Below are 54,281 nucleotides of genomic sequence, written 5' to 3'. Positions count from 1 at the left end.
ACCCACCAAAAGCAATGTCGCCCGCCAGGGCGACGAGCCGAACACCCTCACAACCACCCCCTCTCCTCAGCCACCCGAACCGCCCCCATCCGATTCCGGGCCCCAGTCTTCGCAATAGCCCCAGACAAATAATTCCGCACAGTCCCCACCGACAAATACAAACTCCCGGCAATCTCCGCCACCGACCCGCCACCCCGCGCCGCGATCAACACATCCCTCTCCCGAGCAGTCAACGGCGATTCCCCCGCAGCCAAAGTCGCCACCGCCAGCGCCGGATCCACCACCCGCTCCCCCGCCATCACCCGCCGGATAGCGTCCCCCAACGCCTCCGCGGGCGCGTCCTTGACCACAAACCCCAGCGCCCCAGCCTCCATCGCCCGCCGCAAATACCCGGCCCGCCCGAACGTCGTCAAAACCACCACCCGGCACCCCGGCACCTGCTCCGCCAAAACCGCGGCCGCGGCCAACCCGTCCAACCCGGGCATCTCGATATCCAGCAACGCCACATCCGGCCGATGCTCAAGCGCGGCCCCCACCACCTCATCCCCGCGCCCCACCTGCGCGACCACCACGAAATCGTCCTCAAGATCAAGCAGGGTCCCCAACGCCTGCCGCACCAAAACCTGATCATCCGCGAGCAGCAACCGAATAGTCACGCCACAGTCACCCGCAACCGCCACCCCCGAGGCCGAACCGGCCCCGCCTCCATCCGCCCGCCGGCGGCCGCCACCCGATCCCGCAACCCGGACAACCCATTTCCCGGACCCGCGGCGGAACCAATCCCATCGTCCCGAATCTCCACCGAAGCCCCGGAAACAATCACCGAACAAGCAGTAGCCCGAGAATGCCGCACCACGTTAGTCAGCCCCTCCCGAACCACCCAGCCGAACAACTCCTGATGCGGGCCATCCGCCGCGGTAGGCAAATCCGCACTGATCCCGGCCGCCCGCAACAATTCCCGCCCCCTCGCCAGCTCCCCGGCCAGCGTCACTTCCCGATACCCGGAAACCGCCGCCCGCACGTCCGCCAATGCCTGCCGCGACAACTGCTCAACCTGCCCGATCTCCTCGACCACTCGCTCATCCCCCTTGGCCGCGAGCCGCCGGGCGAGATTGCTCTTCACCGTGATCGCGGTGAGCGAATGGCCTAAAAGATCGTGCAAATCCCGCGAAATCCGCGAACGTTCCGCATCGGCGGCCAACCGCTGCACCTCCGCCCGCGCCTGCACCAGCGCCCGGTTCGCCCGCAACGCCTCCGCGAACGCGACGACCACCAGCACGGTGAACACCAGCGCCGCGGCCTGCGCCCACCCCGGGTCCGCCCGCCAGACCGCCCACGGCACCACCACAGTCGCCGCCGCGGCGACCGGCACGATTGCCACCCCCCACCGTGGCAACCGCGGCACCGCGAGCGAAACCACCACCGCGAGCAGGTAAAACGCGTTCGCCTGGGCGATCGGCAGGACGACGGCGAACAGCACCGTCAACGCGCCGGTCAGGATCCAGAAAACACGGCTCCGGTACTCGTAAGCGGCGACGGCCGCCCCGATGTAGCACGCGCAGAACCCCAGCAACGCCACCACCGCCGCCGGCCGGTCCGCTACCTGGACGAGGACGATCAGCGGATACACCAGGAGGCCGGCGTCCAGCACGAGCCTGCGCCAGCCCAGCACCCAGCGCTGCGCGTCGGAATCGGGGCCGCGGTCCACGTCCGGCACGCTACTCGGAGTACAGCGAACGCACGTGCCGTCCGTTGACCAGGACGACCACCGCCAGCAGCAGCGCCCCGCAGACGCCCTGCTCAAGCCGGACCCACAGCGGCAGGAACCCCGGAATCGACACGATGACGATGATGGCGACCGTCATCACCGCCGAGACGATCCGGAGCCGCAGCAGCCCCCGTTTCGAGCCGCGGGCCGCGCTTCTCGCGAACAGGAACGTCAGGAGCGCGCTGGCCGCCACGATCGTGGCCCGGACCCAGACGACGTCGGTGACCATCGACGGGTCGTCGCGGAAGAGGAAAATCGCGCCGAGGGTGAGCACGCTCAGCGCCAGATAAGCCCCGGTGAGAACGCGGACCGCCCGGACGCGGGGAGATGCGGAAACCGTTGCGGTGCGGGAGTTCATGACTGTCCTTTCCGGACCGGTGGATCGGCCCGGAGGATCCGGCGCCGCTTGCCCGTCCATGGTGGTCGGGACGGGCAAGCGAGCCGTAGTGTCACCGCGCATCGGTGCGCGATGACATTTGTCAGAACCCGGTCATCCGCGCCGTCAGCGGGCAGCGGTGAGCTTCGGCCCGATCGCCGCGCCGACGACCACGAGCACGCCGCCGAGGAGGAGCAAATACGCGCCGAGACCGATCTTCGACAGATCCTCGGAGAACATCGCGACGATGCCCGCGATGTGGAAGATCAGCATGAGGGTGGCCCGGCCCGCGAAGACGGTGCGGTACCACCAGAAGTTCGGCGGCGTCAGTTCGCGGCTGCGGATCCCGCTCAGCCAGTAGGCGGACTTCTTGCCGCGCAGCGCGCCGAGCGTCCACGGGAGAGTGGATCCCAGCGTCGCGGCGATCAGGATGAACGCGAGGAACCGCACGTACATCGCGGCGAAGCTGTCCATGCCGGACGTCATCTTGCCGAAGGCGTCGATGAAGGTGACCGAGGCCGTTTGCGAGCCCAAGGTGAACGTGACCCAGGGGATGAAGAGGGCGACGACCTCGAGGATGGCGCCGAGAACCACCGGGATGGCGCCGAGCCCCGGAGTGGTGAGCGGCTGGTTCTGGGGCAGGAAACCAGGGCCGGACTGGGGTGCGGCGTACCCGGCTCCGGGCGGCTGGGCAGGGTAGCCCGGCTGCGGCGCGGGATAGCCCGGCGGTTGTGCGGGATAACCCTGCTGGCCCGGGTAGGCCGCTTGGCCCGGGTACTGGCCCGGCTGGCCCGGCTGCCCCGCGTACTGCCCAGGCTGCCCCGGGTACTGCCCCGGTTGCCCGGCCTGGCCCGGGTACGCGCCCGGCGCGGGCTGGCCCGGATACTGCTGCTGCCCGTACTGCGGAGCCTGCCCGGGCTGTTGCGGATAGCCCGGCTGGTGCCCGGCGCCCGGCGGAGGCGCCTGCCATCCCGGCGGGACCGCGCCCGGTTCCTGCGGCGTGCCCGGCTGCTCCTGTGGACCCCCTGAGGTACTCATGGCCGCCGATGGTAACTGCCGTACCGACGGTGTGAACGGCGAAAGACCGCCTCGGGCATGACGAGTCCGCACAACGGGACCGGCAGGCTCCCCAGACGCCGCACAATCAACCCGCTGACCAGGTCAATGGCCGCGGTCGAGCCCGGAGCGGACGAGCCGCACCGCGTCAAGATCACTGGGCGGCAGCGCGCAGGATCAGCTCCGCGACCGCCTCCGGCTGCGAAACCAGCACCGCGTGCGAAGCGTCCGCCACCTCGACCACCTCCGCCTCCGCGCGTTCCGCCATGAAACGCTGCGCCGCCGGCGGGATGTTCTTGTCCGCGGTCGGGATCAGGCTGTACACCGGCAAGTCCTTCCACGCCGGAGCGGGCGAGGCCTCGTCCAGGGCCGCCGCGGCGATCGGGCGCTGGCCCGCTGCCATCAGGCCGGCCTGCGCGGCCGGGACGTCGGCTGCGAACTGCTGGCGGAACAGGTCCTGCCGGACATAGAGGTCGACGCCGTTCGACAGGGCGACCTGCTCCAACGTCTCCCCCAGCGTCCCGCCGGGGAACTTCCCGGCCAGCTCACCGGCACTTTCGCCCTCGTCCGGAAGGAAACCGGCGATGTACACCAGCGCCCGTACCCCGGGATGGCCCGCCGCGGCGGCCGAGATCACCGAGCCGCCGTAGGAGTGGCCGGCCAGGACGATCGGGCCCTCGATGCTGTCCAGCAAAGACCGCACGTAGGCGGCGTCTTCGGCGACTCCGCGCAGCGGGTTCGCCGCGGCGAGCACCCGGTGCCCGGCCGCCTGAAGCCGCTCGGTCACCCCGTTCCAGCTGGACGAATCCGCGAACGCGCCGTGCACCAGAACGACAGTGGCAGTCATGGGGTCCTCCTCAGAGAAAGTTCCGGACGATGCCAACTGTACAACTGAATTGTGCACAATCAGATTGCGTCCTATGAGATCCGGGTCACTGCTCCCGATAGGACCGCGGCGGGGCGCCGAGCAGGCGGCTGAACATCGTCGTGAAGGCGGCGGGGCTTTCGTATCCGAGGGTGGCGGCGACCTCGGCGACCGGAAGGTCCGAAGCCAGCAGCGGGAGCGCGTGCAGCACACAGGCCCGCTCCCGCCAGCGGGCGAAGCTCAGGCCCGTTTCGGCGCGGAAGAGCCGGTGCAGCGTCCGTTCGCTGACATGCAACTCCTCGGCCCAGCGCGCGGGCGGATCGTGCACATCTGGGGAGTCCGAAAAGGACTGACACAGGGCGCGCAAGCCCTCGTGCCGCGGCCACGGGAGGTCGAGCGGCAAGGGCACGCAGCGGGAGATTTCATGCAGCAGAAGGGAAATCAGCGTCGCATCACGGCCGCGGCGAGGGTATTCGGGCGCGACGTCCACAGCTTCCCGCAGCAGTTCCCGCAGCAGGGGCGAGACGTCGACGGCCTGGCAGCGGCGCGGGAACCACGGCACGGCGGACGGTTCCAGATACAGACTGCGCGTGGTCACGTTCGTCATCACGACGCTGTGGTCGGTCTCCGGCGGAATGAGCACCGCGCGTCGCGTTGGGACGGTCCAGGTTCCGTCTGCCGTCCCGACACGCATGGAACCGGTGGCACCGTAGAGGAATTGCGCGCGGCGATGGCGATGCGGCGGCAGGAAGTGCTCCGGCGGGTAGTCCGTGCTGATCGCGAGCACGGCCCGCGGCAGGGCGTCGACCTCGGACAACGGGACGTTGCGCATGCCTCCAGCGTAGATGTCCGATCCTCGAAAGAACCTGGCGAATCTTCGGATGCGCGCCGCACCTGGCAAGACCTACCTTGAAGCCAGTGTTGACCTCGATCCTGATTCTTCTGCTCTTCGGCTGCCTCAGCGGCGTCACGACCGTGCTGTTCGGGTTCGGCGGCGGATTCGTCACCGTGCCGGTGGTCGCGGCGGTCACGAGCCGCGGCGACGCGATGCATGTCGCCGTCGCGACGTCCACCGCGGTGATGGTGGTGAACGCGGTCAGCGCGACCGTCGTGCAAGCCCGGGCCGGACGGCTCCGTCGCGACTACCTCTGGCCGCTCGCCGCGTTCGTCGCTCTCGGTGCCGTGGCGGGTTCGGTGGCCGCGACCTATGCCGGGGACGGACTGTTGCGCGTCCTGTTCCTCGCTTACCTGGCGGTGACCATTGTGGACAGTCTGGCGCGCGGCGGATTCCTTAAACCGCAAGGAGAACCCAAGCCGTTGAGCATGTTCACGACTACCGCGGGCGGGGTCGGGATCGGTGCGGTGGCGAGCTTTCTCGGGGTAGGCGGCAGCGTTATGACAGTGCCGTTGCTGCGCCGCAAGGGCCTGCCGATGGCGGACGCGGCCGCGATGGCGAATCCGCTCAGCGTGCCCGTCGCGGTCGTCGCGACGGCGGTTTACGCGACGGCGGGCGGCGGACCGTCCGGGTATCTCGATCCCGTCGCGGGCCTGACGCTGCTGGCCGGTTCGCTGCCGACGATCGCGCTCGTCCGGCGGGTCGCCGACCGGTTGCCGGACAAGGTGCACGCCGTCGCGTATGTGGTGCTGCTGGCGGCCGCGCTGATCGCGGTCGCGGTCAGCTGAGCACGGAGCGGACGGTGTCCTCGTCGCGGGCGACGACCGTGGTGCCGTCGTCGGCGGTGATGATCGGGCGCTGGATCAGCTCCGGGTGCTCGGCGAGCGCGGCGATCCACCGTGGACGGTCCTCCGGCGTCCGCGACCAGGATTTCAGCCCGAGTTCACCGGCGATTTTCTCGCCGGTGCGGGTGATGTCCCACGGGTCGAGGCCGAGCCGGTCGAGCACCGCGACGAGTTCCGCCTCGGTCGGCGGGTCCTCCAGGTAGCGGCGCACGGTGTACTCCGCGCCGGCCTCGTCGAGCAGCGACACCGCCGAGCGGCATTTGGAACAACGCGGGTTCACCCAGATCTCCACCGGCGCAGTTTAACGCGCCGCCATATCGGGCGGAGTCCTTGGCGGACAAGAGCCTTCGATGCGTCCTGGATCACCTGCCCGGACCGGGTGGAACGGGCGTACCGTTCGTACATGACCCTGCCGCTGACCACCGAACGTCTCGTGATCCGGGACTGGACGGCTGACGACGCCGAAGCCGCGTTTCAGATCTACGGCTCCGCTGACGTGACGCATTGGCTGACTCCCGCGATGGACCGGGTCGCGGACGTCGCCGCGATGCGGGCCGTGTTGCAGGCCTGGCAGGAGGCGCAGCCCAATTTGATCCCGCCCCGGGGACGGTGGGCGGTGGAGACGCGGGCCGATGGCCGGGTCGTCGGGGGGCTGGGGATTCGGTTGCTGCCTCCTTATCGGGAGGATTTGGAGTTGAGCTGGCAGTTGCGGCCTGAGGAGTGGGGGCACGGGTACGCGACCGAGGCTGGGCGGGCGTTGGTGGAGTGGGCGTTTTCCCAGGACGGGACGGATGAGTTGTTCGCGGTTGCCCGGCCGGGGAATTCCCGGGCTATCGCTACTGCGGAGCGGATTGGGATGCAGTGGGTGGGGGAGACGGTCAAGTATTACGGGTTGAGGCTGCAGGTTTATCGGGTTCGGCGGGGGGATGTGGTTTGAGTTCTTCCGGTGGGGTTTCGGCTCGTCGCCCTGGGGGGCGACATTGCCGTTCCTTGGGTTGCGTGGGGCACCCCGAAGGTTGATTGTGCTGACGGTTCGGGGGTGCTTGTCAAGGCGGGAAAGATGCCTTGACAAGCACCCCCGAACCGCAGAGAGGCTTCGTATCGGGGTTGGGGAAGGTCTGGGTGCCCCCGGTGTTTGGGTGCACTGGCTGCGGTTTTTTGCGCGACTCGGGTGTCAGTGCGTTGAGCGGAGCGGCGTGCGGGTAGCGGGGAGCGCCCCAATGTGGCATTGGGTGCATGCGACGCACCCAATGTGGCGTTCGGTGCGTCAGACGCACCCAATGCCACATTGGGGGATCTCGGCGGGGTCGGCGGGGAGCGGTCCGTGAAGGGCTCCTTGAGGGAATTAGATTCCCTCAAGGAGCCCTTCACGTCCGGCGGGAGGGTCGTGAGGGGAACCCTGAGGGACTCAGAGTCCGTGAGGGTTCCCCTCACGGCAAGGCTGGCGTATCCGGGTGGGTTATGAAGGGATCCTTGAGTTCCTCAAGGGAGCCTTCACATATTGAGGGGTCAGCGGGTGGCGCCGGCGGGGGTCCAGAGGGCGTCGATTTCTCGTTCTGCTGCGGCCAGGCTTTCCGCGGCGTGCGGGCGGAATTCGGACAGGGCGGGGTTGACCTCCGCCATGGTGAATTCCGCGGTGATGAAGCGCGGTTCCAAGCCGGTCAGGGAGAGGCCGTGCGGGAGCCAGCCTTCTGCGTGGTCCCAGCCGTGGCGTGGGGTGCCTTCTCCGTAGCCTCCGCCGCGACTTGCCAGGACCAGGAGTTCTCGGCCGGCCCCCAGCACTGACGGGTCGTCGCCTGCAGAGGCGATCAGGCGGTCTACCCAGGCTTTCACTGAGCTGGGGGCTCCGTAGTTGTAGAGCGGCAGGCCCAGCACCACGGTGTCCGCGGCCAGTACTTCCGCTACCAAGTCTTCGCCGATTCGGGCGGCTTCGCGGTGGGCTTCGGTGTGTTCCGTCGCGGGGGTGATTCGGGCTTCCCAGGCCAGGGGGTCCAGGTGCGGCACTGGGTTCGCGCCCAGATCTCGGTAGGTCACCGTCCCGTCTGGATGGGCGGTTCGCCACGCCTGGGCGGCCCGGGCGCTGAGTTTGCGGCTGACCGAGCGGGGGCCGTTGATGCTGGAGTCGAGGTGCAGCAGGTGTGCCATGTCGATGACCGTCCGTAGATGGTTTGTGTAGGACAAACCATTTATAGCACGGCAGCTACCCCGGCTGTCTCGTAGAATGGACACCATGGCTCCGCTGCCGCTCGTCGCCCAGGCTCCGCGCAGGTCTGGTGCGTTGCTCGAGCACTTCGCGCGCCGCATCCGGCTGCGTGCGGAGAGCGTGCTCGCTCCGTTCGGGCTGCGGCCTCGGCACTTGATCGCGCTGACCGTCCTCCAGACTCGCGGTTCCAGCACCCAGCAGTCCCTCGCGCGGATCCTCGAGATGGACAGCACCAACGTCGTCGGCCTGCTCAACGACCTCGAGGCCGACCAGCTGATCGAGCGGCGGCGTTCGCCGGAGGACCGCAGGCGGCACGTCGTCGTGCTCACCGATCGGGGGGCGAAGGAGCTGGCCCGGGCCGAGGCGGCGCTCGCGGCCGTCGAGGACGAGGTGTTCGCGGCGCTCGATCCCGACCAGCGTGAGCAGCTCTACAACTTGCTGTTGCAAGCGGCTTCCGGAACGGTCGACAGCAGCTCCTGCACGGAGGAGCCACCGACCTGCTGACGGGAGGGGCTAGCTGATGGACGGCGCCGCCGAGAGGCTGGCGAAGTACCGCGCGATGCGCAACTTCGCGAAGACCGACGAGCCGGCCGGCGCGAACGCCCCGCAGGAACCTGGCTACCGGTTCGTCGTCCAGCGGCATCGGGCGCGGCGGAAGCACTACGACTTCCGGCTCGAGCTGGGCGGCGTGCTGGTCAGCTGGGCGGTGCCGAAGGGGCCGACGCTCGACCCGAAGGCGCGGCGGATGGCCGTGCACGTCGAGGACCATCCGCTGGAGTACGCCGATTTCGAGGGGGTGATCCCGCGCGGCGAGTACGGCGGCGGCGACGTGATCGTGTGGGACCGCGGACGCTGGGAGCCGGTCGACACCGACGATCCCGAGCAGGCGCTCGCGGACGGGAACCTGCACTTCGACCTGTACGGCGAGAAGCTGGCCGGGCGCTTCGTGCTGATCCGCCCCAAGAAGGACGACGACGGGAAGCAGTGGTTTCTGCTGCACAAGCAGGACGACCACGCCAGCCCGGGCTGGGACGCCGAGGACCATCCGAAGTCGGTGAAAAGCGGGCTCACCAACGACGAGATCGCGGCCGCTCCCCCGGCGTTGTGGCGCAGCGATCTGCCCGCGACCGAAGCGGAAGTGCCGTTGCACGCGATGTTCGAGCCAGCGTCGGAGGACGAACTCAACGCACTGCACGAGCTGGGCAAGCAGGGCACGTGGACGGTCGCCGGCCGGCAGTTGAAGGTCACCAATCTCGACAAGACGCTGATCCCCGGCCGCGACGGCGAAGCGCCGATCACCAAACGGGAACTGATCGAGTACTACACCCGGATCGCGCCGACGATGCTCCCCTACCTCGCCGGCCGCGCGCTCAACACCAACCGGTTCCCCGGCGGGGTCGGCAAACCCGGGTTCTGGCACAAGGAAGTGCCCGACCACGCGCCGGAATGGCTGCACCGCTGGAATTACGAAGGGGCCGACCCCGGCGACGTGCACCACTATCTCGTGCCGTCGGGCGTCGCGGACCTGGCCTGGCTGGCCAATTTCGCCGCACTGGAACTGCACGCCTGGACGTCGCGCACGTCCGACGTCGAGCATCCGACCTGGCTGCTGTTCGACATCGACCCCGGTTCGGAAACGTCGTTCGACGACGTGCTCGCGCTCGCCCGGCTGCACCGCACCGCGCTCGACCACTTCGGGCTGATCGGGCGGCCGAAGACGACCGGGCAGCGCGGGATCCAGATCTGGGTGCCGATCGAACCGCGGTACACGTACGCCGACACCCGGGCGTGGGCGGAAACCGTGTCGAAGTCGATCGGCAAGATCGTGCCGGACCTGGTGAGCTGGGCGTGGCACAAGGACCGCCGCGGCGGGCTCGCGCGGCTCGACTACACGCAGAACGTGCTGAACAAAACCCTCGTCGCGCCGTACAGCGTGCGGCCGAGGCCGGGGGCGCCGGTGTCCGTCCCGCTGGAGTGGGACGAACTCGACGACCCCGACCTCACTCCGGATCGGTGGACGATCCGGACGGTGCTCGATCGCGTGGCGAAGGCGGGAGATCCGTTCGCGCAGCTGCTCGACGTGCACCAACGCCTGCCGCAGCTGTCGTGAAAATCCCCGCCGCGGCCACGACGGCGAAGCCGATCAGCAGGTAGCGCGCGGAGGTCACCATCGACGGCGCGCCGAGGTTCACCAGCAGACCGGCGATCGAGGCGCCGAACGCGGTCGCCATCGTGAGCACGGTCGCGATCGCGGCCGCTGCTCGCTGACCGCTGGCCATCGCGGCGACCGACAGGTGCGGCATGGCGATACCGATCCCGGTGCCGCCGACGAAAAGGACGACCAGCCACGCCAGTACCGAGGCGTTTTCCTGTTGCAGCAAGGCAAGTACGACGAACGCGCCAGCCAGCAGCGTCGGTCCGGCCAGGCAGAGCACCCGGACGCGACGGGCCGACGAGCTGACGATCTGCCCGGCGGACCAGCCGAAGGACAGCGCGGCGGAGAAGAAACCCGCTGCGGCAGGCGGCAATCCGCCGAGGTGCTGGCCGAACAACGGCAGGAACGACTCGACCGAGACCCCGGCGGCGAGACACATGATGGTCAGGTAGATCCACCGCAGCGGCGAGCCGGATGCGTAGGTTTCCGCGGGCAGCACCCGAACCGCGGCGCGCTTCTCGACCAGCAGAAACGCTGCGATGAAACCGAAACCGAGCACGATGAACGCGGCCATCGCGACGACGTTGGTCAAGATTCCGGCGACGCTCACCGCCCCGACCGCACCCACGACGGCCACCAGCGCGAAGGTCGGCACCGGGGCCGACTCACCGCTCCGTTCACTGCGCGGAAGCGCCCGCGGCACCAGCGCCGCGATCACCACAGCTGCGACGGCCAGCACGACAAAAGCCACCCGCCACGAACCGAATTGCGCGAACAACCCGCCGAGCGCCGGACCGACGAGGTTGCCGACGCCGAACATCGCGGAGATCAACGCGCTCCCCCGCGCCCACAAATGGTGCGGCAGCGCCGAATGAATCACCGCGAACCCGAGTCCGGTCAGCAATCCGGCCCCCAGACCCTGTACTCCGCGACCAGCCAGCAGCACCGGCATCGCCGGGCTAACCGCGCACACCACCGAGCCCGCGGCGAAAACGCCGAACCCGAGGTAGTACGCCGCCGCGTTGCCGAGCCGCGCGAGCGCCCGGCTGACGAACATCGTCGCGACGACCTGCGCGACCAGGAACGCCGTCATGTTCCACGCGTAGAGCCGCTCCCCGCCGATGTCGGCGACCGCGGTCGGCAAAAGGCTGGCCGCCACATAGATGTTGACCGCGCCGACGAGCACGCCGCCGGCCAGCACGACCGCGGTGCTGAAATGCGCTCCCAATTCGCGCCACGAACCCACTTGCTTCTCCTCCCGGATGCTGGTGCGGTCGCATCATGTCCGGGCGGGAGACCCCGGTAATCAGACAATTCCGGCGTGAACTGAGTCACACTTTGGTGAGCACCACCAGATAGCGGCACGGCTGGGTTCCAGGGTTCTCGTAGGCGCAATCGACCGGACGGCCCAGCTGAAGACAGTCGCCCTCGGCAAGTTCGTGCACGACTTCGCCTTCGTGGAACCGCAACTGGCCGGACAGCACCCAGACCTGGTGCTCGGCGAAGGCGTAGGAACTGGCCGGAAACCCGGCTTTCGCACCGGGCGGCAGCTCGACTTCCACCAATTCGGTCGCGCCGTGCCCGGGTGGCGAGACCGCGCGGCGCACGTAGCCGGTGACCGGATCCTGCCAGGTCGGCTGGTCTTCGCGACGCGCGAGACGGCGGTCGTCGCCCTCCGCGCGGGCGATGAGTTCGGACAGCGTCAGCCCGAGCGCGGTGGCGAGCCGGCTCAGCAGGACGGCCGTCGGCTGCGCTTCGCCGCGTTCGATTTTCCCGATCATGGCACGGGAAACTCCGGAACGTTCGGCGAGCACGCCAGCGGACAGCGCACGGTCCTGCCGAGCTTCGCGCACCGCCGCGGCGAGCGAAACGGAGAGGGGATCGGTCACAGTGGTCGACTATAGCAGCGGATTGTGTCTACTATCGTGGACATGTTGATCCGAGCTGCCGAAGAACGGGACGCCGAGGCGTGCGCGGCGATCTACGCGCCGTACGTCCGGGACACCACGATCAGCTTCGAGACCGAACCGCCGACGCCGACGGAAATGGCCGCGCGCATCGCGAAGGCGACGAAGTCGTACGCGTGGCTGGTGCTGGAAATGGACGGCTCAGTGGTCGGATACGCGTACGGCAGCCCGTACAAGGAGCGCGCGGCTTACCGTTGGTCGTGCGAGGTGAGTGTCTACCTGGCGCAGGACCGCCGACGCGCGGGTGGCGGAAAAGCCTTGTACGAAGCCCTTTTCGCCCGGCTCGCCGAACGCGGCTTCCGGATGGCCGTCGCCGGGATGACCCAGCCGAACGAGCCGAGCGTCGGGCTGCACAAGGCAATGGGCTTCGAACTCATCGGGACTTGGCGGCGGATCGGCTGGAAACACGGTGCCTGGCGCGACGTCACCTGGATGCAGCGAGAACTCGTCCCGGCCTCGGACGACACCCCGGAGGAACCGCGTTAGTCCACGCCGAGGTCCAGTTCCTCGATGTCGTGCTCCAGCCGCGCGCGCCAGGACCATTTCGGTTCGGTCCAGTCGGTGTCCGACGGCGGCGGCTCCCCCAGCGGCAGCGCGGGATCGACCACGCCGTGCGTCACCCGGTAGGCCAGCGCGGACGTCGCTGCCCGGATCCACTTGTCCCCTGCCGCACCGGACGGCGGCGCGACTCCGAACGCGTGCGTGAACCACACCGGCAGCAGCGCGCTCGACCCGATCGCGTCGGTGATCCGCTCGCGCAGCCGCGAATGCAGCTCCTCCCAATCCCGTTCGCACTTCTCGATCTGCGGCAGCACCCGGGTCCGCGTCACCTCGTCCGCGGCCAGAACCTGGTGCGCCGCTTCGGCATCCTGCTGCGCGGCGGGCAGCTGACGATCCAGGACACCGCGCCGCCGCGCGACCACCTCGGGCAGTCGCGCCTCCGCGTCGTCCCGTTCCGGCGTGCCGCGTTCGGCTTTCGCCAGCACTTCCAGCACCGCGATGAGCGCTTCTTCGCTCTGCGCCAACGCTTCCCGCGCCTTCGGCAGCCGCGCGACGTCCTCTTCGTACGGTCGGCGCTGGCTCGGCGTGAGCAGCTGCGCGGCGAGGCTGTGCCGCCGCTCCGCCTCCGCGGCGAGCCGCCGTATCTGCGGGCCGACGTCCTCCAGGTCGACCACCGGGACCTTCTCCGACACCCGCACCGCGCGTTCGAGCACCAGCAGCCGCTGCCGGAGCCGTTCGAGCTGGCGGGCCGTGTGGTCCAGCCGGGTTTCGTGCCGGGAGTGCGTTTCGGTGAAGGACTCGACCGTCTCGCGCAGTTCGGAAAGCTCGCGGACAGTGCGGTTTTCCAGATCCTCGACGGTCTCTTGCATACCGCCGACCGTGTCGGTGAGGGCAACGAGTTCCGGATCGGCCTCCGGGACTTCCTCGGCCGGGTAGTACTCGGTGTCGCGGTAGTACTCGGAGTAGGTCACCGCGCCTCCCGCACGAGGAACGCCACGGTCGCCACCGTGGTGAGCGCGGCCAGGATGACCACGATCAGCTGAGCAGTCGGCGCGACCCCGATGAGCGCGACCGCGGTGAAGATCGCGGCGAGCGCCCCGCTGTACGCAGCGCGCTGCCGCCGGTTGACCATCAACGGCGTCGGCCCGAGCGGCCCGAACGCGATCCGCAGACCGGCGCCCAGCAGCGGCAACGCGAGCAGCAACCAGATCACGTTGAGCGCGCCGAACAGCATCATCGCCCCGCTCACCATCCCGACCGCGACCGGCGCGACCGCCAGGTACAACGTCGTCCGCTGCACCTTCCCGCGCTTCGCTTCCAGCCGGGCGAGCCGCACCTGCTCGACGGCGACGTCGACCTCTTTCTCGGTGCGCAGCAGCGCCTCCGCCCGCTCGACCAAGGCGTCGAGCGTCTGCGTGCGTTCGTCGTCCGCCTGGTCCGGCAGCTGCGCCAGACCCGCACGAAGCTCGCGGCGGAGCGCGGACGCGCGCGCCATCACGTGGTCGCGCTGGTCCTCGGCAGGCGTAGTCACCTCGCCACTGTAGGTACGAAGCGGGCCGAACCCGGGGAACGACGCGACTTCGGCCGGTTCCAGTCAGCGGCGCAGCAGGTCTCACTAGCGGTTCTTGCGCCGGATCTTGATCGCCCGCAAGTCGGTCACCGCGTAGTTGAGGTCCCGGTACGGCAGGCCGTGCGCGGCCAGCGCGGCGGTCGCGCCGTCTTTGGCCGCGCGTTCGTCGTCGTCCGGGCCGGCCGGGACCTGGCAGCGGAAGGTGAATGCCGTCGCGTTGACGTCGTGCGTGAAGGTGCCTTCCTCGGTGAAGGCGACGTCGGTCTTGGCGTCCAGCACGCGGCGAGCATCCTCGTCGAGAGCGTCGAATTTGCCGCGGATGAGCACGCGAAACGCGTCCATGTCAGGTGTCCTTCCGGGTCGCATAAGTCAGTACTTGTTCGCTGAGCAGGCCTTCCACCGCGTCGAGGAGCGTCAGCGCCGCCTCCGCGATGTCGTCCGGCTGCTCTCCGGCGACGGTGCGTTTGCCGATCTCGCCGTACAGCAGGCTGTGCACCCAGCCGATCTGCGCGGCGACCAGCCCGGGCACCGGATCCCCCGGCGCCGCACCGGTTTCCGCGGTCAGCAGATCGGCGAGTTCGGCGACCATCTGCTCGCCGAGGTCCCGCAACCGGGCGGCGAGCGTGGGCGCGGCCAGCATCATCGGCAGCACCCGGCCGAATCCCGGGCTGAGCCCGACCGTCCGCGAGCGCTGCCGGATCTCGCCGCGCAGGCGGTCCAGCACCGCGCGGGCCGCGGACACCCCCTGGCCCCGCGCCGCCACGATCTCGGCCAGCCGCCCCGCGGATGCCTCGGCGGGCGGCAGCACCAGGTCTTCCTTGACGCGGAAGTGGTTGTAGACCGTGTTGACCGCGACGTCGGCGGCCTCGGCCACCTCGGCGATCGTCACCGCCTCGAATCCGCGCTCGACGAACATCCGCAGCGCGGTTTCCACGATGCGCCGCACCGTCTCCTGCTTCTTCCGCTCTCGAAGTCCCACGCCGGAAAGTGAAGCAGACTGCAAACTTGGTGTCGACTCCATTTTCTGCCCCGAACCTCCCGGATATCGGGGAGATCCCGGAGGACGGGACGGCCTCCGGCGCGGCATCATCGACCCGTGCGGATCGGCTTGCTGGGCCCGCTGGAGGTCCGGAACGACGACGGTGCCGCAGTCGAGATCGCCGGCGCCCGATTGCGGACGCTGCTGAGCGCCCTCGCGCTGGAACCCGGCCGGGTCGTGCCCGCCGGGCGGCTCGTCGACGCCGTCTGGGGGACGCGTCCGCCGGCCACGGCCAACGCGCTCCAGGCGCTCGTCTCGCGGCTCCGCCGGGTCGGCACCCGGCTCGACTCCACGCCGTCCGGCTACCGGCTGCCCGAGGCGACCGTCGACGCAGCCCGGTTCGAGGAGTTGGTCACCGTGGCCCGGACGGCACCCGACGAGAAGCGCGTCGTACTGCTGCGCGAGGCGCTCAACCTCTGGCGCGGCCCGGCGCTCGGCGACGTCTCCGACGCGCAGTTCTTCCAAGGTCACATCGCGCGGCTGAACGAGCTGCGGCTGTCGGCGACCGAGGAGTACGCCGAAGCCGCCCTCCGGCTGGGGCACGGCGCGGAACTCGCCGAAGAACTGTCGAGGCTGCTCGCCGAACATCCGCTGCGGGAACGGCTGGCCGCGACGTTGATGCTCTCGCTGCAAGCCGCCGGACGACCGGCCGAAGCGCTGCGGGTGTTCGCGCGGATCCGGATGGCGCTGGCGGACGAACTCGGCACCGACCCGGCTCCCGAACTGTCCGCCGCGCACACCAAAATCCTCCGCGAAACGGTGCCGGACGAGGAGGTCGCGCGCACGAACCTGCGGGCCGAGCTGACCAGTTTCGTCGGCCGGAACGCCGAGGTCGCGCGCGTGGCCAAGCTGGTCGGCGAGTACCGGCTCACGACGCTGACCGGGCCCGGCGGGGCCGGAAAGACCCGGCTGGCCACGGAAACCGGACGGCATCTGCTGTCCGAGCGCAGCGGCGTGTGGTTCGCCGAACTCGCCCCGATCGCCAACGGCGCGGACGTCCCGCAGGCCGTGCTCGACGCGTTGGGCCTGCACGAGCAGATGTACCCCGGATCGCGCGCCCACGGCACTCCGCGCGAGCGGGCGGCGGGCGCGTTGCGCGACCGGGACGCGGTGCTGGTGCTCGACAACTGCGAGCACGTCATCGAAGCCGCCGCCGAACTCGCCGAATACCTGCTCGGCGAATGCCCGCGGCTGCGGATTCTCGCGACCAGCCGGGAGCCGTTGGCGCTGACCGGCGAGGCGCTCTGGCCGGTCGAACCGCTGACGCTGCCCGCGGAAGGGGCGACCGCCGTCGAAGCGACGGCGTGTGCTTCGGTTCGGCTGCTGGCCGATCGCGCCGCCGCGGTGCGGCCAGGGTTCACCGTCGACGAGTCCACTGTGGACGACGTGGTGCGGATCTGCCGGGCGCTCGACGGAATGCCGCTCGCGGTCGAACTCGCCGCGGCGCGGTTGCGGTCGATGACCGTGTCGCAGCTGGCCGCCCGGCTCGGCGATCGGTTCCGCGTGCTCACCGCGGGCAGCCGGACCGCGCTCCCCCGGCACCGCACGTTGCGCGCGGTGGTCGACTGGAGCTGGGACCTGCTGGAACCGGACGAGCGGCAACTGCTGCGCCGGTTGTCGATCTTCTCCGGCGGCGCGACCGCGGCGGCCGCGGAAGCGGTCTGCGGCGGCACGGCGGAGCTGCTCAGCGCGTTAGTCGACAAGTCGCTGCTGACCGTCTCCGAGAACGGCGAGCCGCGCTATCGGATGCTCGAGACCATCAAGGCGTACGGGCTGGAACAGCTCACCGCAGTCGACGAACGCGAGGAACTCCGGCAGGCACACGCGGAATGGTTCGCCAGTTTCGCCGAGACCGGCGACAAATACCTGCGCCGGGCCGAGCAGATCGAATGGCTCGCGCGTTTCGCCGCCGAGCACGGCAATCTGATCTCCGCCGTACGCGGTGCCATCGCCGCTGGCGAAGCGACGACGTCGCTGCGGCTGGTGACGTCGTGCGCGTGGTTCTGGATGCTGACCGGGCACAAGACCGAAGCGCAGGAGCTGATCGAGGCGGCGCTGGCGTTGCCCGGCGAGGCGGACCGCGAGCTGCGCGCGATGGGGTACGCGATGGCCGCGTTGCTGCTGACCATCGGGATGACCGCTGAAACCTCCGCGGACGCCTTGGGCCGCAAAGCACTCGAACTCAGCCGCGGCAGCAAGAATTCCTTGCTGCGATCGATCATTCCGGTGTTCACGCAAACCGGGGAACCCAGTGCTCTGGAGTCCACATTGGACGACTTGCTGTCCGATGAGGACCCGTGGCTGCGCGCGCACGCCCGGCTGCACCGGGCGCGCACGCAGCTGAACCTCTGGCACGACTCGGCCGCGCAGGAAGCCGACATCCGCGAGGCTGTCCGGCTGTTCCGGCTGAGCGGGGAACGCTGGGGAAGGTCGTTGGCGCTCAACAGTCTCGCCGAGGTCGTCGGCCGTCGCGGCGAACTGGAGGAAGCCGTTTCGTGCTACGAGGAATCGATCCAGGTCGTCTCGGAACTCGGGTCGGCGGATGACGTTCTGTTCGCCCGCGGCCGGCAAGCACACCTGTTCTGGCAGCTCGGCGACGAGGCGGCCGCAGCGGCCGCGATAGCCGCCGCCGAACGCGACGCGCGGAGCGTGCCGTTCCCCGATTCGCTCGCCTTTCTGGCCCAGACGAAATCGGATCTGGCGCGCTGGCGCGGCGAGCTGGCAGAAGCCCGCCGGGAGCTGAACCGCGCCGAAGCGCTGTTGAGCGAATCCGAACCGCATCCGTTGTTCCGCGCGATGATCCAGCATTCGCACGCCTACCTGGACGCCCAGACCGGCGACCTGCCCGCCGCCCGGGAGCGCCGCCGCGAAGCCCTCGCCTTGGCCGCGGAAGCCGGCGAGGCACTGTATCTGTCGATTGTTCTCGTGGGCGTCGCCGACCAGGCCCTGCGCATCGACCGTCCAGTTGCCGCCGCCGACCTGCTAGCCGCTGCGGACCGCCTCCGCGGCGGCCCCCACTTGGCCCTGCCCGACGCGACGGCCGCGGCAGCCGCCGTCCGGGCCCAGCCGTCAGGCACGGTCGACGACCCGATCGCCCTCGCGCACGACATCCTCAGCTGACGAATCCTTCGGGAGCCACCGCAGCGCAAGGGCTGCTCGCCGTCCCTTCGCGCTAACGGTCGCCGAAACCGGCCCGCCCGGAGCACGTCCTGTGGCATCATCCGCCGGTGACCGGCGAGCGGAGCGACCCGCACTCGATCGAGGAGGAAGACCTCGAGGATTTCGACTCGTGGACCGCGCAGGCCGCGCTGGCCTCCCTGATCGACGAGACGCTCAGCTCCCCCGAGGTCATCCGGCTGCTCGCCCGCGAATCGCTGCGCGCCGAGGTCGTGCGGGAGGAGCTGTTCGCGAACGAGACCCTGCTCGCCAAGATCCGGACGCTGCAGGATCAGGTCATGGCCGAAGGCGACCGGGGATTCCGGCCGCGCAACCGGCCGGTGTCGCCGCGCGAGGTGCTCTGGCTGCTGGTCGCGGTGCTGCTCGGGCTCGCCTACCTCAGCCTGATGACCGCCGCGTGGAACCAGCTCCCGCTGTTCTTCCGGATCTTCGCCGGGATGATGATGCCGTGCGTCCTGTTCGCCACCGGCGCGCTCGCGGTCCGCAAGGTCACCGCGTTGCGCGAGTGGATCAACCCGGACGCCATGCAGTTCCACGAGGAGCAATTCGGCCTCGGGCCCCGGCGTTCGTTCGCCGCGCGCGAGATCGTGCTGCCCGAGGTCCGCGACGTCATTTCCGCGCACCGGCGATTGCACTTCGGCACCACGTTGGTTTTCGAGCAGCAGTACGACCTCGGCGAGGAGGACAGCACCCGGATCGTGCCGACCGCCGCGGCGAAACGGATCCGGCGGGTCCTCGAACGCGCGGGTTCCGGCGCGGTCGCACTCGGCGGGCAACGCGGGTCCGGCAAGACGACCGCCATCCGTTCCATGCAGCGCGGTCTGCTGCACGGCAGCGAAAACCCCGCGCCGCTGGTGGTGGTCGCCTCCGCCCCGGCCACCTACGACGCCCGCGATTTCGTGCTGCACCTGCACAAGCTGCTGTGCCAAGCCGTCCTCGAACGGATCCGGCAGACGCTGGGTCCGGCCATCGGCTGGCGCTGGTGGGCCCGCCGGTTCTGGCGCGGATCAGCCGATCTCGTGCTCTCGGCGGCGCTCGGCTGGGCGATCGGCGGCCTGCTCTGGACCGGGAAATTCGCGCAGTTCCCCGTCGATCTGTGGCACACCGTCCGCAAAGTTCAGTTCCCCGACCTGCTTGGTCCATTGTGGACAGAGCAGCCAGTCGCCAACCGGATCGCCTTGGGCGTGGTCGCCGTCCTCGCGCTCCGCTGGGTCTGGAAACTCCTCGCGACCGCAACCGGTGCCGTGCTGCTCTTCCTGCGGCGCAAGTCGTCCGCCGGAGCACGTGCCCTCGAAGCCGAAGCGCGACGGCAGTTGCTCCGCATCCAGTACCTCCTGACCTACACCACCGGCTGGTCCGGCAAACTCGCCGTCCCGGCGGGCGGCGAACTGGGCCGCACCCGCACCACGCAACGGGCCGAACAGCAGCTGACGCATCCGGAAGTCGTCGACGAGTTCCGCTCGTTCGCCCAGCTGACCGCCGAATCCCTGCGCGCGGAAGGGATCACCGACCGGGTCGTCGTCGCCATCGACGAACTGGACAAGATCGGCGAGCAGGACAAGGCCCAGCAGCTCGTGAACGACATCAAGGGCATCTTCGGCGTGCCCGGCTGCCTGTACTTCGTGGCGGTGTCCGACGACGCGGTGCTCAGCTTCGAGCAACGCGGACTGGCCGTGCGCGACGCCTTCGACAGCGCGTTTTCCGAAGTGGTGCGCCTGGAATCGTTCACGCTCGACGAGAGCAGGCTGTGGATCGCGCAACGGCTGCCCGGCGTTCCGGAGCAGTTCTGCTACCTCGGCCACTGCCTCTCCGGCGGCCTGCCCCGCGACCTGCGCCGCACCACGATCGACATGGTGGACGTGACGATCGAACACTACGAGCCGTCGCTGTCCACGGTCACCGGCATCCTGGTCCGCGCCGACCTGGCCGCCAAGGCGAGCGGCTTCGCCGGACAGGCCCGCGGGCTCGCGCAAACGCCGGAGCTGACCGAACTGTGGCCGAAACTCCTCCGCATCCCCGACACCCGCGAAGCAGCGGAACTCGCCGAACTCGCCGCCGAACTGCACGAAGGCGCGACCTCCGACCTCGCCGACGCGGTCAACCGGCTGCGGTTGCACAGCAGCGCGTTCGTCCTCTTCTGCGCCACCGTCCTGGACATGTTCACCGACGCGCTCACCCAGTCCCGCCTCACGCCGAGCCTGCACGAACTGGCCATCGCCCGGCGACGGCTCGCACTGGATCCGCATCTCGCGTGGGCCACCCTGACCGACTTCCGCAAAGCACACGACCTGCCGCTTCCCGCGCGGGCCTAGCGGACGAGACGGAAGAACCCGCGCACCTGCTCGACCAGCGACTCCGGCTGCTCCAGAGCGGCGAAGTGTCCGCCTCGCGGCAGTTCCTCGAACCAGCGCAGGTCGGTGAACCGCAGCTCGGCCTCCCGCCGCGACGGACGGGTGATGTCGCGCGGGTAGACCGACAGCCCGGACGGCGCGGTGACCTTGTCCCGGAAGTTGGCGAAGCTTTCCCAGTACAGGCGCGCCGACGAGGTGGCGGACGCGGTGAACCAATAGACCGAGATCTCGTCGAGGATCGTCTGCCGCGACACCGCGTCCTCAGGGTGGCCGTTGTGGTCCGTCCAGGCCCAGAATTTCTCGGCGATCCAGGCGGCCTGGCCCGCCGGGGAGTCGGTGAGGCCGTAGCCGAGGGTCTGCGGCCGGGTCGCCTGGAGCGCCGAGTAACCGCGGCCGGTGCGCTGGAACTCCTTCTCCGCCTCGAGATTCGCCAGTTCCGCGGGCGTCGGGTCGGCGAACGTGCCCGCCGCCACGGACCCCAGATTCACGTGGACGCCGGCGACCCGCTCAGGCGCCACCTCGCCCAGCGCGCCGGACACCGCCGAGCCCCAGTCGCCGCCCTGCGCGCCGTACCGGTGGTAGCCCAGCGAGACCATCAACGTGTCCCAGGCGCGTGCGATGCGCGGGACACCCCATCCGGTCGTCGCCGGCTTGTCGCTCCAGCCGTACCCGGGCAACGACGGCGCGACCACGTGGAACGCGTCCGCCGGATCCCCGCCGTGCGCACGCGGATCGGTCAGCGGGCCGAGGACGTCCAGGAACTCCAGCACCGAACCCGGCCACCCGTGCGTGAGCACGAGCGGGAACGCGCCCGGCTCCGGCGAACGGACGTGCAGGAAGTGAATGCCCAGGCCGTCGATCGTGTCGCGGTACTGCGGGAAGACGTTCAGCCGCTCGGCGAACCCGAAGTCGTAGTCCTCGGCCCAGCTGCGGCACAGCTCCTGCGCGTAGGACAGCGGCAGCCCCTGCGACCAGTCGTCCACCGGCTCGGGCTCGGGCCACCGCGTCCGCCGCAACCGATCCCGCAGGTCCGCGATCTCCGCTTCGGTGACGCGGACTTCGAACGGCTCGGCGGACATGGCAAAACTCCTTACGGGTCAAGGCGGTGCCGGAGCAGACGCGGGCGGACCGCCATCGCGGACTCCCCGCGTGGCGGCAGATTCGGGACGACCTAGCTCCCCAGCTCAGGAACCCGCTCCCCTGCCGGCGGCGGACCCGGCGGCGTCCCGTCCCCGAACGGCCTCCCGCCCAGTTCCTCCCGGCCGTGCGGCGTCAGCCACCCCGCCAGGTCCGGCCCCAGCGGCACGATCCCGGTCGGGTTCACGTTCCGGTGCACCACGTAGTAGTGCTCCTTGATCTGCCCGAAATCGATCGTGTCGCCGAAACCGGGCGTCTGGAACAGATCCCGCGCGTACGCCCACAGCACCGGCATCTCCGTGAGTTTCTGCCGGTTGCACTTGAAATGCCCGTGGTACACCGCGTCGAAGCGGACGAGCGTCGTGAACAGCCGGACGTCCGCCTCGGTGATCGTGTCGCCGACGAGGTACCGCTGGCCGGCCAGCCGCTCGGACAGCCAGTCCAGCCGGGAGAACAACGCGCGGTACGCCTCTTCGTACGCCTCCTGCGAGGTGGCGAAACCCGCTTTGTACACGCCGTTGTTCACGTCCCGGAAGACCTTCTCCGCGACGTCCTCGACCTCGTCGCGCAGCCGTTCCGGGTACAGCTCGGGCGCGCCGTCCCGGTGGTAGGCGCCCCATTCCAGCGACAGGTCGATCGTGATCTGCTTGAAGTCGTTGGTCACGATCTGCCCACTCGGGACATCCACAATGGACGGAACGGTGATCCCGCGCGGATAGTCCGGGTACCGCGCGAAAAACGCCTCCTGCAGCCGTTCGATGCCGAGCACCGGGTCGCGGCCGCCGGGATCGAGGTCGAAGGTCCAGCTGCGCTCGTCATGCGTCGGGCCGCACAGGCCCATCGACAGCACGTCTTCGAGGCCGAGCAGCCTGCGCACGATCGACGCGCGGTTCGCCCACGGGCAGGCGCGCGCGATCACCAGGCGGTACCGGCCCGGCTCCACCGGCCAGCCGTCGCGGCCGTCGGCGGTGATCCGGTCGGAGATGTAGTTCGTGTCGCGCTTGAACTCACCCTGGTCGGGCATCGGAAGCCTTTCGTCGGGGGTCGGGTCTAGTCGTCCGGGCAGGCCGAACCGTCCGGCGGCTCCAGCGCGGCGGCCAGCCGGGCGAGGATCGGGCCCGCGGCGCGGACCTCCTCGGGCGAGAGGTGGTCGAACAGGAACGAACGCACCCGTTCGAGATGCCCGGGATACGCGGCGGCTAACTTCGCGCGCCCCGCTTCGGTGAGCGTCGCGTGCGCGGCCCGCCGGTCCTGCGGGCACTTCACCTTCTTGACCAGCCCGCGCCCCACCATCGCCTCCACGACCCGGCTGATCCGGCTCAGCGACAGCGCCGTGGCCTGCGCCAGATCGGTGAGCCGCAGCCTGCCTTCGGGCGCTTCCGCCAGCGACACGAGCACGGTGTAATCCGTCAGCGAGACGCCGTTGTCGTGCGCGAACTGGTCCTCGAGAGCCCGCGGCAGGACTGTGACGAGGCGCATCAGCGGACGCCACACCGCCTCTTCTTCGCTGGTCAGCGGGGTTCTGGTCACCACAAAGGGGGAGTATATCCGACACTTGCTCGCGCAATCAGTTATTGTGGGCTACAGTGCTAGTTGAACACTCAACCAAGGACCCGAAGGAACGGAACTCATGACCAGCGCGACCACCTACGCCCACCTGACCGGCACCTACACGATCGACGGCACGCACAGCCGGATCGGCTTCGTCGCCCGCCACGCCATGGTCACCAAGGTCCGCGGCTCCTTCAACGAGTTCGAAGGCTCGTTCACCCTGGACGGCGAGAACCCGGCCAACTCGAGCGCGAACGTCACCATCCAGACCAAGAGCGTCGACACCCGCAACGCCGACCGCGACGGCCACCTGCGCAACAACGACTTCCTGTCCGTCGACGAGTTCCCGACCATCACCTTCACCTCCACCGGAATCGCGCAGACCGGCGAGGACACCTTCGACGTGACCGGCGACCTGACCGTCAAGGGCATCACCAAGTCGGTCACCATCCCGTTCGAGTTCGGCGGCTCCGCGAAGGACCCGTTCGGCAACGACCGCGTCGGCTTCGAGGGCAAGACCTCGATCAACCGCAGCGACTACGGCGTCACCTTCAACGCCGCCCTCGAGACCGGCGGCGTGCTGGTCTCGGACAAGATCACCCTCGAGTTCGAGATCTCCGCGATCAAGAACGCCTGAACGAACAGCCGGTGAAGGGTTCCGGAATCCGGGGCCCTTCACCGTCGTGTCCGGGCCTCAGACGTCGAGCGCGGTGCCGTAGAGCCGCTCGACCGGGAGCCGGATCACCACTCGCCGCTCGGCCACCTGCTGCTTCAGGAACGCCTCTGCGTCCTCGGGCCGCGCGGCCTCCGGGAGCATCGCGAGCAGTTCCTGCCCCACCGCGTCGCCGGGAACCTCGGTGACCTCGGAAACCTCCGCTCGCCCCTCGGCGACCGCGAACGACCACACGTCGCCGCCTTGGACGTGCAGCGTCGCCCGCGGGTTGCGGCGCAGATGACCGACCTTGCTCCGGTCGGCAGTCGTCGAAAACCGCACCACCCGGGCGTCGGGATCCCAGCTGTACAGCATGGTCGTCAGATGCGGCTGACCGCTGCGTTTGATCGTCGCGAGCGTGCCGAACCGCTGCTGGCTCAGCAGGTCCGAAAGGGCTTCGTCGGACAGCTTCCGGGGTGCGGGTCCTTGACTCATACCCGTGCCCAACTCCCCGCCGGTCCGGCAAATTTCCGCGAGCGGACGATCAGAACGCGGTGCCTCCGTCCGACCACGACGTCTGGCCGAAATCCTCGTCGTCCACCGGCGCGCGGCGCGGTCGGGGACGTTCCGGCTCCGGCGCGACCTCAGGTTCCTCGACTTCCTCGACGGCCGCGGGCGCGGCTTCCGCCTCCGGAGTGCCCTTCGGCCAGACGCACGGCGACGTCGCACCGAGATACAGCTTCCCGAGTTCGTTGGCCTGCAACGACATGTCGAAGCCGTCCCGCTCGTTGCGCGCGAAGACGTACTGGTCGGTGGGCCGCCGGTCGGTCAGCACGGTGAAGCCGTGTCCCTGCCACCACTTCACGACGGCGTCGAACTGGGCGGCGAAGGTGTCCGGTTCGAGCCCGGTCACCTCGTACGTGGCGGAGATCTCGTACCGCCCTGCCGGGCCGTGGTCGGTCGGGTCGGTGCATTCGGAACGGTTGCGGGAGAACAGTTCCCGCCCGGCCGGCGCGGGCAGCGCGGAGAACGCGCCGCGCACGTAGTCCTCGACCCGATCGCGGGCTTCGGTTTCGGTGATCGTGGGGGTCATGGCTCCACCTCCTGGGGAGCAGGCTACGAGGGGAAGGGCGGCGAGGCAGGCCAGCGCGGTGCGGCGCGCCGTCACGCCGGGAGCCCGGCGATGATCCGGCCGAAGCTGCGCAGCGACGGGTTGTTGTCCTCCCAGTATTGGCTGTGCGCGGCCCCGGACAGGCCGCCCTCGTACCACGGGCCCTTGTCGCCCGGAGCGGATTCGAAGACCTGGCCGCCGAAGCCGCCGCCGGCTGGGCTCGGGCCGAGCGGGTCGTGGCCGCCGACGCCGATGTTGGTCATCTTGATCAGGTCGTGTTCCGCGACCGTCGAGTGCACGTGCTGGGCGACCTGGTCCTGTGGGACGCCGTCGAGGTGCAGCTGGTTCGCGTGTTCGACGCCGACGCCGGGGCTGCCGACGAAGATCAGGTCGTCGGCGTTGAGCCCGCCGTCGCGAGCCGCGTGGCCGATCACCGTCGTGCCGTAGCTGTGGCCGAGCACGGTGTTGTGCGACGGCGCGCCTTCGTGCGAAGCCCGCAGGCCGTCCTCGAATTTCGACAACGCCTCCTTGCCGCCGTCGGCGTACTTCTCGCTGGCGGCGTTCACGAGTTCGTCCGGCGCGTCGTAGCCGACCCACGTGATCACCGACGTCGACGGCGAGCCCGCCATCGTCGCCGACTGCCACATCTTGTCCGACCGGCCGAGGTCGCCGCCGATCTTGGCCAGCTCGCTGCCGGTACCGGGCACATAAGTCGCGACATTCGCCGCGGTGTCCGGGTTTCCGGCGGCGACGACCGCGGTGCCGTCGCCGCTGACGTCGAGCGAGATCAGGAACGCGGGCGGTTTGCCGTCGGCCGCGAGCCGGTCGCGGATCGCGGTGAGGCCGCGCAATTGCGCGTCGTCTCCCTTGCGCTTGTCGATTTCCTGTTGCAGCACAACGCGATTGGCCGCGTCCCGATCGACCACCGGAATGCCGTCGAGGTTGCGGATCAGGTCCGGATTGTCGCGCAGGATGGAGGACTGCGCGGAGTCGGACAGGCTGTCCCACCACGCCCGGTTCTCCGCCGGGGTGGCGTTCGGTTTCGGCCGGCTGGTGGTCGCCATCGCCAGCGCGACCATTCCGGTGCCGCCGCTCTCGCCCTTCGCCGCGCGGTCGAGCACGACGGTGAGGTCCGCGTCGATTTCGGTGGCGTCGCGGAGAATCCGGCTCACCCGGTCGGCGACTTCGGCCTGCCGCTCGGGTTCTCCGCTGACTCCGCCGCCGTCGTCGATCCGCATTCCGTTGCGCGAGGCGAAATCGTCGACCTCTTGCACCGCCGAACTGATCCGCTCGACCGCCAGTTGCGCGTCGTGCACCCCGCGCCGGACAGCCGACACGTCCGTGGTCAGCTGCCGCAGTTCCGCGGTCAGCGCGGTGCCTTTGGCGGTCGCCGCGTCCGCCGCGTCGCCTTGCCAGGCGCCGAACTTCGTCATGGCGTCGGCATCGTCGTTCGCCGCGGAGAGCCGGGCGGCCCGGGTGCCGAGCGCGTCGACCGCCGCGGCGAGGTCGGCCGGATTCCAGCGCCGGACGTCTCCCCAGGTGATCATCGGCCCGCCGCCGCGATCTCGCCGGTGGCGTTCTGGTCGGCTCCGCGGTAGCCGGCCGCGGCCTGATCGAGGTTGCCCGCGTATGCCTCGGTGTCGGCGGTCCACTTCGGAACGGCGCGACCCCAGGTGTCGGACAGGCGATCCGCCGCGGCCACGCTCGTGCCGCCGGACAGCCCGACGCCGGCGAGCGCGCCCGCGAGGTCGGCCGTCCGCACGGTCGCCGCGGCCTGGCGCGCCCGTCCGGCCGCGGTCGCGACCTCCCCCGGAGCGACCTCGAAACCCGTTCCCATGCGCATCTCCCCCACCGCGGCGATCGGACGACCCGTACGACGGACGTCCGCGACAGCCGGTTCCCGACAGTTCGGCTTTCGCGGCAACTCCTGGCAAGATCTCCTCCGCAACGCCTTGACCTGCGAAAACGCCCGCCTACCCTGTCCACATATGTGAACGCTAGTCACGTGACTGAATAGTTATCAGCCCGCGTCTTGCCCGCCGGTGACCAGCGTGTGACTGTGTACGGCGAAGTTCGAACCGGAACGGGCGAACCGGCACGCGGCGCGGGAAAGGCGTTGCGCGGCGGCGGATTCAGCCGTTCCGCAGTGCTGGACCAGTCCGGCAGTCCTTGTCCCCTCGACCCCCATTCGTCCGGCCAGGACGGCGCTGACCTCCCGGGCAGCGGACCAGGACCGGCCGGCCATCCCGGAAAGAGACGGCTCGGCAATGACACAGACAGCCGCGGCGCGGCGGCCCATCGGCAGAACGACGCTGTATTTCTTCGGTGCCCTCGGCGGCATCCTGTTCGGCTACGACCTCGGGGTCATTTCCGGGGTGTTGCCGTTCATCGGGAAACTCTGGGGCCTGTCCGGCTGGGACAAAGGCGTCATCACCGCGAGCATTTCCGTCGGCGCGATCGTCGGCGCGAGTTTCTCCTCGCGGCTCAACGAAAGGCTCGGCCGCCGCCGGACGATCATGACGGCCGCCGTGGTCGTCATCATCGGCACGCTCGCGGCCACCTTTTCGCCGACCTTCGCGTTGCTGATCATTTCCCGGCTGGTGATAGGCGTGGGAATCGGATTGTCGTCCTCGACGGTCCCGACGTACCTGTCGGAACTCGCTCCGGCGCGGCTGCGCGGGGCGATGGGCGCGCTGAACCAGATCTTCATCGTGCTCGGCATCCTGATCGCGTTCCTCGTCAGCTACGGGCTCGGCAGTTCGGGCAACTGGCGGCTGATGTTCGCCGGCGCGATCGTGCCGGCGGTGATCCTGCTGGCGGGCCTGGTGTTCCTGCCCGAAACGCCGCGCTGGCTCGTCGCGAACGGCCATGAGGAACAGGCGCGCGCGGTCCTGCTCAGCTCGCACGGCGGCGGCGTGAACGTCGACGAGGAGATCGGCACGATCCGCGAGGTCATCCGGCTCGACTCGGAATCGGCGAAGACCCGGTTCCGCGACCTGCTGACGCCGACCGTGCGGCCGATGCTCGTGGTGGCGCTGCTGCTCGCGATGGGCCAGCAGTTCAGCGGCGTGAACGCGGTGAACGCGTACTTCCCGACGATGCTGATCGGCCTCGGTTTCGCGACCCAGGCGGCGCTGCTGTCCGGCGTGCTGCTGGGCGTGACCAAGTTCTTGTTCACCGCGTGGGTCGTGTTCGTGGTCGACCGGTGGGGCCGCAAACCGCTGCTGCTGATCGGCAACGTGCTGATGGTGCTGACTCTGGTCGCCGCCGGGTTCATCGTGCTGGAAGTCCACGACACCGCGACCAAGGGCATCCTGATGCTGGTCGCGATGGTGCTGTACCTGGTCGGCTACGAACTGGGCTGGGGCGCGGTCGTGTGGGTCATGATGGCCGAGGTGTTCCCGCTGAAGGTCCGCGCCGCGGGAATGGGCGTAAGCAGCGTCGTGCTGTGGGCCGCGACCGGCATCATCAGCGCCGTGTTCCCGATCATCTCCGACCCCGGCGCACTCGGCCTCGGCGGTTCGATGTTCCTGTTCGCGGGAATCAACGTGGCCCTGTTCTTCCTCACGAAATGGCTCGTCCCGGAAACCAAAGGCCGGACGCTGGAGGAAATCGAACTCGACCTGCGCGGGCGGACGCACGCGAAGGCGCGCGCCTGAATTTCTCTTGGGGTGCGGCCGGGCGGCAGGGGATTTCCCTTGCCGCCCGGCCGTTTTTCATCGCTCTGAGGCTCCGTACAGCCTCGACTCCGAGTACACATTCGGACTAGACCGCTTGATTGACGGCGACCAACCGATCGGCTGGATAGCTTTTGCGCTGACCCGGCGCTCAGGGAATCCGAGCCTCGATCTGCGCGAGATGATCAATCCCCGCCGACCTGTCCAAACCTGACCGTGTCAACGCCTCGCCGACCTGGTCACCGCCGACTCCGAGCACCTGGACATCCTCGTCAACAACGCCGGAGCAATGTGGCGCGAACCGCTGGAGACGTTCCCCGCCGAGGCCTGGGACGCGGTGTTAGACCTCAACCTCAAGTCGCCGTTCTGGCTGGTGCAAGCGCTGCTCCCCGCTCTGCGCCGGGCGGGGTCTGCCGATGATCCCGCGCGAATCATCAACATCGGAAGTATCGCCGCCATCCACGTCGCCGAGGCACCCAACTATTCGTACGCCAGCAGCAAAGCCGCGCTCCATCAACTCACCAGGGTGCTGGGCCCACAGCACATCACGGTGAACGCGGTAGCGCCAGGAGTGTTCCCGTCGCACATGATGGTGGCCACGATCGACGCCATCGGCGACAAGATCGCGGCGAAGACCCCACTACGCCGCCTCGGCCGTGACGACGACATGGCAGGCGTCGCGGTGTTCCTGGCCAGCCGGGCGGGTTCCTACCTGACCGGCGCTGTCACCCCAGTCGACGGCAGCACTACCCACCGCACCAGGCCCCAGGGGCCACCGCATTCCTCACCAACCGAGCCGGCCCTCCAAGCGCCGTCACAGTCGACGGCGGCACTGCCACCACCGCAACAAGCACCTCGACGCCATATCTCCTCGCCAGCCGAGCCGCGTCCCACCTGACAAGCGCCGTCGCCCCGGCCGACGGCGGCACCGCGAGCTTTTCCCTCCCGCCGGCGAGGAGTCCGCAGCCGTCGGGGTACTCGCAGTGCCTCCCTCAGACTGCGGCCAGCGGCTACGGTGACAGGGTGGCCACGATCGATCTGCGCACTGAGATCAAGGAATTCCTGAGCTCCCGTCGCGCGCGGATCATGCCCGAACAGGCCGGACTGCCCGCCTACGGCGGCAACCGTCGCGTCAAAGGCCTGCGCCGCGAAGAGGCGGCGCTGCTGGCGGGCATATCGGTCGACTACTACGTGCGCATGGAGCGCGGCAGCCTCTCCGGCACCTCCGACGAGGTCCTCGAAGCAGTGGCCTCCGCCTTGCACCTCGACGAGGCGGAGCGCGACCACCTGTTCCAGCTCGCGCGCCAATCCAGGACGCCCAGGCGTGCCCGCCGCCGACCTGTCGCGACAGTGCGTCCGGCGCTGCACCAGGTGCTCGCCGCCATCACCGACGCTCCGGCCTGGATTTGCAACGGCCGCTACGACGTACTGGCCACGAATCCCCTAGCCCGCGCACTGTATGCACCGATGCTGACCGAACCCCGACGCCCCGCGAACACGGCACGGTTCGTGTACCTGGAACCCGAGGCGGCGAGAGCCTTCTTCGTCGACTACGACCGAATCGCCTCCGACGTAGCCGCGAAGCTGCGCATGGAAGCCGGCCGCAATCCGCACGACGAGGACCTGATCGCCCTGGTCGGCGAACTATCGACCCACAGCGAACTGTTCCGCCAGCGGTGGGCGTCCCAGGACGTGCGGCTCCACCGGTCCGGCCGCAAACGCCTGCACCATCCCGCAGTGGGCCGGCTCGACCTGGACGTCGAATCGATGGACCTGCCCACCGACCCCGGCCTGCTCCTGAACGTCTACACCGCCCCCACCGGCACCCCGACCGCGGACGGCCTGGCCCTGCTGGCGTCCTGGGCCGCCAGCCAGGAGAAGCCAGCAAGCGAGCTTCGTTCACGCAGCTGAGTCGGGTCACCCCGCGCTCGGTGCGCCGCTGGGTCGCCGGGCTCGGTACAGCCCCGGCACGCCGCGCTCGGCGCAACCACGAGCGGCCACGCCCGATGCAGCACCGAGTCGCCACGCCCGACGCAACGCCGAGTCGGTGCGCCCGGTGCGACGCCAGGTCGCCGCGCTCGATGCAGCACCGGATCACCGCGCTCGATGCAGGACCGAGCCGCCACGCCCGACGCAACGCCCAGCCGCCACGCCCGACGCAGCACCGAGCCACCATGCCCAATGCAACGCCGAGTCAATGCGCCCGGTGCGACGCCAGGTCGCCGCGCTTGATGCAGCACCGGATCGCCGCGCTCGGCGCAGCGCCCGGGTCGGCGCGACCACGGGCCTGACGCAGGGCATGATCCGGCAGATCTAGCCCGCGCGGCATTCCCGCGTTCCCGCCTATCCGAGGCAGCGCCGAATAATCAGCGAGAGCGTCGAGCCCACGTCGATCGCGGGGCACGGGCACCGTGACCTTCACCGGATTCCGAACCAGAAGGACGAAACTCGCCGCACCACGCCAGATTCCGGCTGGGTCACACCCTCTCGCACGCGGAGTGTGCAAATCCCGGCGGGCCGAACCTCGCCCATCAGCCAACCCCGCCGGGATTGCCCCTCCCGGCTCGGGTAACAGCCCTCGCGGAGCCACCACACTCGGTCGGCACCAGCATCTCCATCCCTGATGCTGGACAATGACCTGTTGTCCAGAGGCCGGACAATGACCTCCCGCACTTGCGCGCAAGTCGTCCGAACCGCCGCGTAGTGTCCGCGGGACCACCGCATTCGATCAATCCGGCAGCATAGGCATCTCCATTCCCGCCTCGTGGCTCAGCAACGCCGCCCGAGTCAGTGCAGCCGCGCCGAAGCGGTTTCGCAACGCGTCCACCGCCGAATCCAGCGCGGTCGCCTCCGCGGACACCGCGGGGCTGGACGGTTGATCCAGCGGCAGCGCCAACTGCACCGCGCCATGGCTGTCGAGGTTCGAGAACGACAGGCCCAGCAACGTCAAACCCCGGTCGTACACCAGCGGTTGCGCCGCCGCCAGCAGACTGCGGGCCGCGCACAGCAACGTTTCCGTGTGGTCGGTGCTGTCGGCGAGTGTATGCGACCTCGTGGCACGGGTGAAGTCCGCGAAGCGCATTCGCAGCACCACTGTCCGGCAGACTCGCGACGCGCCTCGCAGCCGCCGCGCCAATCTGTCCACAATAGACACCACGATCTCGTCCAGCTCAGCCGGCGACCGGGAGCGGCGGCCCAGAGCGCGTTGCGAGCCGATCGAGCGGCGGCGTTTTCCTGGCTGGACCGCGCGGGGGTCGCGTCCGTGCGCCAGGGCGTGCAGGTGACGTCCCGAACCTGGGCCCAGCATGGAGATCAGCGCGGCCTCGGGCAGTTCGGCGACTTGGCGCACGGTGCGGACGCCGCGTTCCCGCAGCTTCGCCGACGTCACCTTTCCCACTCCCCACAACCGCTCCACCGGCAGCGGATGCAGGAATTCCAGCTCGCGCTCCGGCGGCACCACCAGCAGACCGTCCGGTTTCGCGACCCCGCTCGCCACCTTCGCGAGGAACTTCGTGCGCGCCACTCCGACCGTGATCGGCAGGCCGACCTGCGCCAGCACCTCCGCGCGCAGCCGCACCGCGATCTCCGACGGACGTCCGGCGATCCGCCGCAGACCGCCGACGTCCAAGAAAGCTTCGTCGATCGACACTCCTTCCACCGCCGGCGTCGTCTGCCGGAACACCTCGAACACCGCCTTGCTCGCCGCGCTGTAGACCGACATCCGCGGCGGCACCACCACGGCATGCGGGCACAACCGCCTGGCCTGCGCCCCGCCCATCGCGGTGCGCACGCCCAGCGCCTTGGCCTCGTAGCTCGCGGCCAGCACCACGCCACCGCCCACGATCACCGGCCTGCCGCGCAGCCGGGGATCGTCGCGCTGCTCGACCGAGGCGTAGAACGCGTCGAGGTCGGCGTGGAGGATCGGTCCTTCGCTTGTCACGAACATATGTTCGCATCGAACACCGACAAAAACCGGGATTCGTTCACTCGAACGGAGTAGAAAAACTTCCCGGAGGCCGGACGGAACACGCTAACCTCTCCCCCGTGCGGCTCGTCCTGTTCGACCTCGACACCACGCTCGTCGATCGCGCGGAGGGATTCCGCCGCTGGGCGTGGGAGTTCTGCGCGGAACACCGGCTCGCCGACGCGGAAGCCGAATGGCTCATCGCCGCCGACGACCGAGGGCGCGCCGACCGGGCGGCGTTCTTCAAGGACCTCCGCGAACGCTTCGACCTGCAGGAACCGGACCTCGAAGACGCCTACCGCGAACGCTTTCCCGCGCTCGTCCCCGCCACGCCCGGCGTACTGACCGGCTTGCCCCGGTTGCGCGCGGCGGGCTGGCGGATCGGCGTCCTCGGCGAGGGCGAACCGCAGCTGTCCACGCTGCTGTGCACCGGAATCGCCGGACTCGTGGACGGCTGGGCGCTCGCCGGGCCGGACGGACTGTCCACATCGGACCCAAAGCTGTTCGAGCTGGCCGCCGAACGCTGCGAGACCACCCTGGACGACGCGTGGCTCGTCGGCGCGGACGTCGAACCCGCACGGTCCGCCGGATTGCACACCGTCCGAGTCGGCCCGGACCGTGACACGGCCGGCGCGATCGCGCTGCTGCTGGAGAGCTAGTTCGCGGAGTCGATCCGCCCGCGCTACGACACCGTGCGGCGGCGCCACTCAGCCGTCGCACACCCGTCGCCACCGCACGAGAGCTAGTTCTCGGCGTCGATCGACAGCTGCGGTCGCACCACGACGCCGCGGAGCAGTACACCGCGCACGAGAACTAGCAACGGCATACCCAAGCCGTCTCGCACGAGAACTAGCACTCCGCGCGATCCGTCGAGCGTCGTTGCGCCGCAACACCGTGCGACGGCCTCGCGCCAGCCGTCGCCATCGCGGATGGGAGAGTTCTCCGCCTTAATCCGCCACTCGCCGTCGCATCACCACACCGCGCAGCGGCATACCCCAGCCGCAGCCCCACCACCAGCACGCAACTGCTCGACAGCTGGCGCTCCATCTCCATCCGTCACACGCCGCCGCACCCAAGACCATCGCACGGCGGGCGCCCCTCCGCCGTCGCGCAAGAGAACTAGCTCTCCACCTCGATCTGCCACGCACCATTCCGCTGCGACATCGTGTAGTGGTGAAACTCGGTCGTCGTACCGCCGCTGGCACGGTGGTACGTGATCTTCGCGGTGAGCGTGTTCTCGCCGGTGACCTGTACGTCGTTCGCCGTCACCGAGCTGAACTGGCTCCACCAGGATTTGTACCGTTCGAAGGTCTGGTTCTTCTTGGCGCGGAACCCGTCGCTGAGCATCGCCCAGCCGCTCTCCAGATTGCTCGGCAGGTACGAGAAGTAGGTGCGCAGCGCGGATGCCATCGCGTCCGGCGAGTTCGACGCCGAGCTGGAAGTCGGCAGAGCGCTCGATGAAGGCGTAGTAGACGGCGACGGCTGCGAAGCCGACGAAGGCGCCGGAGCGCTGGAAGCCGCGGAACTCGTGCCAGCTGGCGGCGGGTTCGCGGCCGGGTTTTCCTCCCCGTGGTTACGAGTAAGGAGAACCGTGACGATCACGGCGAGCACGACAAGCAGCGCGCCCGCCCCGGCGAAGATCATCCCGCGGCGTCTTCGGTCCGAGCCCGCGGGCGGAGCGGCGGCGGCCGATCCCGCGGGCGCCACAGCAGCACCCGCGGCAGGAACCGCGACCGTGGTGGGCACGGCCGGCGGTTCGGCGTCCGGCAGCGTCGGCGGTTCCGGGACCGCCGCGACCGGGGTGACGCCGCCGTCCAGTTTGCGCAGTTCCGTGACGACCTCGGCCATCGACGGCCGGTCCTCCGGTTTGAGTTCCAGCAGCTTCAGCAGCAGCGGCTCCAGCTTCCCGGCCTGTTTCGGCGGGTTGATCGAACCGCTGGAAACCCGGTACAGCAAGGCGATCGCGTTGTCCGCGGTGCCGAACGGCGGTTCGCCTTCCACCGCCATGTACAGCGTCGCACCGAGGGCGAACACGTCGGACGCGAACGTCGCCTCCTCGCCGCGGGCGACCTCCGGCGCGAGGAACGCGGGCGTGCCGGAGATTTCGCCGGTCGCGGTGAGCGTGACGTCGCCGACCGCGCGCGAAATGCCGAAGTCGGTCACCTTGACCGTAGTGCCGTCGTCGCCGAGCAGGACGTTGCCCGGTTTGACGTCGCGGTGCACGATCCCCGCCCGGTGCGCGGCGGCGAGCACGCCGGCCAGCTGCACCCCGAACGGGATCGCCTCGTCGACGGTCAGCGGCCCGTCCTCGCGCAGTTTCACCGCGAGGCTGCGCGAGGGCAGGTACTCCATGATCAGCCACGGCCGGTCCTCGTGCTCGACCACGTTGAACACCGAGATGGCGTTCGGATGCTGCAGCCGGGCGGCGATGCGGGCCTCGCGCATGGCGCGGTTGCGGGCTTCCTCGACCTTGTCCTCGCCCTGGTTCACGGGCATGAGGAGTTCCTTGACCGCGACCACGCGGCCGAGGATCTTGTCCTCCCCGCGCCAGACCATCCCCATCGCGCCGCTGCCGATCAGTTCGACGAGCTCGTAGCGACCGGCGACCTGCCGGCTCTCCTCGGTCAACGGAAAACCCTTCGGTGCGACATCATCCACGGACGGCGATCACCCAGTTTTCCACGGACGGCCGGAGCCTGATCCGCGACCCACCCGCGCCCGCCCGGGGTTGCTCCCGGTGGCCGGGTCACGACAGGGTGAGCACATGACCACGACAGCGCCGTCTTTCCGGAGCGTGTTCCGGATGGGCGAATTCCGTGCGCTCTGGCTCGCGCACGTGCTGTCGGTGGCAGGTGACCAACTAGCCCGGGTCGCGCTGACTGTGTTGGTATTCAACCGAACGGCGTCCGCGGGCTGGGCCGCCGGGACGTACGCGCTCACCTATTTGCCGGACCTCCTCGGCGGTGCGCTCGGCGGACTCGCCGACCGGTTCCCGCGCCGCACCGTGCTCGTGGTCGCGGATGTCGTGCGCGCGCTGCTGGTCGCGTTGATGGCGATTCCCGGCATGCCGTGGCCGGTCGCCGCCGGACTGCTCGTAGTCGTGCAACTCGCGGCCGGACCGTTTCAGGCGGCGCGGCAGGCAGTCCTGCCGGACCTGTTGGGCGAGGAGAAACTGGCGACCGGTCAAGCGATTCTCTCCTCGACGTACCAGGCCGCGCTGGTGATCGGCTTCGGCGCGGGTGCCGCGGTGGTCGCCTGGCTCGGCGTTTCAGGCGCGCTGTGGGCGGACGCGGTGACCTTCGCGGTGTCGGCAGCCGCGCTGCGCTGGGGTTTGCGGCTGTACCCGGTGTCCAAGGTGGCCGAACACGCGCCGCAATGGGCTTCGTTGAAGGCGGGCTGCCGGCTGGTCGCCCGGGATCGGAAACTGCGGTCGCTGCTCGCGATCGCGTGCTGCTGCGGGTTCTACGTGGTGCCGGAAGGGCTGGCGGTGCCGGTGGCCGCGCAACTCGGCGGCACCGGCGTACTCGGCTGGCTGCTGGTCGCGAACCCGGTCGGGACTCTGCTCGGCGCGTTGCTGATCAGCCGGTTGCCGCGGGCGCGGCAGGTGCGCTGGCTGGGTCCGCTCGCGGTGGCGAGCAGTCTCGTCCTGCTGCCGACCGGCTGGACGCCCGCATTGCCGGTGGTTGTGGCGGTCTGGACGGTCTCCGGGATGTTTTCCGCGCACGACTTGATCACCCAGGTGCAGTACAGCCTCGCCGCGCCGCCGGAACAGCGCGGCCAGGTGATCGGGGTCGCGATCGCGGCGTTGCGCGCGGCGCAGGGCCTGACGATCGCGGCCGCGGGCGCGCTGGCGCTGGCCTTCGCGCCGACGACGGTGGTCGCGATCGCCGCCGTCGCCGGGGCCGGCTGCGCGGCGGCGGCCGGAATCGCGTGGACGCGGGCGGTCCGAGCGGACCGCGCGGTGCGGCCCCGCCGATCTCCCCTCGACGAGGCCACCCCACCTCCCGCGCCGTAATCCGCGGGACGGGTGCGCCGCGGAACCGGTTTCGGTCACGTCCAGTTGTTGTCACGCATGCCCTCTCACCTCCTCGTGGGGCGGGCTGGGGGTCGGGTCAGCGGGTCCAGTTGTTGTCGCGCATGGCGGCGGCTCCTTTCGCGGCTCGGTGGTTGGCGGACGGCGGGGTTCAGCTGGTCCAGTTGTTGTCACGCACGGCGTGGCTCCTTTCCCGAGTTGATGGACGGTGGTCGGGCGGCTCATCGGGTCCAGTTGTTGTCACGCATGGCGGCGGCTCCTCTCGCGAGTTGATGGACGGTGGTCGGGCGGCTCATCGGGTCCAGTTGTTGTCACGCACGCGGCGGTTCCTTTCGGCTCGGTGGTTGGTGGGCGACCGGGTTCAGCGGGTCCAGTTGTTGTCACGCACGGCGCGACTCCTCTCGCGAGTTGATGGGACAGTGGTCGGCTGGCTCAGCGGATCCAGTTGTTGTCGCGCACAGCGGCGTTCCTTTCGTGGCTCGACGGTGAGTGGTTGCAGCGGCTCAGCGGGTCCAGTTGTTGTCGCGCATCGCGGCAGCTCCCTTCGCGGCATTGACGGGCGATGGTCGGCGGGACTCAGCGAGCCCAGTTGTTGTCACGCACGGCGCGGCTCCTTTCGCGAGGTCGGTGATCAGTGCCCCGGAGATTCAGCGAATCCAGTTGTTGTCCCGCATCGCGGCGACTCCTTTCGCACCTCGACGGTCAGTAATCAGCGGACTTCAGCGAGTCCAGTTGTTGTCACGTACAGCGCTCCCCTTTCTCCTCGGTGATCAGCAGCCAACGGGCTTCAGCGGGTCCAGTTGTTGTCGCGCATGGCAGTCGTTCACCTCCTCCTCTCGCATTTCGTGCAGTGGTTTCAGCCGGCTCAGCGAGCCCAGTTGTTGTCGCGCATCTCGACGCCTCCTTTCCGCATCCCGGATTCCCGGTCGAGCCGTATTCACCAGTTGTTGTCCCGCACTGTGGGCACCTCCTCTCAGCCGCGAAGACCGAAGTCTCGACTCGAGGTCGAGACCGCGAGGGAGACCGAGGTCACCGAAGAGCCGTCCAGTTGTTGTCGCGCACTGTCGTCACCTCCGTTTCAGAGTCGCGCCTTCGGCGGTTTTCGCACGTCATCGCCGGTAGGCCGGTCACCGAAAGTGGCCAGGGGAGGCCAAAAGAGACCCTCGTGGATCCCCTGGTCCGGCCCGGATTCGGAGCAGCTGGCCACTACTCACAGTGGCCACCTCCCCTCGCCGGCCGTCTGGCGCTGGGCTGTCCGGGCGAAATCGCCCCGGGGCTTCCCAGAGTCCGGACGACAGGCAGCACACAACGCGCCTCGTCGTTTACCGTAGAAGCCAATCGGGTGAGGTGAAGAGTGCGCGGACGAGTTGCCGGGTGGTTCACAGGCTGGCGCCTATGGCGGTTGCCCTCTCACGTCCGCATGTACGTGCTGCTGGTGAACGTCGTGGCCGTGGGCACCACCGTCGCCACCGCGTGGCTCGCCCCGGTGCACCAGATCGACCTGATCCGCTTCGGCGTGCTCGCCGTGTGCGCGGCGCTCGCGATCGAGGCGACCCGGCACATCGAACGGCAGCGCGAGTACAGCCGAGCGCCCACCGTCGCGTACGTCGACACCAAGGCCGTGTGGAGCATCGCCGCCGTGGTGGCGCTGCCGGCGATCCTCGCGTCGGCGATGGTCGTGCTCACCTACGCCGTCGCGTGGTGGCGGATCTGGCCGCGCGAACGGCCCGTCCTGCCGCACCGCTGGATTTTCTCCTGCGCGACCGTCCTGTGCGGGACGCAAGCCGCGGTCGCCGTGCTCGCGCTCGGCATGCACGAATACCCCGGGGGGCTCGCCGGCGGCTTCGGTCCGGGCCTGCTCGACCTGGTCGTTTTCGTGCTCGCCGCCGGACTGCGCTGGGCGATCAACACCGCGCTCGTCATGGTCGCGATCGCGCTGTCGAGCCCGCCGCGGTCGTTCGCCGACCTGTTCTCCGGCTTCGGCGACCAGCTCCTCGAAGCCGGCGCGATCGGGCTCGGCCTGGTCACCGCGGCCCTCCTGCTGCTGGCCAACCCGCTGATCCTGGCGGGCGTCGTGATCGCGCTCGTGGCCTTGCACCGCGGGCTGCTGCTCACCCAGTTCCAGCGCGACGCGCGCACCGACGTCACCACTGGGCTGGCCACCAAACGCTGGTGGCGCACGGTCACCGAGCGCTACCTCGAACGCGCGCGGGCGAACCAGGACAGCGTCGGCGTGCTGCTGCTCGACCTCGACCACTTCAAGGCGATCAACGACACCTACGGCCACCCCACCGGCGACCTGGTGCTGCGCGAGATCGCGCTGTCCCTGCGCGACGAGGTCCGCGAGCAGGACGTGTGCGGCCGCTGGGGCGGCGAGGAGTTCGCGATCGCGCTGCCGGACATCCCGAGCGCCGAGCACCTCGGCCACATCGCCGACCGCATCCGGCGGCGGATCCCGCAGGTGGTCGTCGCGCTGCCGGACCAGGACTCGGTGATCAGCGACCTGACCGTCTCGATCGGCTGCGCGCTGTACCCGGCCGAGCACCTCGCGAGCGTCGACGACGTGCTCGTGGCCGCCGACGCCGCGCTGTACCGGGCCAAGCAGGCGGGCCGGAACCGGGTGGAGCTGGCGAGCGCTTGACCGCCTGCTCGCGCCGCCGCTAGAACTCGTCCCATGGACTGGACTCTCGAGGTCGTCGTCGTCCCGGTAACCGACGTGGACCGGGCCAAAGCGTTCTACGTCGACCAAGTCGGCTTCCGCCTCGACCACGACATCAGCCCTGGTCCGGGCCTGCGCCTGGTGCAGCTGACGCCGCCGGGATCGGGCTGCTCGATCGTGCTCGGGAAGGGCATGGTGCCGGACATGCCGCCGGGGTCGCTGAAGGGTCTGCAGCTGGTCGTCGCCGACGTCCGGAAAGCCCGCGAGGAACTAGTGGAGCGCGGGGTCGAGGTCGGAGAGGTGCAGCTCTACGGCCCGGATCCGGGCACTGGGGCGCTCGAAGATCTCGACAACATCGGGTTCATCCACTTCTCGGATCCTGACGGCAACAGCTGGTCGGTGCAGCAGATTTCCGCTCGCGCGAAGGGCTGACCCTGCGGCAGCGGTTCCGCCCCGACACCGGACTCACGGCCCCTCCAGACAGCTTCAACTCGCAGCAAGCGGTGTCCTGGCGAAAGGCCTAATCCACCAGCGCACCGCAACTGACGTTCACCGTCGCCGCGGTCATCGTGCGGGCTCGGTCGGACGCGACAAACGCCGCTACCGCACCGACGTCGGCCAGGGTTGCCGTGCGGCCCAGCATGGTGGGTTCGGCTAGTTCCGCGGCCAGGGCCTCGGCTCCGGGGAAGTCCGCGGGAATGGTCTCCGGGACGCCGCCGGTCCGCAGGGTCACGGTGCGCACGCCGTAGCGGCCGAGTTCGGCGGCGAGTTGGCGGCGCATCGCTTCCAGCGCCGAGAACCCCACTTGCAGGCCGCCGACCGCGTGGTTGCGCACGGGGTCTCCGTCGCCGCCGAAGAGGAGGACGACGCCGTTGCCTTGGCGTTTCATGTGGCGGCCGGCGGCGCGCATGGTGAGGAACGTCGTGCGCACGCCGTTGACCACCGGCTGTTCGTAATCCGCCAGCGACATCTCGATCATGGGTGTTCCCTGGACATCGCCGTGGCTGATCACGTTCACCGAGATGTCGAGGCTGCCCGCGGTTTCGACTACTGCGTCGGCATGGGCGTCGACGGACTTCTCGTCGAGGGCGTCGACTACCGCGACGTCGGCGGTGCCGCCAGCGGCGCGGATCTCGTCGGCCACTCGGTCCAGCTTTTCGCGGGTGCGTCCGGCCAGGAAGACTCGCGCGCCTTCCTCGGCGAACGCTCGCGCGAACGCGCCGCCGATTCCTCCGCCAGCGCCGTACACGACCGCGTTTTTGCCTTCCAGCAGCATCTCCCGGGCTCCCTTCTCGTGCCTGTCACCAGTGCGTCGAGCGGGGAACCGGGGAATCGACACCAGGGCGGGCTACGCCCTCACCTGCGGCTCAGCGGCAAGCGGGAACCAGGCAATCGACCTCAAGGACGGCCCACGCCCATCGGATTGGGGACGGGAACACCTCCGCTGTCGATAATCCGTCGGCTCAACGGGACCGCCAGCTCCAACACCCGGTCGACCCCGGACGGACCCAGCGCTTCGAGCGGGGCGGCCGCCAGCCGGTCGGTGGTTTCTTCGATCGTTCGACGGACTTCCGCGCCGGCGGGGGTCAGGCCTTCGGCGTCGAGCAGGCCGCGATCGATCAGGGTGGCGGTTGCCTCGGCCCATTCCTCGTCGGTCCAGCCTCGGGCGCGCTGGACTTGCTCGCGGGCAGTCGCGCCGGTGGCGATGTGCGTGAGGGTGGTTTCCAGACCGGTGAGACCGGAGGCGACCGCGGCCAGGACGTGGCCGTCTCCTCGATGTTCGCGCAGGACAGCGGTCGCCAGCCACAACCGGGCCAGCGGACGGTCTGGGCGCGGCACCGCGGACCAGGCGGCGGCGAGTGGGCGCGCGTCGAACGAGCAGGCGGCGGCCGCTTGTTCCAGCAGCGCGGCCAGTTCGTCCACAGTGTCCGGCCCGAGCAACCGCGCCAACGCCGCTTCGACCGCTTCCACTCGGGTGCGCAGCACGTCGGCGGGAGAGGCGAACGTCCACGCGTCCGGCAGCGCTCGCTCGACCATCCGCGGCGCGAAGCCGAAGAACATCGACGTGACCGGTTCCGGTCCGATCGGGCCGAGCGGTGCGGCTCGGCCCGCGAAGTAGCCCATCCACCAGCCGCGCAAGCCGACGTCCTTCGCCGCCGCGGCGGGTTCCGGGGCGAAGTAGACGACTGCGTGGATCGGTTCGATGGTGTTCCAGAGGGTGCGGGCCGGGCTCGGCTTCATGCGGGCAACTTTAAGCCCGGGGTACGACAAAATCGGAAAAAAGCCCGCCGCCCCGGAAGAGGGACGGCGGGCTGGAGAACTGAAAACCTCAGGCGAGCTCGAGGCCGTAGGACTGCAGTTCCAGAGTCAGCGGGTAGAAGTAGCTGGTCTGAGTGTCGCCGCCGGAGAGGGTGCCGAGGCCCTTGTCGCCGTCGTACGCCGGGCCGCCCGAGTCGCCGTGGTCGGTGTGGGCGGTGGTGCCGAACTCGTGGTTCAGGACGCCGACGTCGAAGTTGACCGACTCGTCCACCGAGGTGACCTCGCCGCTGCCGCCGCCGGTCGTCTGGCCCATCTTCTGGATCTGCTCGCCGACGGTCGGGCTGGCGGCGCTGGTGATCTGCTGGCCGGTGTTGATCGCGCCCGGACCGGTGCCGTTCGGGCGGGTCAGCAGGCCGGAGTCGGCACCGGGGCAGTCGCTTTCGACGACCTGCGCGCCCGAGACGTCGCCGCCGGACCAGGTGCCGCCCTCGTTGGTGCAGTGGCCCGCGGTCAGCATGTACGGCTGGCCGCCCCTGGTCACGTTGAAGCCGAGCGAACAGGTGAACTGGCCGTTGTTGATCGAGTCGCCGTCCGCGATGTAGGTGGCGAGCTTGCCCGAACGGTGCTCGACGCGCGCCGCGTCGCCTAGCTTCGCCGCGGCCGCGGCGACCTTGTCCTTCGTGGCCTGGGACGCGGAGTCGTAGATCTTCACCACGACCTGGTTGGTCTTGGTGTCGATGCCCCACGACGTCTGCGGCACGTTCTTGACCGTGTCCATCTGGTTCTTCGCGCCGGTAAGTGCGGTGAAGCTGTGCTTCACGAGCTTCGTCGCGAAGCCGGCTGCCTTGGCCTTCTCCTGCGCCGCGGCGTCGGTGACGTTCAGGACCGCCTTGCCGCGTTCGAGGTAGATGCCGCCGTTTCCGGCGCCGAGCGTGTCGGCGATCTGTGTCGCCTGGGTGATCGCCTTCGCCTGCATTTGGGCGAACGCCATCGGGCTGGCCGAGGCTGCGTTCACGCACATGCCGGCGGTCAAGGCCGCGGCCGACAGTGCGGTGCATCCGGCGACGAGCGTCTTCCGGGAAGTCATGGATCTTCCTCCAGGTGGGCTGAAACCGACCGGTGGGACGACCCTCACTGTTGTTGCCCGGCAACCAACGCGGAACCGACGAAGGTTGGTTAATAACCAAAAAATGCGGACGAACCGGACACCACTACCCCGTTCGGCCCACGTGGGCTAACCCGAACGACGTCGCTGACCTGCGTCAGTGCTGTCCGGGCCACCGGACGTGCTCGGCGTAGCCCTCGTTCTTGCGCAGGTACCCGGCGATGAACGGGCACACCGGAACGATCACGCCGCCGCGCGCGACGACGTCGTCCAGCGCGGCCTTCGCGAGCACCTTGCCGAGCCCGCGGCCGCCGAACTCGTCGCCGATCTCGGTGTGGGTGAAGACGGTTTCGGTGCCCTTCAGGGTGTATTCGGCGAAGCCGGCGAGCTTGCCGTCCGCATACACTTCGTAGCGGTTTTCGCTGTCATTGCGGGAGACGCGGGGTTCTTCTTCGCTCATTCCCGCATCCTCACACACTGTCGGCAGTCCGGCTTCCCGCTCCGGTGCTCTCCCGCGCGAGCAGCTTGTGCGGCGCGACGAACTCCTCGGCGGGCAGCTCCGGATTCTCGATGCGGGCAGCGAGCCGGGACACCGCGGTCCGCGCGATGAACGGCGTGTCCAGCGAGACGGTGCTCAAGGAGGGCCGGGAGTAGCGGCCTTCCTCGATGTCGTCGATGCCGATGATCGCCACGTCCTCCGGGACGCGCAGGCCGGCGTCGAACACCGCGCGGATCGCGCCCATCGCTAGCAGGTCGGAATAGCAGAAAATGGCGTCCGGGCGCGGAGATTCGCGAAGCAGCGACGCGGTGGCCGCGTATCCGTCCGCCCGGCCGTAGTGAGCAGCCGTGGCCTGCAGCGCGTTCACCGGTTCCAGACCGTGCTCGTCGAGCGCTTTGCGGAATCCCTCGGTGCGCTGCAACGGCGTCGAGTACATCTCCTTCGGCTGCGCGCCGAGGGCCGCGATCCGAGTGCGGCCGCGTTCGAGCAGATGCGTCGTCGCGTCGTGGGCCGCGACGACGTTGTCGATCGCCACGTGGTCGAAGCGGTGGTCGAAGACGTGCTCGCCGAGAAGGATCAACGGCGACGAGCGCGCCGGGTCCACGTCGCGCAGTTCGTCGCCCGTCGCGAGCGGCGCGAACAGCATGCCGTCGAACAGATTGCGCCTGCCCCCGCCGCGCAGCAGCTGGCGTTCCCGCTCGTGGTCGTGCCCGGTCTGGTCGATCATCACCTGGAAGCCGAGGTCCGCGGCGGCGTCGATGACCTCGCGGGCGAGCTGGCTGAAGTAGGGCACGTCGATCTCCGGCACCACCAGCGAGAGCAGCCCCGTCTTGCCGGTGCGCAGCGTGCGCGCGACCGGGTTCGGGATGTAGCCGAGTTCCTCGATGGCCCGCAGCACGCGCTGGCGCATCTTCTCGCTGACGTGCTCGTATCCGCTGACGACGTTCGACACCGTGCGCACCGAAACCTGCGCCCGATCCGCCACGTCCCGCAACGTCGCCGCCATGGAGCCCCCTTCGCCGGAAGTCATCCTACCTTTTGCAACGTGTGCAAGCATGTCGTACAGTTTGCCTACGTTGGCAAATCCACGGCGGGCACCTCTCCGCACGCCGCGTTGCCGCCGTCCCGCACAAAGGAGTGCCATGAATCCCACTCTCCGACGGAGCGGACGGACAGCCCGCCTCCGCGTCCGCCGCGGCGGCGTCGCCGCCGCCGCGACCCTGCTCGTCGCCGGGCTGAGCGGCTGCGGTCCGGACATCAGCTCCGACGGCCCGGCCGCGGACAACGCCGTGCTGCAGGCCCCGTCCGAGGACTCGCCGAAGGGCGAGATCACCGTCTGGGACCGCTCCGGCGACCTGTACAAGGTCTTCGATTCCGCGATCAAGAAGTTCACCGCGAAGTACCCCGGCGTCACGGTCAAGCACGAGGCCGTCGACATCGACTCCAAACTGCAGAACACGCTGATCACCGGCACCGACGTGCCCGACGGCGTCTTCCTCGACGACGCCAAGGTCGGCCGGTACGTCAGCCATCTGTGGAATCTCAAGGACGTCCTCGCGCCCTACACCAAGGACATCGCGAAGCAGAAGGTCGACGTCAACACCGTGGGCGGCGGCATCTACGGCGTGCCCTTCGACCTCGACCCCGGCCTGCTGTTCTACAACGCGAAGGCGCTCAGCGCGGCCGGGATCGACCCGAACGGCATCAAGACCTACGACGATTTGCTCGCCGCGGCGAAGAAGTACCAGCAGTTCAAGCCCGGCGCGAAACCGATCCACCTGGAGCAGGACGCCTTCAACAGCCAGCTCCAGCTCGAGATGTTCGCCAGCCAGCTGGGCACCGGCCTCGCCGGTCCGGACGGCAAGCTGCGGCTGAATTCCCCGCAGTACCACCAGATCCTGACCTGGCTGGACACCGTCCGCAAGGAAGGACTCGGCACCCGCGCCGAGTACCTCAAGCCCAGCGACGTCGGCGCGCTGGACTCGGCCGACGAGGTCTTCTACCCGTGGGCGATCTGGTTCGACTTCGCGCCGCAGCAGCAGCTGACTGCGTCCAAGGGCGACTGGCGGGCGATGCCGCTGCCGGCGTGGACCGCGGGCGGCGCTCGCAGCGGCGCGATGGGCGGCTCGTCGTTCGTCATCCCCAAGGACGCCAAGAACCCGAAGCTGGCCTGGCTGCTCTACCGCTTCCTGATGTTCGACCAGGCGGGCTACACCGCCGTTTACGGCCCCAACGCGGTCTACCCGGGCGGCCTCAACACCTCCGTCCCGGCCTATCTTCCCGCCGCCGATCCGGCGAAACCGCTGTTCCGGCCCATCGACGCGATGGGCGGGCAGGACGTCTGGAAGACCGCCGTCGAAGCGGGCCGGGAAATCCCCGGCGGGGCCCCAATCCCGGCCTGGTGGTCCGGCGCGGTCGACTACCTCGGCACTGACCTGCAGAAAATGCTGGACGGCACGCTCACCCCGCAACAGGTGATCGACAAGGCGGGCCAGGACATCCAGACCAACCTGATCGACCGCAAATGACCACTCGTTCCGCCTCCCCCGCGGCGAAGGTGTACCGGGAACCGGCCGTCGAGCCGCGCTCCCGGGCACCTCGCCGTCGGCGGCACACTCTCCCCTGGCGCCGCCTGCTCGCGCCGTACGTGTTCGTGCTGCCGTTCGTGCTGGTGTTCTTGGCTTTCAGCGTGTATCCGCTGTTCTTCACGCTGCGGCTGAGCTTCACCGACTGGCACGGATCCGGTGCCGCGCACTGGATCGGCTTCGACAACTACCGCTATCTGCTGACCAGCAACGGATTCTGGGCGTCGCTCGGCAACTCCGGCGTGCTGTGGCTCTTGATCGTCCCGGCGCAGCTGGTGCTCGCGGTGCTCGTGGCGGTGCTGCTCAACGCGATCAAGCGGCTGCGCGGGTTCTACCGGGTCGCGTTCGTCGTGCCGTTCGTGACGCCGCTGGTCGCGGTCGCGCAGATCTGGATCGTGCTGTTCGACCAGGACAACGGCGCGGTGAACGCGATGCTCGGCGCGGTCGGCCTCCCGCCGGTCGGCTGGCTCGTCACGAGCGGATGGGCGAAACCGACCCTCGCGCTGCTGTTTCTCTGGAAGACCACCGGATTCGTGGTGCTGATCGTCCTTTCCGGACTCCAGCAGATCGACCGCGGCCTGTACGAGGCCGCCGCGCTCGACGGCGCGGGCCGGACGCGCCAGCTGTGGTCGATCACCGTTCCGCTGCTGCGCCGTTCGCTGATGTTCAGCCTCGTCCTGCAGACGCTGGCGGTGTTCCAGATGTTCGCCGAACCGTACGTGGTGACGAAAGGCGGCCCGTACACCTCGACCACCACGGCCGGGCTCTATCTCTACAACCACATCACCCGCGCGGATCTCGGCACCGGGGCGGCGAACTCGTTCCTGCTGGTGATCGTCGTGATGGCGGTGTCGCTGCTTTTCGTCCGGCTGCTCCGAGCGGAGGACTGACATGACCACCCTCGGCGTCCGTCCACGACGGACCAGGCCGCTGCTCGGCTCGCACGCGTTCCTCCTGGTGCTCACCGTCGCGCTGCTCGCGCCGGTGGTCTGGGCGATCCTGTCGTCGTTCAAACCGGCGGGCGAGATCATCCGCGATCCGCTCGGGTTCGATCCGGCGACGCTCACCCTCGCCAATTTCCGCGGGATGTTCCAGGACGTCCCGATCGGCAGCGGGTTCATCAACACCGGCCTCGTGCTCGTGGCGAAGGGCGCGATCACGATGTTCTGCGCGCCGCTGGCGGCCTACGCGTTCGCGAAGTACCGGTTCGCCGGCCGGAACCTGATCTTCGGCGCGGTGCTGCTCACCCTGATGCTGCCGACGATCGTGCTGGTCATCCCGCTGCTGCTGGAGATGAAGGAACTCGGCTGGGTCAACACCTACCAGGCGCTGATCCTGCCCGGTTCGGTCGACGCGTTCGCGATCTTCTGGATGCGCCAGGTGATCGCGGCGGTGCCGGACGAACTGCTCGACGCCGCCCGCGTCGACGGCTGCGGCGAGTTCGGCATCTTCTGGCGCGTGGTGGTCCCGGCGATCCGGCCGGGTCTCGCCGGGCTCGGCGTGCTGACGATCATGAACATCTACAACGATTTCGTCTGGCCGGTCGTCGCGGCCAGCTCCAGCCGGATGGCCACCCTCCAGGTGGTCCTCTCGACGCTCGCCCAGAACATCTCGGGCAACCGGGTGGGAGCCGATTACGCGACCGTGACCGGCGAACTGCTCGCCGCCGCGTCGGTCGCGCTCGTCCCGCTCCTGATCCTGTTCATCGTGCTGCAGAAGCATTTCATCAACGGCATCCTCGCCGGAAGCGTAAAGGGCTGACACACCATGACGATTGCCGAGAACGCCGCCGAGCCGACCGCCGCGGAGGCGGTCCCCCGGCCCGGCTATCCGCGTCCCGACCGGGACCGGTCCGCGCGGTGGCTGAGCCTCAACGGCCGCTGGCAGTTCGCCGCGGACGACGGGGCGCCCGATTCGATCACCGTCCCGTTCGCTTGGGAGACACCGGCTTCCGGAGTGCACCGGACCTGGCTGGAGCACGCGGTCTACACGCGCACGATCACGGTTCCTTCGGAGTGGGCGGGACATCGGGTGGCACTGTGCTTCGGCGCGGTGCATCACCGAGCGGTCGTCTCGATCGACGGAGCGGTCCTCGGTTCGCACGTCGGCGGGCACAGTTCGTTCGAGTTCGACGTCACCGACGTGCTGGAGCCGGGCCGGGCCGCCGAGCTGACCGTCGAGGTCGACGCGCCTGCGGACAAACGCGAAATCCCGCACGGCAAACAACGTTCGATCCCGCGGGACGACTACGACGGCGTCTCGTTCACGCCGACGTCCGGGATCTGGCAGAGCGTCTGGCTCGAAGCTCGCGGACGCACTTACGCCGCTGAAGTTTCCGTACGCGGGGATTCGCTGACCGGCTTTGACATCGTTGGCGAACTCGCCGGGGACGCCCCAGAAAGCGCGTCCGTGGTCGCACTCCTGGAAGGCCGCGAGACTGTTCTTTCGGTGCGGGACGGGCGTTTCTCCGGTCGCTTGGAGGTTCCTTCCCCGCAATTGTGGAGCCCGCAATCACCGCATCTGTACTCCATCGCGCTCACCGTCGGCGAAGGCGACTACGCCGACCGGCTGACCGTGACCGGCGGCCTCCGCAGGATCGAAACGCGCGGTGAGGCGTTGTACCTCAACGAGGAACGGCTGTACGTGCGAGGCGTGCTCGACCAGGGCTACTGGCCGGAATCCGGGCTCACCGCACCGGACGACGAAGCTCTGGTTCGCGACCTCGACCTGGCGCGCGAACTCGGTTTTTCGCTGGTGCGCAAGCATTTGAAGTTCGAGGAACCGCGGTGGCTCGACCACGCCGACCGGACCGGGATGCTGATCTGGGCCGAACCGCCCGCTCCGAGCCGGTTCAGCCCGGCCGCCGCGGCGGCGTTCGAGGCGCAACTGCCGGATCTCGTGCGCCGCGACGGCAACCATCCGTCGATCGTGATCTGGGGGCTGTACAACGAAGAATGGGGCCTGGACTGGGACATCCCGGGCAGCCCGGAGCGCGCCGCCGCGGCCGTGCGGGCCTACGACCTCATGCGCTCGCTCGACGACACGCGGCCGATCGTGGAGAACTCCGGCTGGGCGCACGTCAAGACGGATTTGGTCGACTGGCATTACTACGACGAAAACCCGCGCAACTGGGCGGAAAACCTCGCCGCGCTCGCGTCCGGCGAGAGGGAGTCGTTCGAGGTCAAGCTGCGGCCGGATTTCCTGGTCGACAAATCGTTCTACGGTTCGGCCGACTTTCCACGCTCCGGCGTGCCGGTGCTGAACAGCGAGTACGGGGCCGGGTTCACCAGCCTGGAACGGGCCTGGCACGTGCGCTGGCAGACCCAGGAAATCCGCAGGCACGACCGGTTTTCCGGGTATATCTACACCGAACTGACCGACGTGGAACACGAGATGGCGGGCCTGCTGGACGCGCACCGGCGGCCGAAGGACTGGGGCGGACTGAACCCGGCCGACGCCTTCGCGGCGACGACCCTGGTGGTCGACCTCGTGCCCGCACACGCCGGTGCCGACCTGCCGGTCCCGAACGAACCGCTGACCCTTGACGTGCACGTCTCGCACACCGGCCAGGAACCGATCGCGGGAACACTGCACGCGGGCTGGGGTGCGTCGGGTTCCCGAAACCTGCCTGCTGCATCCGCTTCGCTTGCCGCGCAAGCTAAACCGTTCCGTCTCAGCGACACTTTCCCGCTGACCGTTCCCGCACCGGGCGGCCCGGCGCGGCTGCACCTGTGGCTGGAAACGGACGGCAAGGTGACGGCGCGGACGTTCGTGGACGCGGCGGTCGTGGAGGAACTGAACCGGCGCGGCGCGCGGGACTGATCCTTAACGGGGAAGGGGCGGCCAGCCTGAGCTGGCCGCCCCTTTTTTGCTCAGGCTGGAACGTGCCAAACCTGGGTGAACAAGCCGTTGCAGTCATAGATCTGCAACTGTGTGCCATCCGCCGTCTGCGCCTGCGGATCGTCCAGGCAACGCCCCGACTGCGGGTTGTAAATCGAACCGTCCGCGCGCGCCTGCCACTGCTGCGCGCCCGTGCCTAGGCAATCGCGAAGCTCCACTTTGGACGAATTCGCCGTGCCGCCGCCGACGATGTTCAGGCATTTGTCGAAGGCGCGGATCGTGCCGTCGGTTTCCAGCGACCACTGCTGTCCGGTCGCGATCCCGCAGGTGTACAGCTGCACCGCGTTGCCGTTGACCGACGTGTTGGTGTTCACGTCGACGCATTTGCCGGTGGTGCCGGGGCCGGTGATCCGACCCTGCGCGTTCGGCAGCGTCGCCGTGCCGAAGTCGGTTTCGCATTTGCCGGTGGACAAATGCGTGCCCGCGAGCATCAGGAACGTGTTGCCCGAGGGCGCGCCGAGCAGCGGCGAACTGTACCCGGCGCAGGCCGTCTCGCCCGCGTCGTAGCCGCCGGTCGGCGCGGTGGTCACCGGCGTCGTGATCTCTTGCCACGGACCGGATCCGAGGTTCCGGTTCACGAACAGCACGTGCCCGTCCTCCGGCTGGATCGCCAGCGAACCGTCCGTGCCCGCGACGACCCGCTGGCCGGACGCGATGAGCGTGCCGTTCGCGCCGCCCGCCGGGGACCACGTCAGGTACGGCGTGTGCAGCAGGAACCGGTGGTCGGCGGTCTCGATCCGGGTGCCGAGGCTGCCGGGGTTCCACGCTTCGGCGTCCGGCGACGTCTTGAAGTAGACGTCGCAGGCCTGGTCCGGGTCGGCACCGGCTTTGCAGTCCTCATAAGTCATCGCGTACGTGCCGTTGGGCAAGGGGACGACGGTGGCCATCCCGGGCCGGTCGACGCCGTTCTGCAGGGCGACGTCGTAGACCTCGTTGCCCCACGTGAGGCCGCCGTCGGTGGAGACCGCGTGCGCGAGCACCTGGGCGTAGTTGTTCACCGACGAGCGTTCGTCGGAAAAATAGCAGATGAGCCCGTGGTCGGTGGTGGCGAACTCCGGCTCCCAGATGCCGTGGCCGATCGTGTTCGCCATGCCGGACTCGGCCGCGCACGAGCTGCGGTAGGTCCAGCTCGCGCCCTGATTGGTGGACACGAAAACCTCGACCGCCTGCTGCGTGTAGTCGCCGTGGTTCCAGGCAGTGCCCGCGGCGAGCAGCGTGCCGGCGGGCAACGATCCTTCGGCGCGCGGCAGTTCGTAGAGCGTCGGGCCGTCGAGATCCCAGCCGTGCTGGGTGTCGGTGACCGTGCTGATCGGCGAGGACGTCCAGGTGACGCCGTTGTCGGTCGAGCGGTAGATCGGGAAGTTCGCCTTCCCGACGCCGGTGCCGGAATGGGAGAACGTGGCCAGCAGGGTGCCGTTCGCGCTGCCGTTGTGCGCGAGGCGGATGACGCGCGGATAGCTCGCGTCCTCAGTGGATCCGCTGGCGGTGCTGGGCCGGTAAAGCACCCCGCCGGACGTGGTGGCCGCGACGGCGGTACTCACCGGAAGCGTGCCCGCGGCGCCGAGCACGACAGCGGCGACCAGCGCGCCGCGCCGTCTCCGACGAGATCGGGAGGTGTGGGGACCAGGCGACATAAGCGTCACTCCTAGGACGGGACGGCGCCGCCGCCTCCCCCGCCCACCACGCCCGCTGGGTTTCTCGAAGAGGTGACCGACAGGGGATCTGGCCGCTTTGCCATCGTGTGAAAATCTGAGGATACTCCAGTTTGCACACGTTGCAAGAAACTGTCCGGCGGACAATGACCGCCACCGCCCAGCCCCCGGATGTCGGCCCGCCGTCCACCGTCGAGCGACGCGGCAGCACGCAACGGCACCCTCTCCGCGGGCCGCGCTGGTCCGCACGGGCGATCCCCCGGATCGGCCGAGTGGCAGGGCTTCCGCCGCGCCGGGGCGGTCTGTTTGCCTCGTGGAGTCGGTACCCGCGACGGCGAGGGAGCACGCGTGCAGCCGTTCGTCCTGCCCGAGTTCTATCTGTCCTACCCGGCCCGGCTGAACCCGCACCTGGACGGCGCGCGGAAGCACAGCAAGGCGTGGGCGTACTCGATGGACATGATCGACGTGCCCCAGCACGGCACCGTCATCTGGAACGAGCACGACCTCGACTCCCACGATTACGCGCTGCTGTGCTCCTACACCCATCCCGACGCCGCCCCGCGGGAACTCGACCTCGTCACGGACTGGTACGTCTGGGTATTCTATTTTGACGACCATTTCCTGGAACTCTTCAAACGCACCGGCGACATCGAACACGCCCGCGCTTACCTCGACCGGATCGCGCGTTTCATGCCCGCCGAAGGCGAAATCACCGAAACCCCGGAAAACCCCGTCGAACGCGGCCTGACCGACCTGTGGAACCGCACCGTCCCGCATCGGTCAGCAGGCTGGCGGCACCGCTTCCGCGAAAGCACCCGCAACCTTCTCGACGAATCCCTCTGGGAACTGGCCAACATCAACGAAAGCCGGATCGCGAACCCCATCGAGTACGTCGCCATGCGCCGCAAAGTCGGCGGCGCCCCCTGGTCCGCGAACCTGATCGAACACTCGCTGAACGCCGAGGTTCCCGACGAAATCGCCGCGAAACGCCCGATGGAAGTCCTGCGCGATTGCTTCGCCGACGCCGTGCACCTCCGCAACGACCTCTTCTCCTACCAGCGGGAAGTCGAGGACGAGGGCGAACTTTCCAACAGTGTCCTGGTCTTCGAAAAGTTCCTCGGCTGCTCCACCCAAGAGGCCGCGGACGCGGTAAACAATCTGCTCACCTCGCGCCTGCACCAGTTCGAACACACCGCCGTCACCGAAGTCCCAGCGCTCTTCGACGAACACGACGTACAACCAGCCGGACGAGCCGAAACCCTCGCGTACGTCAAAGGCCTGCAAGACTGGCAATCCGGCGGGCACGAATGGCACCTGCGCTCAAGCCGCTACATGAACAAAGGCGCCCTGGACACCCTCAGCGGCCCGGAAATACTCGGCGGCCCAACCGGACTAGGCACCTCCGCCGCCCGAATCTTCCGCTCCGTCACCGCCACCGCCCCTCAACGCACCCGAGCCTTCACCCACCAACCCCACGAACAACTGGGCCCCGTCGCCCTTCCCTCACTCCCTTTGCCCTTCCGCCTGCAACTGAGCCCGCACCTAGCCGCGGAACGCAAGAAAATCACCGATTGGCCGCGACGCATGGGCTTCCTCTCGGAGGGAGTCTGGGACGCCACCCGCTTGCACAAGATCGATATACCGGTGGCCTCCGCAGGCCTCTGCCCCGCCGCGCCCCCGGAGCAACTGTCCCTCACCACCGACTGGCTCACCTGGGGCACCTACGCCGACGACTACTACACGGAGGCCCTCTCCCACGACCTTTCCGCCGCCAGACTGACCACCGAACGCCTCAAACTCTTCATGCCCACCGACGGCAAACCCCCGCCCACCCCGCAAACGGCGCTGGAAACCGGCCTGGCCAACCTGTGGCAACGCACCACCGGCCCACTGAGCCCCGCCGAACGCGAAGCCTTCCGCGCCACCGTCGAGTCCATGATCGACTCCTGGGTGTGGGAAGTGGCCAACCAGGCCCAAAACCGCATCCCGGACCCGATCGACTACGTCGAAATGCGCCGCCGCACCTTCGGTTCCGAACTGGTGACCAGCATCAGCCGCTTGACCAACAGCCGCACGGTACCGCCGGAAATCCACCGGAACCGGGTCATCGAAGCACTGGAGGATTCGGCCGCCGACTACGCCTGGCTGATCAACGATTTGTTCTCCTACCGCAAAGAAATAGAATACGAAGGCGCCCTGCACAACGCGGTGCTGGTAGTCAGGTCCTTCCTGGACGTAGACCAAGACCGAGCCATCCAAATCGTCGCCGACCTGGCAGAAGCAAGGCTGACCGAATTCCGCCACGCAGTAGAGGTAGGCCTGCCCGGCCTCTTCGCCGACTACGGCCTGGACGAGGAAGCACGAAACACCCTCACCGACTACGCAGACCTGCTGAAAAACCTGATGACCGGCATCGCGAACTGGCACCAGAAATCCGCCCGATACACCGACGAAGAACTGGACCGAGTCCGAAACACCCAACTCCACACCGCAGCAGCAGCCCCCATCGACACCGCGAAAGCCCTCCAACACCCAGGCTGCACCGGCACCCCACGGGGCCCCAAGCCCCTACTCACCTCGCACAGCCAGTAAGAACAACAAACACCGCCGCCAATACACCCAAACAGCGTGGCACCCAGCCCCTCCCCCAACCCCGATACGAAGCTCCCTGCGGGCGGTGGGTGCTTGTCAAGGCATCTTTCCCGCCTTGACAAGCACCCGCTGCCCGT

The 54,281-nt window shown here is 69.0% G+C and carries 48 protein-coding genes and 1 pseudogene; 20 read left to right on the top strand and 29 right to left on the bottom strand.

Annotation, left to right across the window (positions count from 1 at the left end):
• Window positions 1-47: 47 nt before the first annotated feature.
• The 6 genes from SSMG_RS05325 to SSMG_RS05300 form a co-directional block, all read right to left on the bottom strand.
• A complete protein-coding gene (locus SSMG_RS05325; protein WP_009073515.1) occupies window positions 48-656 on the bottom strand; it encodes a response regulator transcription factor in 609 nt (202 codons plus the stop codon).
• Complete coding sequence (locus SSMG_RS05320; protein WP_199785806.1) at window positions 653-1,708, bottom strand: sensor histidine kinase; 1,056 nt, start codon at window positions 1,706-1,708, stop codon at window positions 653-655. The genes SSMG_RS05325 and SSMG_RS05320 overlap by 4 nt, the downstream gene beginning before the upstream one ends.
• A gap of 10 nt (window positions 1,709-1,718) precedes the next feature.
• Window positions 1,719-2,126 (bottom strand): hypothetical protein, encoded by a 408-nt coding sequence (locus tag SSMG_RS05315; protein WP_037712637.1) that lies wholly within the window; start codon window positions 2,124-2,126, stop codon window positions 1,719-1,721.
• Window positions 2,127-2,270: 144 nt separating this feature from the next.
• Window positions 2,271-3,182: a hypothetical protein gene (locus SSMG_RS44620; RefSeq protein ID WP_009073510.1), complete on the bottom strand. Its 912-nt coding sequence runs from the start codon at window positions 3,180-3,182 to the stop codon at window positions 2,271-2,273.
• Between the two features lie 172 nt (window positions 3,183-3,354).
• A complete protein-coding gene (locus SSMG_RS05305; protein ID WP_009073508.1) occupies window positions 3,355-4,047 on the bottom strand; it encodes an alpha/beta fold hydrolase in 693 nt (230 codons plus the stop codon).
• Between the two features lie 85 nt (window positions 4,048-4,132).
• A complete protein-coding gene (locus SSMG_RS05300; protein WP_009073506.1) occupies window positions 4,133-4,897 on the bottom strand; it encodes a helix-turn-helix transcriptional regulator in 765 nt (254 codons plus the stop codon).
• An 86-nt stretch (window positions 4,898-4,983) separates the two neighbouring features.
• On the opposite strand from SSMG_RS05300, the gene SSMG_RS05295 reads away from it, so the two are divergent.
• A complete protein-coding gene (locus SSMG_RS05295) occupies window positions 4,984-5,748 on the top strand; it encodes a sulfite exporter TauE/SafE family protein (RefSeq protein WP_037712634.1) in 765 nt (254 codons plus the stop codon).
• Here SSMG_RS05295 and SSMG_RS05290 read toward each other — a convergent pair.
• Window positions 5,741-6,097, bottom strand: a complete 357-nt coding sequence (locus SSMG_RS05290) for an ArsC/Spx/MgsR family protein (RefSeq protein ID WP_009073502.1) — start codon at window positions 6,095-6,097, stop codon at window positions 5,741-5,743. The genes SSMG_RS05295 and SSMG_RS05290 overlap by 8 nt on opposite strands.
• A gap of 111 nt (window positions 6,098-6,208) precedes the next feature.
• On the opposite strand from SSMG_RS05290, the gene SSMG_RS05285 reads away from it, so the two are divergent.
• Window positions 6,209-6,742, top strand: coding sequence for a GNAT family N-acetyltransferase (locus SSMG_RS05285; RefSeq protein WP_037712631.1), 534 nt, complete (start codon window positions 6,209-6,211; stop codon window positions 6,740-6,742).
• 572 nt (window positions 6,743-7,314) lie between these two features.
• Here SSMG_RS05285 and SSMG_RS05280 read toward each other — a convergent pair.
• Complete coding sequence (locus tag SSMG_RS05280) at window positions 7,315-7,950, bottom strand: FMN-dependent NADH-azoreductase (protein ID WP_009073497.1); 636 nt, start codon at window positions 7,948-7,950, stop codon at window positions 7,315-7,317.
• Window positions 7,951-8,035: 85 nt separating this feature from the next.
• Here SSMG_RS05280 and SSMG_RS05275 point away from each other — a divergent pair, with 85 nt between their 5' ends.
• Window positions 8,036-8,512 carry a MarR family winged helix-turn-helix transcriptional regulator gene (locus SSMG_RS05275; protein ID WP_037712629.1) on the top strand — a complete coding sequence of 159 codons (477 nt, stop codon included), beginning with the start codon at window positions 8,036-8,038 and terminating at the stop codon, window positions 8,510-8,512.
• A 16-nt stretch (window positions 8,513-8,528) separates the two neighbouring features.
• Complete coding sequence (locus SSMG_RS05270) at window positions 8,529-10,118, top strand: DNA polymerase domain-containing protein (RefSeq protein ID WP_009073493.1); 1,590 nt, start codon at window positions 8,529-8,531, stop codon at window positions 10,116-10,118.
• Here the strand turns inward: SSMG_RS05270 and SSMG_RS05265 are convergent.
• Window positions 10,009-11,409, bottom strand: coding sequence for an MFS transporter (locus tag SSMG_RS05265; protein WP_009073491.1), 1,401 nt, complete (start codon window positions 11,407-11,409; stop codon window positions 10,009-10,011). The genes SSMG_RS05270 and SSMG_RS05265 overlap by 110 nt on opposite strands.
• 85 nt (window positions 11,410-11,494) lie before the next feature.
• Window positions 11,495-12,052 (bottom strand): helix-turn-helix domain-containing protein, encoded by a 558-nt coding sequence (locus SSMG_RS05260; RefSeq protein ID WP_009073489.1) that lies wholly within the window; start codon window positions 12,050-12,052, stop codon window positions 11,495-11,497.
• 42 nt (window positions 12,053-12,094) lie between these two features.
• On the opposite strand from SSMG_RS05260, the gene SSMG_RS05255 reads away from it, so the two are divergent.
• A complete protein-coding gene (locus SSMG_RS05255; protein WP_199785805.1) occupies window positions 12,095-12,616 on the top strand; it encodes an arsinothricin resistance N-acetyltransferase ArsN1 family B in 522 nt (173 codons plus the stop codon).
• Here the strand turns inward: SSMG_RS05255 and SSMG_RS42240 are convergent.
• The 4 genes from SSMG_RS42240 to SSMG_RS05235 all read right to left on the bottom strand — a co-directional run bounded on the left by SSMG_RS42240 (window position 12,613) and on the right by SSMG_RS05235 (window position 15,180).
• Entirely contained in the window at window positions 12,613-13,602 is a 990-nt protein-coding gene (locus tag SSMG_RS42240; RefSeq protein WP_050788117.1) for a hypothetical protein, read from the bottom strand. The genes SSMG_RS05255 and SSMG_RS42240 overlap by 4 nt on opposite strands.
• Entirely contained in the window at window positions 13,599-14,162 is a 564-nt protein-coding gene (locus tag SSMG_RS05245) for a hypothetical protein (protein ID WP_158687990.1), read from the bottom strand. Before SSMG_RS05245 ends, SSMG_RS42240 begins: the two co-directional genes overlap by 4 nt.
• An 84-nt stretch (window positions 14,163-14,246) precedes the next feature.
• On the bottom strand, window positions 14,247-14,543 hold the full coding sequence (locus tag SSMG_RS05240) for a DUF6204 family protein (protein ID WP_037712625.1): 297 nt from the start codon (window positions 14,541-14,543) through the stop codon (window positions 14,247-14,249).
• A gap of 1 nt (window position 14,544) precedes the next feature.
• On the bottom strand, window positions 14,545-15,180 hold the full coding sequence (locus SSMG_RS05235; RefSeq protein WP_009073479.1) for a TetR/AcrR family transcriptional regulator: 636 nt from the start codon (window positions 15,178-15,180) through the stop codon (window positions 14,545-14,547).
• Window positions 15,181-15,297: 117 nt separating this feature from the next.
• Between SSMG_RS05235 and SSMG_RS05230 the strand changes: the two genes are divergently transcribed.
• A complete protein-coding gene (locus SSMG_RS05230) occupies window positions 15,298-18,360 on the top strand; it encodes a BTAD domain-containing putative transcriptional regulator (protein ID WP_050788115.1) in 3,063 nt (1,020 codons plus the stop codon).
• Between the two features lie 107 nt (window positions 18,361-18,467).
• On the top strand, window positions 18,468-20,729 hold the full coding sequence (locus SSMG_RS05225; RefSeq protein WP_009073476.1) for a hypothetical protein: 2,262 nt from the start codon (window positions 18,468-18,470) through the stop codon (window positions 20,727-20,729).
• Here SSMG_RS05225 and SSMG_RS05220 read toward each other — a convergent pair.
• From SSMG_RS05220 to SSMG_RS05210, 3 genes are all read right to left on the bottom strand, one after another.
• Window positions 20,726-21,847 (bottom strand): epoxide hydrolase family protein, encoded by a 1,122-nt coding sequence (locus tag SSMG_RS05220; protein WP_009073474.1) that lies wholly within the window; start codon window positions 21,845-21,847, stop codon window positions 20,726-20,728. The genes SSMG_RS05225 and SSMG_RS05220 overlap by 4 nt on opposite strands.
• A gap of 92 nt (window positions 21,848-21,939) precedes the next feature.
• Window positions 21,940-22,929, bottom strand: a complete 990-nt coding sequence (locus SSMG_RS05215; RefSeq protein WP_037712622.1) for a glutathione S-transferase family protein — start codon at window positions 22,927-22,929, stop codon at window positions 21,940-21,942.
• 26 nt (window positions 22,930-22,955) lie between these two features.
• Window positions 22,956-23,435 carry a MarR family winged helix-turn-helix transcriptional regulator gene (locus tag SSMG_RS05210; protein ID WP_286156934.1) on the bottom strand — a complete coding sequence of 160 codons (480 nt, stop codon included), beginning with the start codon at window positions 23,433-23,435 and terminating at the stop codon, window positions 22,956-22,958.
• A gap of 100 nt (window positions 23,436-23,535) precedes the next feature.
• On the opposite strand from SSMG_RS05210, the gene SSMG_RS05205 reads away from it, so the two are divergent.
• Window positions 23,536-24,093, top strand: coding sequence for a YceI family protein (locus SSMG_RS05205; RefSeq protein WP_009073467.1), 558 nt, complete (start codon window positions 23,536-23,538; stop codon window positions 24,091-24,093).
• A gap of 57 nt (window positions 24,094-24,150) precedes the next feature.
• Here SSMG_RS05205 and SSMG_RS05200 read toward each other — a convergent pair whose 3' ends face one another.
• From SSMG_RS05200 to SSMG_RS05185, 4 genes are all read right to left on the bottom strand, one after another.
• Window positions 24,151-24,603 carry a pyridoxamine 5'-phosphate oxidase family protein gene (locus tag SSMG_RS05200; RefSeq protein ID WP_009073466.1) on the bottom strand — a complete coding sequence of 151 codons (453 nt, stop codon included), beginning with the start codon at window positions 24,601-24,603 and terminating at the stop codon, window positions 24,151-24,153.
• A gap of 49 nt (window positions 24,604-24,652) precedes the next feature.
• Window positions 24,653-25,201, bottom strand: a complete 549-nt coding sequence (locus SSMG_RS05195) for a hypothetical protein (RefSeq protein WP_009073464.1) — start codon at window positions 25,199-25,201, stop codon at window positions 24,653-24,655.
• A gap of 71 nt (window positions 25,202-25,272) precedes the next feature.
• A complete protein-coding gene (locus SSMG_RS05190; protein WP_009073462.1) occupies window positions 25,273-26,766 on the bottom strand; it encodes an alpha/beta hydrolase in 1,494 nt (497 codons plus the stop codon).
• The gene (locus SSMG_RS05185) at window positions 26,763-27,056 is read right to left on the bottom strand and encodes a hypothetical protein (RefSeq protein ID WP_037712618.1); all 294 of its coding nucleotides are present in this window, start codon (window positions 27,054-27,056) and stop codon (window positions 26,763-26,765) included. Before SSMG_RS05185 ends, SSMG_RS05190 begins: the two co-directional genes overlap by 4 nt.
• Before the next feature lie 430 nt (window positions 27,057-27,486).
• On the opposite strand from SSMG_RS05185, the gene SSMG_RS05180 reads away from it, so the two are divergent.
• The 3 genes and pseudogenes from SSMG_RS05180 to SSMG_RS05170 all read left to right on the top strand — a co-directional run bounded on the left by SSMG_RS05180 (window position 27,487) and on the right by SSMG_RS05170 (window position 30,807).
• Window positions 27,487-28,878, top strand: coding sequence for a sugar porter family MFS transporter (locus SSMG_RS05180; protein ID WP_009073458.1), 1,392 nt, complete (start codon window positions 27,487-27,489; stop codon window positions 28,876-28,878).
• A gap of 235 nt (window positions 28,879-29,113) precedes the next feature.
• Window positions 29,114-29,638, top strand: a pseudogene (locus SSMG_RS05175) (SDR family oxidoreductase); the annotation flags it as partial.
• 290 nt (window positions 29,639-29,928) lie between these two features.
• Window positions 29,929-30,807 (top strand): helix-turn-helix transcriptional regulator, encoded by an 879-nt coding sequence (locus tag SSMG_RS05170; protein WP_199786159.1) that lies wholly within the window; start codon window positions 29,929-29,931, stop codon window positions 30,805-30,807.
• An 817-nt stretch (window positions 30,808-31,624) separates the two neighbouring features.
• Here SSMG_RS05170 and dinB read toward each other — a convergent pair.
• Window positions 31,625-32,836, bottom strand: a complete 1,212-nt coding sequence (gene dinB / locus SSMG_RS05165) for a DNA polymerase IV (RefSeq protein WP_286156933.1) — start codon at window positions 32,834-32,836, stop codon at window positions 31,625-31,627.
• A gap of 104 nt (window positions 32,837-32,940) precedes the next feature.
• Between dinB and SSMG_RS05160 the strand changes: the two genes are divergently transcribed.
• Window positions 32,941-33,519 (top strand): HAD family hydrolase, encoded by a 579-nt coding sequence (locus tag SSMG_RS05160; protein WP_100266708.1) that lies wholly within the window; start codon window positions 32,941-32,943, stop codon window positions 33,517-33,519.
• A 460-nt stretch (window positions 33,520-33,979) separates the two neighbouring features.
• Here the strand turns inward: SSMG_RS05160 and SSMG_RS05155 are convergent, their stop codons facing one another.
• Window positions 33,980-35,488: a serine/threonine-protein kinase gene (locus tag SSMG_RS05155; RefSeq protein ID WP_009073446.1), complete on the bottom strand. Its 1,509-nt coding sequence runs from the start codon at window positions 35,486-35,488 to the stop codon at window positions 33,980-33,982.
• Between the two features lie 136 nt (window positions 35,489-35,624).
• Between SSMG_RS05155 and SSMG_RS05150 the strand changes: the two genes are divergently transcribed.
• From SSMG_RS05150 to SSMG_RS05140, 3 genes are all read left to right on the top strand, one after another.
• Entirely contained in the window at window positions 35,625-36,875 is a 1,251-nt protein-coding gene (locus tag SSMG_RS05150) for an MFS transporter (RefSeq protein ID WP_037712616.1), read from the top strand.
• Window positions 36,876-38,313: 1,438 nt separating this feature from the next.
• The gene (locus SSMG_RS05145; RefSeq protein ID WP_037712614.1) at window positions 38,314-39,534 is read left to right on the top strand and encodes a diguanylate cyclase; all 1,221 of its coding nucleotides are present in this window, start codon (window positions 38,314-38,316) and stop codon (window positions 39,532-39,534) included.
• Between the two features lie 33 nt (window positions 39,535-39,567).
• Complete coding sequence (locus SSMG_RS05140; protein ID WP_009073438.1) at window positions 39,568-39,984, top strand: VOC family protein; 417 nt, start codon at window positions 39,568-39,570, stop codon at window positions 39,982-39,984.
• 88 nt (window positions 39,985-40,072) lie between these two features.
• On the opposite strand, the gene SSMG_RS05135 is transcribed toward SSMG_RS05140, so the two are convergent.
• From SSMG_RS05135 to SSMG_RS05115, 5 genes are all read right to left on the bottom strand, one after another.
• On the bottom strand, window positions 40,073-40,828 hold the full coding sequence (locus tag SSMG_RS05135) for an SDR family NAD(P)-dependent oxidoreductase (protein ID WP_009073437.1): 756 nt from the start codon (window positions 40,826-40,828) through the stop codon (window positions 40,073-40,075).
• A 122-nt stretch (window positions 40,829-40,950) separates the two neighbouring features.
• Complete coding sequence (locus SSMG_RS05130) at window positions 40,951-41,793, bottom strand: hypothetical protein (protein ID WP_037712612.1); 843 nt, start codon at window positions 41,791-41,793, stop codon at window positions 40,951-40,953.
• 88 nt (window positions 41,794-41,881) lie between these two features.
• Window positions 41,882-42,898: a S1 family peptidase gene (locus SSMG_RS05125; protein WP_037712611.1), complete on the bottom strand. Its 1,017-nt coding sequence runs from the start codon at window positions 42,896-42,898 to the stop codon at window positions 41,882-41,884.
• Window positions 42,899-43,073: 175 nt separating this feature from the next.
• Complete coding sequence (locus tag SSMG_RS05120) at window positions 43,074-43,376, bottom strand: GNAT family N-acetyltransferase (protein ID WP_037712608.1); 303 nt, start codon at window positions 43,374-43,376, stop codon at window positions 43,074-43,076.
• 10 nt (window positions 43,377-43,386) lie between these two features.
• Window positions 43,387-44,421 (bottom strand): LacI family DNA-binding transcriptional regulator, encoded by a 1,035-nt coding sequence (locus SSMG_RS05115; protein WP_009073428.1) that lies wholly within the window; start codon window positions 44,419-44,421, stop codon window positions 43,387-43,389.
• 136 nt (window positions 44,422-44,557) lie between these two features.
• Here SSMG_RS05115 and SSMG_RS05110 point away from each other — a divergent pair, with 136 nt between their 5' ends.
• From SSMG_RS05110 to SSMG_RS05095, 4 genes are read left to right on the top strand one after another with little or no spacing between them, the layout of a single operon-like run.
• Window positions 44,558-45,943: an ABC transporter substrate-binding protein gene (locus tag SSMG_RS05110; protein WP_009073426.1), complete on the top strand. Its 1,386-nt coding sequence runs from the start codon at window positions 44,558-44,560 to the stop codon at window positions 45,941-45,943.
• A complete protein-coding gene (locus SSMG_RS05105) occupies window positions 45,940-46,890 on the top strand; it encodes a carbohydrate ABC transporter permease (protein WP_009073424.1) in 951 nt (316 codons plus the stop codon). Before SSMG_RS05110 ends, SSMG_RS05105 begins: the two co-directional genes overlap by 4 nt.
• Before the next feature lies 1 nt (window position 46,891).
• Window positions 46,892-47,761 carry a carbohydrate ABC transporter permease gene (locus SSMG_RS05100; protein WP_009073421.1) on the top strand — a complete coding sequence of 290 codons (870 nt, stop codon included), beginning with the start codon at window positions 46,892-46,894 and terminating at the stop codon, window positions 47,759-47,761.
• A gap of 6 nt (window positions 47,762-47,767) precedes the next feature.
• Entirely contained in the window at window positions 47,768-49,822 is a 2,055-nt protein-coding gene (locus SSMG_RS05095) for a glycoside hydrolase family 2 protein (RefSeq protein WP_009073419.1), read from the top strand.
• A 50-nt stretch (window positions 49,823-49,872) separates the two neighbouring features.
• Here SSMG_RS05095 and SSMG_RS05090 read toward each other — a convergent pair whose 3' ends face one another.
• The gene (locus SSMG_RS05090; protein WP_234392801.1) at window positions 49,873-51,441 is read right to left on the bottom strand and encodes a sialidase family protein; all 1,569 of its coding nucleotides are present in this window, start codon (window positions 51,439-51,441) and stop codon (window positions 49,873-49,875) included.
• A 459-nt stretch (window positions 51,442-51,900) separates the two neighbouring features.
• On the opposite strand from SSMG_RS05090, the gene SSMG_RS05085 reads away from it, so the two are divergent.
• Window positions 51,901-54,144 carry a terpene synthase gene (locus SSMG_RS05085; RefSeq protein WP_009073415.1) on the top strand — a complete coding sequence of 748 codons (2,244 nt, stop codon included), beginning with the start codon at window positions 51,901-51,903 and terminating at the stop codon, window positions 54,142-54,144.
• The last annotated feature ends 137 nt before the right edge of the window (window positions 54,145-54,281 follow it).

It is taken from the genome of Streptomyces sp. AA4 (assembly GCF_000158875.1).
Classification (GTDB): domain Bacteria; phylum Actinomycetota; class Actinomycetes; order Mycobacteriales; family Pseudonocardiaceae; genus Amycolatopsis.
This window is presented reverse-complemented; position numbering and strand designations above follow the sequence as displayed.

What these genes read in the sequence shown, in the direction of transcription:
- SSMG_RS05315 (WP_037712637.1), bottom strand. Translation starts at nt 2,126, where the DNA reads ATGAACTCCCGCACCGCAACGGTTTCCGCATCTCCCCGCGTCCGGGCG.
- SSMG_RS44620 (WP_009073510.1), bottom strand. Translation starts at nt 3,182, where the DNA reads ATGAGTACCTCAGGGGGTCCACAGGAGCAGCCGGGCACGCCGCAGGAA.
- SSMG_RS05305 (WP_009073508.1), bottom strand. Translation starts at nt 4,047, where the DNA reads ATGACTGCCACTGTCGTTCTGGTGCACGGCGCGTTCGCGGATTCGTCC.
- SSMG_RS05300 (WP_009073506.1), bottom strand. Translation starts at nt 4,897, where the DNA reads ATGCGCAACGTCCCGTTGTCCGAGGTCGACGCCCTGCCGCGGGCCGTG.
- SSMG_RS05285 (WP_037712631.1), top strand. Translation starts at nt 6,209, where the DNA reads ATGACCCTGCCGCTGACCACCGAACGTCTCGTGATCCGGGACTGGACG.
- SSMG_RS05280 (WP_009073497.1), bottom strand. Translation starts at nt 7,950, where the DNA reads ATGGCACACCTGCTGCACCTCGACTCCAGCATCAACGGCCCCCGCTCG.
- SSMG_RS05275 (WP_037712629.1), top strand. Translation starts at nt 8,036, where the DNA reads ATGGCTCCGCTGCCGCTCGTCGCCCAGGCTCCGCGCAGGTCTGGTGCG.
- SSMG_RS05270 (WP_009073493.1), top strand. Translation starts at nt 8,529, where the DNA reads ATGGACGGCGCCGCCGAGAGGCTGGCGAAGTACCGCGCGATGCGCAAC.
- SSMG_RS05255 (WP_199785805.1), top strand. Translation starts at nt 12,095, where the DNA reads ATGTTGATCCGAGCTGCCGAAGAACGGGACGCCGAGGCGTGCGCGGCG.
- SSMG_RS05240 (WP_037712625.1), bottom strand. Translation starts at nt 14,543, where the DNA reads ATGGACGCGTTTCGCGTGCTCATCCGCGGCAAATTCGACGCTCTCGAC.
- SSMG_RS05220 (WP_009073474.1), bottom strand. Translation starts at nt 21,847, where the DNA reads ATGTCCGCCGAGCCGTTCGAAGTCCGCGTCACCGAAGCGGAGATCGCG.
- SSMG_RS05215 (WP_037712622.1), bottom strand. Translation starts at nt 22,929, where the DNA reads ATGCCCGACCAGGGTGAGTTCAAGCGCGACACGAACTACATCTCCGAC.
- SSMG_RS05205 (WP_009073467.1), top strand. Translation starts at nt 23,536, where the DNA reads ATGACCAGCGCGACCACCTACGCCCACCTGACCGGCACCTACACGATC.
- SSMG_RS05200 (WP_009073466.1), bottom strand. Translation starts at nt 24,603, where the DNA reads ATGAGTCAAGGACCCGCACCCCGGAAGCTGTCCGACGAAGCCCTTTCG.
- SSMG_RS05195 (WP_009073464.1), bottom strand. Translation starts at nt 25,201, where the DNA reads ATGACCCCCACGATCACCGAAACCGAAGCCCGCGATCGGGTCGAGGAC.
- SSMG_RS05190 (WP_009073462.1), bottom strand. Translation starts at nt 26,766, where the DNA reads ATGATCACCTGGGGAGACGTCCGGCGCTGGAATCCGGCCGACCTCGCC.
- SSMG_RS05185 (WP_037712618.1), bottom strand. Translation starts at nt 27,056, where the DNA reads ATGGGAACGGGTTTCGAGGTCGCTCCGGGGGAGGTCGCGACCGCGGCC.
- SSMG_RS05180 (WP_009073458.1), top strand. Translation starts at nt 27,487, where the DNA reads ATGACACAGACAGCCGCGGCGCGGCGGCCCATCGGCAGAACGACGCTG.
- SSMG_RS05150 (WP_037712616.1), top strand. Translation starts at nt 35,625, where the DNA reads ATGACCACGACAGCGCCGTCTTTCCGGAGCGTGTTCCGGATGGGCGAA.
- SSMG_RS05145 (WP_037712614.1), top strand. Translation starts at nt 38,314, where the DNA reads ATGTACGTGCTGCTGGTGAACGTCGTGGCCGTGGGCACCACCGTCGCC.
- SSMG_RS05140 (WP_009073438.1), top strand. Translation starts at nt 39,568, where the DNA reads ATGGACTGGACTCTCGAGGTCGTCGTCGTCCCGGTAACCGACGTGGAC.
- SSMG_RS05135 (WP_009073437.1), bottom strand. Translation starts at nt 40,828, where the DNA reads ATGCTGCTGGAAGGCAAAAACGCGGTCGTGTACGGCGCTGGCGGAGGA.
- SSMG_RS05130 (WP_037712612.1), bottom strand. Translation starts at nt 41,793, where the DNA reads ATGAAGCCGAGCCCGGCCCGCACCCTCTGGAACACCATCGAACCGATC.
- SSMG_RS05125 (WP_037712611.1), bottom strand. Translation starts at nt 42,898, where the DNA reads ATGACTTCCCGGAAGACGCTCGTCGCCGGATGCACCGCACTGTCGGCC.
- SSMG_RS05120 (WP_037712608.1), bottom strand. Translation starts at nt 43,376, where the DNA reads ATGAGCGAAGAAGAACCCCGCGTCTCCCGCAATGACAGCGAAAACCGC.
- SSMG_RS05115 (WP_009073428.1), bottom strand. Translation starts at nt 44,421, where the DNA reads ATGGCGGCGACGTTGCGGGACGTGGCGGATCGGGCGCAGGTTTCGGTG.
- SSMG_RS05110 (WP_009073426.1), top strand. Translation starts at nt 44,558, where the DNA reads ATGAATCCCACTCTCCGACGGAGCGGACGGACAGCCCGCCTCCGCGTC.
- SSMG_RS05105 (WP_009073424.1), top strand. Translation starts at nt 45,940, where the DNA reads ATGACCACTCGTTCCGCCTCCCCCGCGGCGAAGGTGTACCGGGAACCG.
- SSMG_RS05100 (WP_009073421.1), top strand. Translation starts at nt 46,892, where the DNA reads ATGACCACCCTCGGCGTCCGTCCACGACGGACCAGGCCGCTGCTCGGC.
- SSMG_RS05095 (WP_009073419.1), top strand. Translation starts at nt 47,768, where the DNA reads ATGACGATTGCCGAGAACGCCGCCGAGCCGACCGCCGCGGAGGCGGTC.